Genomic DNA, 54,670 nt, shown 5'->3' with positions numbered 1-54,670 from the left:
TCCGCGACGCTGGCCGACAGCGACCGGGACCTGCGCTCGCTCATCGCGGCGGCGCCCGGTGCGGCCGAGCAGACCGACCAGCTCGTCCGCCAGGTCGGCGGGCCGCTCGGCACGCTGTTCGACCGGCTCGTCGCGCCGGTGAAGGCGTTCGGCGAGAACGGCGCCGGCATGCGCGACGCGCTGATCCGGCTGCCCGAGGCGGTCAGCGTCACGTGGGCGGTCACCGGGTCCCAGGGGCTCGACCTCGGCCTGGCGCAGACGTACACGAACCCGGTGCCGTGCACGAGCGGCTACGACGGCACGCCGGTGCGCGGCGGTCTCGACACCACGACCGGCAAGCCGTTCAACACCCAGGCCGGCTGCACCGCGTCGCCGAGCACCGGCACCGGCGTCCGCGGCCCGCAGGCCATCCCGGACAGCTGGGGCCGCGTGCGCGAGGGCCGCCGGTGACGCGCCGCTGGCCCGTGCTGCTGCTCGTCCTCGGCGTCCTGGTGCTCGTCACCGGGCTGGTGGCCTGGCGCGCGACGGCCGGCGACGAGCGGCTCGACCGCGCCGACGCACGCGACGAGGTGGTGGCGGCCGCGACGAAGCACGTCGCCACGCTGAACTCGCTCGACTACCGCGACGTCGACGCCGGCCTGAAGGCCTGGGCCGACGCCAGCACCGGCACGCTGCACGACCAGCTCGTGCAGGCCGGGGAGCAGGACCGCCAGCTGCTGGTCGACCAGCAGAAGATCAGCACCGCGAAGGTGCTGGAGGCGGCCGTGCTGGAGCTCGACGACGACAGCGCCACGGTCATCGCCGCGGTGGAGGTCTCGATCGCCGACGGCGCCTCGCCCGACGCCGAGCCCGAGCTCAAGCGCAATCGGTTCAGTGCCCAGCTCGTCCGCACGGACGGCCGCTGGCTGCTCGAGGACCTCGGCCAGGTCGGGGTGGGAGCGGCATGACCCGCCGGACGATCGTGGTCGTGCTCGCCGTCGTGGCGCTGGTCGGCGGGCTCGTGGCCTGGGGCGCGGCGTGGCAGGAGCGCTCGACCGACGCCGCCCGCAACGGTGCCGTCGTCGACGTCACCGACAGCGGCACGGTGCAGCGCGAGGTCTCGTCCGCGATCGCGCGGGTGCTGGCCTATGACGCGTCCTCGCCCGACGAGACGCAGGCCGCGGCCGAGGAGCTGCTGGTCGGCAAGGCGCGCGAGGAGCACGCGACCCTGTTCGCGTCCCTGGTGGAGCGGGCGAAGGACCAGCAGCTCGTCATGGACGTCGAGGTGCAGGCCGCCGCCGTGCAGCAGCTGCACGGCGACGAGGCCACGCTGCTGGTCTTCCTGGACCAGACCAGCCGGCGGGCCACGGACCAGGAGTCGTCCGTCGCCGCGGCCCAGCTCGTCGTCGACGCCCGCCGGGTCGACGGCACCTGGAAGGTCTCCTCCCTCCGCGTCCTCTGACCCTCCTCGGGTGTGGGGTCCGGTTCGCGCTGAGTGTGACGTTCCGGGGGTGGATGTTCCCGTTTCCGCCCCGGAACGTCACACTCAGCGCGAACGGGACGGACGGCTCGGGTGGGGGTTCTCGGAAGGCCGAGGGGAGCGGGTCGCGCTAGCGTCCAGGCATGCAGACGACCGAGCCGCGCACCACGTCCTTCGGCCCCCTGGACATCGACTTCGACGACCGGGTGCTGGAGCCGCGGGAGTGGACGCAGGCCCAGTCGCAGTGGGCCGCGGACCTGCTCGACGAGGTCCCCGAGGGGCCCGTGCTCGAGCTGTGCGCCGGCGCCGGGCACATCGGGCTGCTGGCCGTCGCGGCGTCCGACCGTCGTCTGGTCATGGTCGACGTGAACCCGGTGGCCGTCGCGTACGCCACCGCCAACGCCGAGCGCAACGGGCTGGCCGACCGGGTCGAGGTGCGCGAGGGCGACATGCGCGAGGTCGTCGCCGCGGACGAGCGGTTCGCGCTCGTCGTGGCCGACCCGCCGTGGGTGCGATCGTCGGACCTGCGCCGCTTCCCGGCCGACCCGCAGCTGGCCATCGACGGCGGCGACGACGGGCTCGACCTGGCCCGGCTCTGCCTGGACGTGATCGGCGGGCACCTGCTGCCCGGTGGCGTCGCGATCCTGCAGCTCGGCCCCGAGCAGCACGTCCCGATCGCCGCGGAGCTGGCCGAGGGACGCTGGCCCGGGCTCGTGCCCGGCGGCGTCCGCGAGCACGGCGAGCGCGGCTGCCTGCTCGAGGTCCGCCGCCCGGCCTGAGGGCGGGTTCCGTCGACGGGCTCCCTTCGACAGGCTCAGGGAGCGGGTAGTCCGCTCAGGGAGCGGGTAGACCACTCAGGGAGCGGGCCCGCTGGCTGAGCCTGTCGAAGCCCCGTTCGCCTCCTTTCGACAAGCTCACGGAGCGGTCGACCTACGGGTGCGTGCGGTCGTCGTGGCGGGCGCGTCGGGACGCCCGATAGGCGCCCTCGCGAAGCTTCGCTACCCACGGGTACTGCTCCAGCTCGGGCAGCCGGTTGGTCATCGGGTCGAAGGCGATCTCCTCGTCGCCGGTCGTGCTGGCCTCGCCCTTGACGTGCAGCGTGGCGAACGGCGTCCACGCTCCGCGCGGGCGGGCGTGGGCGAGCCGGAACGTCTCCTCGTCGCGCGGGAAGAACGCGAGCAGCAGCGGGCCGGTCGGCGTCCGGTAGGGGACGAGGGTCGTGTGCGCGGCGCCCGTGGTCTCGCGGGTCGCGACGAGCAGGAAGCGGGTCAGGCGTCCGGTGCCGGTGGTCGAGACCAGCACGTCGCCGTGACCGCCGTCGGCCCGCGGCACCCGCAGCGCGAGGCCGTGGACGTCCGGCAGGGGAGCGGGCACCCCGGTGGCCCGTGACAGGCGGACGAGGCAGTCGTCGGTGCCGGGCTCGTCGATCCACGGGACGCCGGTGCGGACGAGGCTGCCCTCGCGCTCGAGCGTGGCCTCGCGGACGCCGCCGTCGGGGTGCAGCGGCTTGCCGCGGAAGCGGGCCCAGGCGCCGAAGACGCCGGCCAGCACGGCTCCGGCGCCGCCCGCAGCGACGGTGACGGCACGCTCGGTGGGGGTGTACTCCTCGTTCATGGCGAGCGTGTACCCCGTGGTGCGGGGTCTACGCGTGCGCCGGCGCGACGACCTCGTAGTCGTCACCGACGCGGCGCACGAGGCCGCGCTCCTCGAAGGCGTCCAGCCAGCCGGTCATGGGCCAGCGGCCCCAGCGGTCGCGGAACAGGCGCCCGTTGCGGACGACGTCGTCCAGGTGCTGCACCGGCGGGGACGTCGTGGGGTGGTGCTGGTGGTAGGCCCGCGCGGCGCCCACCCAGCCGAGGTCGAGCCCGGCACCGACCACCCGGTGGCCGAAGTCGGTGTCCTCGCCGCCGTAGCCGACGTACGCCTCGTCGAACCCGCCGGCCGCGCGCCAGGCGTCGGCGTGCAGCGCGAACGAGAGCGACCAGAACAGGTCGGGCTCGCCGCCGAGCTGCGTCTGACCCGGGGCCGGCGCGGGCCGGGCGGCGTGGGGCGCGTCGAGGGGCTCGAGGTCGTCGAGCGGGTAGCCGCCGGCGGGCGGAGGCGGCAGGTAGGTGACCGGGCCGGACCACACGACGTCCGGTCGCGCGGCCACGGCGTCGGCGTACCCGCGGACGAGCCCCGGGACGGGCAGGCAGTCGACGTCGAGCAGCACCAGGGCGTCCGCGCCGAGCCGCTGAAGCGTGCGGGCGGCGAGGTTACGCGCCGCGGCGAGCGGGAGCCCGAGCGGCTCGCGGGCGACCTCGACGACGTGCGGCGGCTCGGGCAGCGCGCGGGCCCAGGCGGCGGTCTCGGGGTCGTCCATCGCGACGACGACGTACGGCCCGGCGTGCTGGCGACGCACGAGCGCGTGCTGGTTGGCCAGGTGGGCGCGGCGGCCGTGGACGAGCGTCGCGACGCCCGGCGTCATGCGCTCACCGCCCGCGGGCGCGCGGGCAGCAGCGAGCGGACGACGGCGGCGAACCGCTCGGCCGCGTGCCCGTCGCACCAGCCGGACCAGGCCGACCCTTCGAGCCCGGCGGCCCGCTCGAGCCGCTCGGCCCAGCCGTCCGCCGGCGCGGTCGGCTCGACCACGACCGGCCAGCCGCCGGACGCGAGCACGGCCGCGGTCGTGGCCTGCTCGTCGTGCGGCCGCTGCTGGGGCAGGACGACCGCGGGACGCCGGGCGGCGGCGACCTCGGCCAGCGCGTTCTGCCCGGCATGGGTGACCACGACGTCGGCGTCCAGCACCGCCCGCCACGGGTCGTCCACCCAGGTGTCGCCACCGAGGAGCGTCCACGTCCAGCCGGGCGTCTGCTGCTGCGCGGCGACGAGGACGGCGGGGTCGAACGCACCGCCGCGCCCGGCCAGCACGGTGACGCGCCGCGACCCCGCACGCCGGGGCCGGGGTGCGGCGACGGGGAAGCGCGACAGCGCCCCCACCCGGTGCAGGCGTGCCTGCTGGGCGTCGGTGAGTCCGGACGCGAGGTCGGGCGTGCCCTCGGGCCACAGCCCGACCAGCGCGTCGCACACGTCGAGCCCGAGCCGGTGAGCGTCGTCGCCGCGGTCGCCGGGCAGGACGACACCCAGCACGGGGACGCCGTGGAGCCGGGCGAGCAGCGTGACCTCCACCGACACGTCGCTCACCAGCAGCGCGGGGGCGGTCTCGCCGATCCAGGCCGAGAGTCGTGCCATGCGGCCGCGCAGCCCGGCGTCGTGCTCGGGCACCCAGTGCAGGCGCCCCTGCGCGTCGACGCCGGTCGGCGAGGGGTCGTGGTCGTCGCGCGGCAGCTGGACCCAGGGCCCGCGCCAGCCGGCCGGACGCGGCAGCGACGAGAGCCCGGTGACGGGCACGTCGAGCACGTCGGCCAGCGCCGTGGCCCGGTGCAGGTGCCCGGCGCCGACGTGGTGGACGTAGTAGCCGATCACGCCGCCACCGGACGTCCGATCGCGTGGGCGTAGACCCGCTCGTAGTCGGCGACCATGCGGTCGAGGGCGAACTGTTCGACCGCCCGGCGGCGCACCGCGGACCGGTCGAGCCCGGCCGCGTCGGCGATCGCCTCGGCCAGCGCCGCGGTCGAGCCCGGCTCGGCCAGACGGCCGGTGCGCTCGTCGACGACCTCGGGCAGCGCGCCGCGGCGCAGCGCCGCGACCGGCGTGCCGCAGCTCATCGCCTCGGCGGCCACGAGCCCGTACGGCTCGTCCCACTCGGGCGTCACGACGGCGACCCGCGCCCGTCCGACGGCCACGGCGAGGTCGGCCTGGTGCAGGTGCCCCAGGTAGCGGACGTCCGGGCCGAGCCGCGGCCAGACGTGCTCGCGGGCGTAGTCGGGGTCGAGCACCGGACCGGCGAGGTCGATCGGGACGCCGGCCTGCAGCGCCGCGTCGATCGCGACGTGCGGCGCCTTCTCGGGCACCAGGCGCCCGGACCAGATGGCCCGCTCGCCGCCGGGACCGGCCGGCCAGGCGGCGGCGTCGATGCCGTTGAGCACCACCGAGCTCGGCACCGCGTGCGCCCACGACCGCGACGTGAACTCGCTGACCGCGACGAACGCGGCGCTCGGGTCGGCGTACCGGACGGCCGACTCCAGCCACGGCACCGGCGGCGTGTGCAGCGTCGTCACCACGGGGATCTCCAGCGACGACGACATCGCGACGGGCAGGTGGTGGAGGCTGTTGTTGTGGACGACGTCGAACCGGCGGCGTCCCTCGCGGGCCAGGTCGAGCATCAGCCCCAGGTAGGCGTGGTGCTCGCGCATCCAGGTCTCCGGCGGGGCGGCGACGTCGGCGCGCGCGGCGGAGCTGGACGTGAACGGTTCGAGCGGCAGCTCGTGGACGTCCAGGTCGGGGTCGGAGCCGGGCGCCGCGAACAGCGACACGTCGTGCCCGCGGCGGCGCAGCGCCCTCGCGAGCGACGCGGTGTGCGCCTCCAGGCCGCCGGCGAACGGCTCGGCGACCGGGAAGCGGCTCGACGCCACCAGGCAGATCCTGAGAACCATGCTCATGACGTGAGCCCTCGGTAGAGGGCCAGGTGGGCGTCGGCGACCTGCTGGCGCTGGAGCACCCGCTCGTCCCAGGAGGCGCCCAGGCGCGGACGCTCGGCGTACGCCTGCTCCACGGCGGCGCTGAGCGAGGCGGCGTCGAAGTGGTCCTCCTCGTGCTCGTACGTCAGCACCGGGCCCTGTTCCTTGAGGTAGCCACAGGTCGGCGCCAGCACGGTGGTGCCCAGGTCGCGGCACGCCTCGAGCCAGCCCGAGTGCGTCCCGAAGCGGTACGGCAGCACGGACAGGTCGAGCGAGGCCAAGTAGCGCCACAGCTCGTCGTCGGGCAGGAAGTCGTGGACGCGCAGGTCGACGCGTGCGGCAGCCGCCTGCTCGTGCAGGTAGCCGGACAGGTCGGCGTCGAAGCGCGCCCCGCCGGGGGTCAGGACGTCGTGGTGGCCGTTGACCTGCAGCACGGCGCCGGGCAGGCGGCCGACGGTCTCGACCAGCACGGGCAGCACGCGGTGCGGGGCCATGCCGGCCCGCAGGCTCTTCACGTGCACGCCGACGCGGAACGGCTCGGGGTCGCGCTGCTCGCGCTCGGCACGCAGCCGCGCGACGGTGTCGCCCTCGACGACGTGCGGGTGCGGCAGCACCAGCGCCTCGCGGTCCCAGCGACCGCGGATCTCGTCGGCCGCGCCGGGCGTCAACGTGACGAGCGCGTCCGCGGCCGGCACCAGGACGTCGAGCTGCGCGTCGTGCAGCGTGCGGTCCTCGTGGTGCGGGTTGCGCAGGTCGTGGACGGTGTAGACGAAGGGGATGCCGCGCCGGCGCAGCACCCGCGTCCAGACGGCGAGGTCCTCGGGGGAGCGGGCGTCGAAGCCGAACTGCAGGTGCACGAGGTCGGCGTCGGTCGTCTCGGCCCACGCAGGGTCGAGCATGACCGGCGGCCACCACTGCGCACCTGCCGGACGGCGCGGGTCGCCGGGGTCGGGGTCGTCGAGCCGGACGACCTCGCCGCTGGGGGTCACCGGGTCGAGGTGACGGACGTAGACGTGGGAGCGCGGCACGGAGGCCACGACGACGGGGCGTGCCGTCGTGGCCGCCGTGAGCGCGGAGTCGGCGGTCGCCGTCATTCGGCGGGAGCCGCGGTCGGCTGGTTCTCCGGTGCGTCGGCGGGGTCGTCCGCCTTGGGGTTCTCCTCGGCCGGGTCGAGCTGGTGCTCGGGGGTGGCGTCGGGGTCGGGGCTGATCGGATCGGCGGTCATGGTTCTCCTTCGTGTCGTGGTGAGCATCGCTCAGGCGTCGGCAGGGTGCACGACGGAACGGCCCGAGAGGTGCGGGGGCATGCGGTCCATGGGGATGCGGGTCGAGCCGGTGAGCCGGAACGGCAGCTTCGCGAGCTCGGGCAGCAGGGCGACGAGCAGCGCGAGGGTGACGTCCTCACCCGGGCAGCGGTGACCGCGCTCGCGGTCGCCACCGCCCTGCGGCACGAGGTCGTACGGCGTGGGCTCGCGGCCGGTGAAGCGCGCCGGGTCGAACGCGTCCGGGTGCTCGTACAGGCCGGGATCGTGGTCGGTGCCCCACAGGTCGAGGACGACGAGGGCACCGGTCGGGATCGGGGTGCCGCGGTACTCCAGCTCGCGGGTCGCGCGGGCGGCCAGGTAGGGCGCGAACGGCAGCCGGCGACGCAGCTCGTGGGCCAGGTCGAGCGCGCTGAAGTCGCCGTCCAGCAGTCCCTGCCGCACGTGCGGGAACCGCTCGAAGGCGTACGCACCACCGAGCACGAACCACGAGACGGCCGTCGTCGGACGCAGGACGTTGAGCACCTCCACCGCGGCGACCCGCTCGTCGAGCAGGTTCCCGTCGCGGTCGCGGTGCCGGGCGAGCTCCGAGAGCGGCGTGGGCAGGGGAGCGCCCTCGCGGGCGTGGCGCACCTGCTCGCCGATCCAGCGCTCGCTGCGCCCGCGGGCTCGGCGGGCCTTCACGTGGCCGCGGGCGCCGGCGTTGCCGAAGCCGTCGACCATCAGCATCATGTCGCGGGCCCGCGCACCGAGGTCGTCCACCTCGACGCCGGCCCAGGCGGTCACCGCCTCGAGCAGCACCGACCGAGCGGCCACCCCGAGGTCGACCTCATCGTCCCAGCCCGCGGCGCGGCGGCGCCAGCCCTCGACCGCGTTGCCGCTGATGGTCCAAGCCGCCTTGGCGTCGAGCAGGGACGTGAACAGCTGCTTGCGGTGACGGTGGTCGTCGCCGTCGAGGGTGTGCACGGCGCCCTTGCCGAACAGGGTGCCGACGACCGGCTCGGGCAGCGCCGTGGAGCGCTCCAAGCCGAGGGTCTCGTAGAAGAACCGCACCGCGTCCGCGCCGCTGATCGACACGGCGCGCGAGCCGAGCAGCCGGGTGCGGACGGTCGTGCGCGGCTCGGGGCGCAGCCGCTGCCAGAACGTGTAGCCGTCGGTCAGCGCCTGCAGGGAACGGTCGAGCGGGGCGGACGTCGTCATGCCTGCGTGGTGCCCAGCCCGGGGCCCGGCTAATCGTCGCCGGCCGCCCGGCGGCGCACCATCGGCACCGCGACCCAGCCGACCAGCAGGCCCACCACCAGGAAGGCGCTGAACCCCCACGCGATGGCGGGCGCGAAGACGAAGTCCAGGATCAGCCAGACCGCGCCGATGTTGGCCAGCGCCATGGCGACGAGACCCGCCCGGGCGACCGCGTCGGCGGTCTCGACGAGCCAGGGCCGCTCCCCGCGCCGGAACAGCGCACGGTGCAGCGCGACCGGCGTGAGCAGCAGCAGGGTGGCGACGACGGCGCAGCCCAGCACGCAGCCGTACACGACGCGCGAGTGCGGCGGGACGTCCTCGAAGGCGTCGCTGAAGGGCAGCGTGAGCAGGAAGCCGGTGAGGATCTGCACGCCCGTCTGGGCCACGCGCAGCTCCTGCAGCAGCTCCTCCCAGTTGTCGTCCAGCCGCCGCGAGGACGACGGGTGCGGACTGCCGCCGCCGTCGTCACCCACGGGTCAGCCCTGCGGCGACGTGTTGTCGGTGCCTCCCAGCTCCTTGAGGAAGCCGTGCACGGTGTGGGCGCGCTCGGCGTCCTGCTGCTGGACGGTCTCGAAGAACTCGGCGATGTCGTCGCGTCCGGCGTTGCGCGCGTCGCGGACGTACTGCCCGTAGTCGTGACCGGCCTTCAGCGAGTGGTACTGGACCGAGATCAGGTCGAAGGTGACGTCGTCGAATCCGGTCTCACCGGTGGCCATGGTGGTGCTCCTTCCGTGGGACGAACAGGTCACCGGACGGGTGCCCACTTCGCGGCGTCCGGAACGGGCGCGGCCCCAGGCGGTGCGGCGGACGGCGCGAGGGGCAGAATCGGGCGCATGACCGAGACTGCTGACATCGTCTGGAACGCCCGTGGCGAGTTCGAGGACATCCTCTACGACGTCACCGACGACGGGATCGCCAAGATCACGATCAACCGGCCCGAGGTGCACAACGCCTTCCGGCCGCAGACGCTCATCGAGATCATGGAGGCGCTCACCGACGCCCGCGAGGACGAGTCGGTCGGCGTCATCATCCTGACCGGCGCCGGCGGCAAGGCGTTCTGCTCCGGCGGCGACCAGCGCGTGCGCGGCGACAGCGGCTACAAGACCGACGAGAAGGCCACCGGCCGCTTCCACGTCACCGACCTGCAGGTCATGATGCGCCGCTGCCCGAAGCCGATCATCGCGATGGTGGCCGGCTGGGCGATCGGCGGCGGTCACGTGCTCCACGTCGTGTGCGACCTGACGATCGCCGCCGACAACGCCCGCTTCGGCCAGACCGGCCCGAAGGTCGGCTCGTTCGACGGCGGCTTCGGCGCCAGCGTCCTGCGCGACCTGGTCGGCCCGAAGAAGGCCAAGGAGATCTGGATGCTGTGCCGTCAGTACGACGCGCAGGAGGCCCTCGACATGGGCCTGGTCAACAAGGTCGTCCCGCTCGAGGACCTGGAGCGCGAGACCGTCCAGTGGGCGCGCGAGATGCTCGCGAACAGCCCGTGGGCGCTGCGCCTGGTCAAGCTCAGCTTCAACGCGGCCGAGGACGGCTACGCCGGCATGCAGCAGCTGGCCCACGACGCGAACCTGCTGTTCTACGGAACCCCCGAGGCGGCCGAGGGACGCGAGGCGTTCAAGGCCAAGCGCAAGCCCGACTTCGACCAGTTCCCGCGCCGCGCCTGACTGGGGCACCTCCTCGCTGAGCGTGACGTTGTTGCGGCCGAGCACGGCGTGTCGCCGCAACAACGTCACGCTCAGCGCGTGGGGGAGGCTCAGTAGCCGACGGTGAAGCGGGCGCCGCGGTGGTTCGCCTGCTCGATCTCGTCGACGAACGCCAGGGCGAGGTCGTCCGCGCCGAGCGTGGACGAGCCGTCCTCGGCGACGACCAGCACGTCGCCGCCGGTGCGGTAGGTGCCCTTCTTCTCGACCGGGGCGTAGGCGCCGAAGCCGCCGGCGGGGGAGACGTAGAACCAGTCCAGCCCCTCGCCGTTCGCCTCGAGCCACTCCAGCACGCGGGCGTGGGCGGACGCCTCGGGCTTGAACGCGTCCGGGAAGTCCGGGGTCTCGATGACCCGCGGGCCCCCCTCGGCGACGAACGAGCTGCCGGCGCCGCCGACGAACGCGAGCGTGGCGCCGTGCTGCTTCGCCGCGGCGGCGATGCCCGGCGTCAGCTCGTCGAGGTTCGGGCCGTCGGGCAGGTCGGCGTGGGTGGCCACGACGAGGACGTCCGCCTGCGCGGCCTTCGCGACGGTGGCGTCGTCCTGGACCGAGCCGGTCTCGTAGGTCACGCCGTCGACGCGCTGCTCGGGCAGGTTCCGGCTGACGGAGGTGACCTGGTGGCCGCGGGCGGCGGCCTCGCGGACGATGGCCGACCCGGCGTAGCCGGTGCCGCCGATGACGGTGATGCTGCTCATGGTGATGCTCCTTCTGTGGGGTCTGCTGTCAATCTAGGCTCGTCCTGTCCCGCTTTCACGGTCGAGAAGGGTCCGTTCATGGTCGATGTGCGACAGATCGCCGACGTCGGCTACGCGCCACCGCCCTCGGTGTCGACCTCGGTGGAGGCGATCGGGCTGGCCGACCTGCGCCGGCGGGCCGGCGGGTCGATCCCGCCCGGCGCCCAGCGGCTCGACTTCCACGTCGTGCTGGCGGTGACGTCCGGCCGGTCGACGCACATGGTCGACTTCGAGACCGTCGACCTCGCACCGGGCACCGTGCTGTGGATCCGCCCGGGCCAGGTGCACGGCTGGGGCGACATGGACGCGTTCGACGGGCACGTCGTCATGGCCGCCCGCGACGCGTTCGACGGCGTGCGCGAGGTGTCGGCCTGGGTGAGCGACCCGTTCGCCCCGACGCGCTGGCCGCTCGACCCCGCCGCCCCCGCGTTCGCCGCCGTGCTGGACGTCGGACGGTTCGACGACGCGGGCCTGGACACGTCCGTCCAGGACGCGGTGCTGCGCTGGCAGGCGTCCACGGCGGCGCTGCTGCTCGCGGCCGCCGTCGGGGCCGAGGTCGGCGTGCAGCCGCCGCTGTTCACCGCCTTCCGGCGACTGGTGGAGCGCCGCTTCGACGCCGAGCGCGACGTCCGGGCCTACGCCCGCGAGCTGGCCGTCACCCCGCGGACGCTCGAGCGGGCGGTCGCCGCCGCCGTCGGCACCACGCCCAAGAAGGTCGTCGACCAGCGGGTCGCGCTCGAGGCCCGGCGGCTGCTCGTGCACTCCGACGCCAGCGTCGCGTCCATCGCCGCCCGGCTCGCGTTCGGCGACGCGGCCAACTTCTCGCGCTTCTTCGTCCGGCTCACCGGGGAGCTGCCCGGCGCGTTCCGCGAGCGCGTCCGTCCCGCCGCCGGGCCACGGGAAGAGACCGGCACGTCCGCGGGTTGACGCCGGTGTGCACGCAGAGCTGAAGGTTTCCCAGGGCAAGCTGGTCGTCGTCGACCTCGAGGTGGTCGAGGGGAGGATCGCGGACGTCCGGCTGTCCGGCGACTTCTTCCTGGAGCCGGACGAGGCGCTGGGCCACATGTCCGACGCCGTCGAGGGGCTGCCCGTCGACGCGTCCCTGGCGCAGATCGAGGCCGCCGTCGAGGCCGCCCGCGGCGACGCCGTCATGGTCGGCTTCGACCCGCGCTCGATCGCCATGGTCGTGCTGCGCGCCCTCGGCCGGGCCACCACCTGGGCCGACCACGACTTCACCCTCGTCGAGACCGGGCCGCTGCACCCGGCCATGCAGATGGCCGTCGACGAGGTCATCGCCCAGCAGGTCGGCGCCGGCGAGCGTGGACCGGCGCTGCGCATCTGGGAGTGGGCCAGCAACGCGGTCATCATCGGCTCGTTCCAGTCGCTCAGCAACGAGGTCGACCTGGAGGCGGCGGCCCGCCACGACACCACGGTCGTGCGGCGCATCTCCGGCGGCGGCGCCATGTTCGTCGAGCCGGGCAACACGATCACCTACTCGCTGTACGTCCCCGGCACGCTCGTGGAGGGCATGAGCTTCGTCGAGTCCTACGCCTTCCTGGACGCCTGGGTCGTCCGGGCGCTGCGCGAGCTCGGCGTCGCGGCCGACTACAAGCCGGTCAACGACCTCGTCTCGCCCGCGGGCAAGATCGGCGGCGCGGCGCAGAAGCGGCTCGCGTCCGGCGCGGTGCTGCACCACGTGACGATGTCGTACGACATGGACGCGGCCAAGATGCTCGACATCCTGCGCATCGGGCGCGAGAAGCTGTCCGACAAGGGGCACGTGAGCGCGGCCAAGCGGGTCGACCCGATCCGCTCGCAGACCGGCCTGCCGCGTGAGGACGTCGTGAAGGCGCTGGTCGACCACTTCGACCGCGAGAACGGCCCGCTGGCGCGCACGGAGCTCGACGCCGCCACCTGGGAGCGGGCCGAGCGGCTCGCCGAGACCAAGTTCTCCGACCCCGACTGGCTGGCCCGCGTCCCGTAGTTGGATGGGGGTCGTGAACGCGCCCCACGACGTCCGCCCCGCCCGGCCCGAGGACCTGCGCGAGGTGCTCGCCGTCTTCCACGCCGTCGACCTCGACACCGCAGGGGAGACCCTGCTCGACGCGGTCGACCTCGAGGGCTTCTGGTCCGACCCGACCTTCGACGCCGAGCACGACACCCGGCTGGTGTTCGACGGTGGACGTCCGGTCGCCGCGGGGTCGCTGTTCGCCAACGGGTTCGCCCGCGTCGACGTCGTCCCGGACGCGTGCGGACGCGGCCTCGGCACGCTGCTCGCCGACTGGGTCGAGCGGCGCCAGCGCGAGCGCGGCGGCGACCACTGCGAGCAGGAGGCGTTCGAGACCGACACCCGCACCCGCACCTTCCTCGAGGCGCGGGGGTACGTGCCGGCCCACGAGACGTGGTCGCTCGAGCTGCCCGCCGACGCGACGATCGCCGAGCGTCCGCTGCCCGACGGCGTCGTCGTCCGGCCGATGCGGGCCGGCGAGGAGCACGTCGTCCACCAGGTCGTCGAGGACGCGTTCAACGAGTGGGAGGGGCGCACGCCGCGCGCCTTCGAGAGCTGGAAGGCGCTCGTGCTCGACCGTCCCGGCATGACCCAGGACCACCTGCTCGTCGCCGCGGCCGGCGACGACGTGCTGGGCGCGTGCGTCGGCATGGACGGCGAGAGCGACGACGAGTACTGGGTCGCGCAGCTCGCGGTGCGGCGCGACCAGCGGGGCCGCGGCCTGGCCCAGCAGCTGCTCGCGGTCTCCTACGCCGCCGCCCGGGCCCGCGGGCGCACCCGCGGCCGGCTCGACACCGACTCGCGCACCGGCGCGCTGAGCCTCTACGAGCGGCTCGGCATGCACGTGACGCTGTCGTTCACCAGCTACCGCCTCACCCTCTGACCCTCACCCCGCTGCACCTCCGGCGAGATGTGGACGCAGAGGAACCAGGCGTCGGTCCGTGGTGGTGCTTCTCCGTCCACTTCTCGGGGGACGTCCCTTCGACAGGCTCAGGGAGCGGTGGGCGGCTCAGGGAGCGTCTGCCGCTGGCTGAGCCTGTCGAAGCCTCCCTTTGACAGGCTCAGGGAGCGGTGGGGAGGTGGGGGCGGAGCACCTCGGCGAAGCGCTCGCCGACGCGGCGGTGGCCGGCGGTGTCCAGGTGCAGCCGGTCGGGCAGCGGCAGCTCGTCGTGGTCGGCCGGCCCGTAGAGCCCGAGCCCGTCGACCAGGTGCAGGTGCGGGTCGCTCGCGCGCCGGCTCTCCACGACCTGGGTGAGCGCGTCGCGCACCGTGCGCAGCGTCAGGCGTCCGGCGGCGACCTCGGCCGGGTCGCCGGTCGCGACGAAGCGCAGCGTCCCGTCGCTCAGGTCGAATCCGCCCGGCCCCGGGGTGTCCTCGTGGATGGGGCAGAACAGCGGCGTCGCCACCAGCAGCGGCACGTCGGGGTGGCCCTCGCGGATCGTGTCGAGGAAGCCGTGGACGGCCGGCACGAACGCCCGCATCCGCATCGCGTCGGCGTTGACCACGTTGATGCCGAGCTTGACGCTCACGACGTCGGCCGGCAGGTCGCGCAGGGTGCGGGCGACGAACGGGTCGAGCAGCGCGCTGCCGCCGAGGCCGAGGTTGGTCAGGTCGGCGCCGGTCAGCGTGGCGGCGACGGACGTCCAGGTGGACGTCGGGCTGGTGGCGTTGGAGCCCTGGCTGATCGAGCTGCCGTGGTGCAGCCAGCGCGGACGCCCCGAGCGCTCGACCGGACGCACGGGCGCGTCGGCCCGCAGGGCGACCAGCTCGGTGCTCTCCAGGTGGGGCAGCCAGACCTCGACGCGCTTGTCGCCGGCCGGGAGACCGTCGACGCGGAGCGTCCCGGGCCCGCCGGAGCGGCGGTCGGCCGTGCCCGTGCGCGGGTCGAGCACGAGCCGGTCACCGCCGGTGACGGACTGCTGGGCGACGAGCCGGCCGTCGACCAGGACGTCGTAGAGCCCGTCCGGGCGCGGCGGCACGCCGGCGTACTCGCGCCGGGTCGGCAGGGTGCCCAGCTCCAGGACGGTCGCCGCGGTGCGCAGCACCAGCCGGACGCCGGCCGGCTCGATCTCGACCATCGCGACCTGGGGGTCGGTGTTCTGCTCCCGCGCCCACCGCGGCAGCCGGTGCGGACGCACCCCGCGGTCGGTGCGCTCGAGGTCGTGCGCGCCGTGGACGAGGTCGTCGGTCAGCGGGACGGGGACGAGGGTGCTCATGCGGTCTCCTGGTCGGTGGGGGCTGGCCAGGCGCGCAGCAGCGCGTCGAGCGCGTCGAGACTGCGTCGCCAGGACGACTCGGCGTCCGGCCGCGAGTGGCTGAAGCCGCCGGACAGCTCGAGGTCGACGAAGCCGTGGACGAGGCTGCCGAGCAGGCGGACGGCGTGGGTCTGGTCGTCGCCCTCGAGGGCGTAGTCGCGCAGCACCGCGCGGGTCATCTCGGCGTGGCGGGGGCCGGCGCTGCGGGCGGCGGTCTCGTGGTCCAGGTCGTACCGCGAGGCGGCGTAGCGGCCGGGGTGCTCACGGGCGTAGTCGCGGTAGACGTCGGCGAACGCCACGAGGGCGTCCTTGCCGCTGCGCCCGGCCAGCGCGTCGCCCAGCCGGACGGCCATCTCCTCGAGCGCGAGCAGGGCCAGGCGCGTGCGCAGGTCGGCCGAGCTCGTGACGTGCGAGTACAGGCTCGCGACCTTCACGTCGAAGCGTCGGGCGAGCGCGGACAGCGTGACCTGGTCGACGCCCTGCTCGTCGGCGAGCTCGGCGGCGGCCCGGGTCAGGCGGTCGGCGGTGAGTCCGGCACGGGCCACGCTTCCTCCTGGATCTAGGTATCTACCTAAACCCTATAGGAAGTCAGTCCCAGCGGCGCTGGCGCCCGCTCTTGACGTCCGAACGGAGCTTCTTGGCCGCGAGCCGGCGCTCCTGCGAGCCGCGGGTCGGCTTGGTCGCCCGTCGCTTGCGCCGAGGGACCAGCGCGGCGGCCACCAGCTCCTCGAGCCGGGCCTTCGCCGCCTCGCGGTTGCGGTGCTGCGAGGCGTACCGGGACGAGACCACGCGGACGACCCCGTCGGTCGCCCGCGTGCTCAGGGCGGCGAGGACGTGCGCCTTCTGGGCGTCGTCCAGCACCTCGCTGGCGCGGACGTCCCAGAGCAGCTCGGCCTTGGTGTCGGTGGTGTTGACATGCTGCCCGCCCGGCCCCGAGGAACGGCTGAACCGCCACGTGAGCTCGGAGTCGGGCACGCGGTGTCGTCGGTCAGGGGCGGGGTTCATCACCGGCCAGGATGCCGTACAGCCGACGGCGCGTCTCCTCCAGCAGGGCGGTCGCCCGCGCCTGCTGCTCCTCGGTGCCGGTCTTGGCGACCTGGCTCCAGGCGACGATCATCGCCTTGAGCGCCTGGCCGGACTCGGCCGAGACGTGGCTGCCGCGGGCGTGGGCCGTGGCCTCGCGCCACGCGGCGTCGAGCCGCTCGCGGTGCTCGGCCACGTACGTCTGGCCGTCGGCGGTGAGCGAGGCGGTCTTGCGTCCCTCGACCCGCTCGAACTCGATGAGTCCCTCGTCCTCGAGCTGCTGCAGCACGGGGTAGATGGAGCCGGGGCTGGGCGTCCAGGCGCCCTCGGTGCGGTCGCTGACGTCCTGGATCAGCTGGTAGCCGTGGCGCGGGCCGTCGGCGAGCAGCAGCAGGGCCGCGGCGCGCACGTCGCCGCCCCGTCCGCCGCGGCGCCGGCCGCGTCCGCGTCCGCCGCCGGGACCGAAGCCCGGACCGAACCCCGGGCCCAGGCCCAGGTCGTCGAAGTCGCCGCGGCGCGGGCTGCGCCGTCCGTCGTGGTGGTGGTGTCGGGTCCGCATGGGACACCTCCTGGTTCTGAGGAACGCCGACGGGTGTCGGCGATGCACTAACGATATATCGAAAGTGCATCGCCGACAAGGTCGACCGACTCAGGCCTCGCGCGCGAAGGCCGCCGGGTCGACGGGGCGGGACGCGCGGGGGAGCTTCTCGACCACCAGGAGGTAGGAGTCGGTGACCAGCTCGTCCACGAGGTCGCCGGTCAGGCCACCGCCGGGGTGCAGCGTGATCCAGTGCCGCTTGTCCATGTGGTAGCCGGCCGTCACGTCGTCGTGCTGCTCGCGCAGCACGCGGGCGTCGGCGGGATCGGCCTTGAGGACGACGATCGGCGATCCGGTGACGGCGGTCAGGAGCAGGAAGACCTTGCCGCGGACCTTGAAGACGTCCCAGTCCGGGCCGAACGGGTGCTCGAGCCCGGCGCCGGGCAGCTGCTCGGCGCGGTCCCTCGCGCGCTGCTGGAGGTGGGTGCCGTGCATCGGTCCTCCTCGTCGCGTGGGCTCAGTCGCGCTCGCGCGCCCAGTCGAAGCGGGTCACGTTGCTGTCGTCGTCGTGCGGCTCGGCGTCGGGGAAGTAGCCGAGGTACGCCATGGCGGCGTCGTGCAGGCGGGTGTTGGTGGCCAGGGCGTTGACGCCCCACGGGCCCGGCTCGCCGCTCAGCGAGGCGAACGTGCCGCCGGCCTCGCGGACGATGACGTCCAGCGCGGCCATGTCCCACACCTTCAGCTCGGGCTCGGCGGCCACGTCGACGACGCCCTCGGCGAGCATCATGTACGACCAGAAGTCGCCGTACGCCCGCGTGCGCCAGCAGCGGCGGGTCAGCGCGAGGAAGGGCTCGAGCCGGCCGATCTCCTCCCAGCCGTGCAGCGAGGAGTAGGAGAACGAGGCGTGGTCGAGGTCGCCCACCTGCGAGACCTGGATGCGGCGCGACGACATGAGCGACTTGCCGGTGTAGGCGCCCGAGCCCTTCGACGCCCACCAGCGGCGGCCGAGCGCGGGGGCCGAGACGCAGCCGGCGACGATCTCGCCGTCCTCCTCCAGCGCGATGAGCGTCGCCCACACCGGGACGCCGCGCACGAAGTTGGACGTGCCGTCGATCGGGTCGATGATCCAGCGCCGGCCCTCGGTGGCGCCGACCTGCTCGCCCTGCTCCTCGCCCAGCACGCCGTCACGGGTGCGGGCGCTGCGCAGGGTGCGGCGGATGGCCTCCTCGACGGCCTGGTCGGACTCGGTCACGTAGGTCATGTCCGGCTTCGTCGAGACCTCCAGGTCGACGGCGCCGAAGCGGTCCATCGAGAGGTTGTCGGCGGTGTCGGCCAGGACGTGCGCGAGTCGCAGGTCGTCGTGGTACGCGTGGGCCATGGGGCCAACCGTACCGGTCTAGTCGCGTCCCTCGCGGCTGGTGAGGACACGCCGGAACGAGGCCACGCGCGCGGGCGCGACCCGGCCCTCGGCGACGGCCAGGTCGAGGCCGCACTCGGGCTCGCTCGCCGCGTGGGTGCAGCCGCGCGGGCAGGCCTCGCTGGCGGCGTCCAGGTCGGGGAACGCGCGGATGATGCGGTCGACCTCGACGTGGGCCAGGCCGAACGAGCGGAACCCCGGGGTGTCGACGATCGTGCCGCCGAACGGCAGCGGCAGCCAGACCGCCGAGGTGGACGTGTGCCGGCCGCGTCCGGTGACCTCGTTGACGTGGCTGGTGGTGCGCTGGGCGTCCGGCACGAGCTGGTTGACCAGCGTCGACTTGCCCACGCCGCTGTGCCCGAGGAGCACGCTCACCTTGTCGCGCAGCACCTCGCGCAGCTCGTCCAGGTCCTGGGCGTTCTGCGTGACGAGCACCTGGACGTCCAGCGGCTCGAGCAGCCCGAGCACCTCGGCGGGGTCGGCCAGGTCGGCCTTGGTCAGGCACACGATCGGCGTCATGCCGGCGTCGTAGGCCGCGACCAGGCAGCGGTCGATGAGGCCGGGCCGCGGCGGCGGGTCGGCGAGCGCGGTGACGACGACCATCTGGTCGGCGTTGGCCACGACGATGCGCTCGATCGGGTCGTCGTCGTCCGCGGTGCGGCGCAGCTCGGTGCGGCGGGGGACGACCTCGACGATGCGGGCCAGGGTGTCGGGCAGGCCGGACAGGTCGCCCACGACGCGCACCTCGTCGCCGACCACGACGCCCTTGCGGCCGAGGTGGCGGGCCTTGACGGTGGTGACGCGACGGCGGTCGTCGTCGAGCTCGACGGTCACGCGGCCCCGGTCGATCGTCACGACGCGCGCGGTCACCGCGTCGTCGTACGTCGGACGCTCCTTGGTGCGCGGGCGGGTGTGCCGGCGCGGGCGCTCGAAGCGGGCGTGCTCGTCGTCGTCCCTCACACCAGCCGCCCCCATACGTCGGCGAAGCCGGGGAAGGTCTTGGCCGTCGTCGCGACGTCCTCGACCAGCACGCCCGGGACGCGCAGGCCGAGCACGACGGCGGCGTGGGCCATGCGGTGGTCGTGGTAGGTGCCGAAGCGGCCGCCGTGCAGCGGGCGCGGCGTGATGCGCAGCCCGTCGGCGGTCTCCTGGACGTCGCCGCCGAGCGCGTTCAGCTCGGTGGCGAGCGCGGCGAGGCGGTCGGTCTCGTGGCCGCGCAGGTGCGCGATGCCGCGCAGGGTCGACGGCTCCACGGCCAGCGCGGCGAGGGCGGCGACCACCGGGGTCAGCTCGCCGACGTCGGACAGGTCGAGGTCGACGCCGCGCAGGATGCCGGAGCCGGTGACGGTCAGGCCGTCGTCGTCGAGGGTCGCGGTGCCGCCGAACGCCTCGACCAGCGCGCGCCAGGCGTCGCCGGCCTGGTCGGTGTGCTCGGGCCAGCCCTCGACCGTCACGCGTCCGCCGGTGACCAGGGCGGCGGCCACGAACGGGCCGGCGTTCGACAGGTCGGGCTCGACGGCGACGTCGACGGCGGCGACGGGACCGGGCGAGACCACCCAGCGTCCGGGCGTGGCGTCGTCGACCCGCACGCCGCGGCGGCGCAGCTCGTTCACGGTCATCTCGACGTGCGGCGCGGAGGGCAGCCGCCCGCCGGTGTGCCGGACGTCCACGCCCTGCTCGAAGCGGGGACCGGCCAGCAGCAGCGCCGACACGAACTGGCTGGACGCCGACGCGTCGACCTCGACCGGGCCGCCGCGCACGGTGCCGGTGCCGCGGACCGTGAACGGGAGGGTCCCGCGCCCGTCGTCGTCGATGCCGACGCCGAGGGCGCGCAGGGCGTCGAGCACGCCGGCCATCGGACGCACGCGGGCGCGCTCGTCGCCGTCGAAGGTGACCGGCCCGTCGTGCAGGGCGGCGACCGGGGGCACGAAGCGCATGACGGTGCCGGCCAGGCCGCAGTCGACGTGCAGCGCGGTGCCGGACGCGGGGGAGACGGGGGTGACGGTCCAGGCGTCCGCCCCACGCTCGACCCGGGCGCCGAGCGCCTGCAGCGCGGCGACCATGAGGTCGGAGTCGCGCGAGACGAGCGGACGCCGCAGCGTGCCGGGGCCGTCGGCGATCGCGGCCAGCAGCAGCGCGCGGTTGGTCAGCGACTTGGAGCCCGGCACCTGGACGCGGCCCTGGACGGGACGCTCCGGCGTCGGAGCGGGCCAGAGGTCGGGGGCGGCGGGCGTCTGGGTCATCGGCGTCACTCTATCGGCGCGCGGACCCGTCCCGGTGCGACGCCACGACGCACGGACGGCGCCACGGCCGAGGCCGTGACGCCGTCCGGGGACGCGCCGGGTCAGTGCAGGATGCTGTCGACCTTGTCGCCGGCGGCGTGGACGGCGTGCACCGTCCTGTCCTTCGCACGGCGGGCGAGGATCTTCTTCTTCGGGTCGGGGTCGAGCGTGGCCATGAGCAGGCCGCCCATGAGCGAGACGTTCTTGAGGAAGTGGATCGTCTGGTTGGTCCGCTGCTGCGGGTCCGACTCCGTCCAGAACGGGTGTCCCTGGACGGTCGTGGCGGGCAGGGTCGAGGCGAGCGCGAACGAGGCCAGGCGCGGGAACCGGCCGGTGGCCAGGGCGAGGCCGGCCACGACGTGGACGGCGGCGTTGGCGCGCACCACGTTCTCGGGGGTGGCGCTCACCGGCATCGACGGCGCGGCCTTGCCGAGCGCGTCGGCCACCGGCTGGGCGGCGGGAGCGGCGTGCTGCGGCGCGCGCAGCGACTGCACGCCCCCGTAGACGAACATCGAGGCGAGCATCGGGCGGGCGACGGCGCGGAGAACGGTCATGGGTCCGTTCTACCGTCTCTGGCGTCCGGGGCAACTCCGCTCGTCGGTGGGCTGTGCCAGGCTGGACGCATGTGCGGCCGCTACGCCACGAACCTCACGCCCGCTGCGCTCGAGACCGAGTTCGCGGTCGGCGTCGCCAACTCCTTCGTCGACCTCGAGCCGTCCTACAACGTCGCGCCGACCGACACCCAGGCGATCGTCGTGGCCCGGCCCGACGACGAGGGCACCGTGCAGCGCCAGCTGCGCGCCGCCCGCTGGGGCCTGGTGCCGTCGTGGGCGAAGGACCCCAAGATCGGCAACCGCATGATCAACGCGCGGGTCGAGACGGTCGCCGAGAAGCCGGCCTACAAGAAGGCGTTCGCGTCGCGGCGGGCCATCGTCCCGGCCACCGGCTACTACGAGTGGTACGTCAAGGACGACGGCGGCAAGCAGCCGTTCTTCATCCGCCCGAAGGACGGCTCGCCGCTGGCCATGGCCGGTCTCTACGAGTTCTGGAAGGCCACCGACGACGAGTGGCTGGTCAGCTTCACCGTCATCACCACCACCGCCGAGGACTCGCTCGGCCGCATCCACGACCGCATGCCGTTCGTCGTTGAGCGCGAGGCGTACGAGGCCTGGCTCGACCCCACCGCGTCAGGCCCCGAGCTGCTCGACCTGCTCGTGCCGGCCGCGCCCGGACGCCTCGACGCCTACCCGGTGAGCACCGCCGTGGGCAACGTCCGCAACGACTCGCCCGAGCTGATCGAGCCGCTGCCGGCCGCGTGAGCCGCGTCCCGGCGGGGCCGGGAACAAGCCGGGCCCCGGCACGGTTGTGACAGGCATGATCGGATGCCTCGAACGCCCCACCGACGTCGTGGGCTCGCCGGACGGCGCCCGTCGGACGTCGGCAGTAGGCTTGACAGTGATGACCGACGACCAGGACGTCCGCGAGACCGAGACCCCGGAGCAGCGCCAGGCGCGCTTCGAGGCCGATGCGCTGCCCTTCCTCGACCAGCTCTACTCCGCCGGCCTGCGCATGACGCGCTCGCCGCAGGACGCCGAGGACCTGGTGCAGGAGACCTACGCGAAGGCGTTCACCGCCTTCCACCAGTTCAAGCCCGGCACGAACCTCAAGGCCTGGCTGTACCGCATCCTCACCAACACGTACATCAACTCGTACCGCAAGAAGCAGCGCCAGCCCCAGCAGATGACCGACGAGGTCGAGGACTGGCAGATCGCCGCGGCGGCCGCGCACACGTCCACCGGGCTCAAGTCCGCCGAGATGGAGGCGCTCGAGCACCTGCCCGACAGCGACGTCAAGGACGCGCTGCAGGCCCTGCCCGAGGACTTCCGCATGGCGGTCTACCTGGCCGACGTCGAGGGCTTCCCGTACAAGGAGATCGCCGAGATCATGGACACGCCGATCGGCACCGTGATGTCGCGGCTGCACCGTGGTCGGCGTCAGCTGCGCGAGAGCCTGGCCGACTACGCCCGCGAGCGGGGCATGCGCGTGGGAGCGGGTGAGAAGGCATGAGCTGCGACGGACCCGACTGCTCCGAGGCGCTGGAGAAGCTCTACCTGTTCATCGACCACGAGATGGACGACGCCTCCTGCGAGGAGGTGCAGGCCCACATCGACAGCTGCTCGGAGTGCCTGACCGAGTACGACCTGGAGCGCCTGGTCAAGCAGGTCGTCTCCCGCTCGTGCCGCGAGCCGGCCCCCGCCCCGCTGCGCGACCGGGTGCTGCTGAGCATCCGCACCGTGCAGGTGACGATCGAGACGCGCGAGGGCTGACCGGCCCCGGAACGACAAAGACCCCCGTCGGAGACGACGGGGGTCTTTCTCTGCTCAGGGAGCGATGCTCACGCGTTGGGGCGCTTGCCGTGGTTCGCGCCCTTCTTGCGGCGAGCGCGGCGCTTGCGTCCGGTCTTGCCCATGGTGTCCTCCTCTGACGTACGACGCCTCAGTCTCCCACAGGCGTCACACGGGCGAGAAATCGCTCCCGGTCGACCACGACCCGGCGCACCTCGCCGGACGCCACCAGGCGCGCGCCCTCGTGCGCGGCGACGGTGAAGATGACCAGCCGGCCGTCGCGGCGCAGCACGTCGGCGGTGGTGGTGACCGTCGCCCCGACCGCGGACGCCGAGGAGTGCTCGACCTCCACGCGGGTGCCGACGCTGGTGGTGCCGGGGGTCAGCTCGGTCTCGAGGGCCGCGACGGTGGTGGCCTCCAGCCAGGCCAGCAGGACGGGGGTGCCGAGGACGGGGACGTCGCCGCTGCCCACCGCCTGCGCGGTGTGGGCCTCGGTGACGGTGTGGGTCAGGGTCGCCATGGGGCCACCCTAGGAGGCCGCGCCGACGGGAGGGTCAGGACGACGTCCAGGCCCGCCACAGCTCGGCGTAGCGTCCCTCGGCCGCGACGAGCTCGTCGTGCGGGCCCTGCTCGACGACGCGTCCGGCCTCCATCACCACGACCCGGTCGGCGGTGCGCGCCTGGGTGAGCCGGTGCGCGACGACGACGGCCGAGCGGCCGCGGACGACCTCGAGCGCGGCGTCCTCCAGGTCGCGGGCGCCGGCCGAGCCCGCCTCGGCGGTCGCCTCGTCCAGCACCACCACGGCGGGGTCGCGCAGCAGCACGCGGGCCAGCGCCACCTGCTGGGCCTGGGCGGCGGTCAGCTCGACGCCGAACGTCCCGACGGGCGCGTCGAGCCCGCCGGGCAGCGTCGCCAGCCAGCCGGACGCGCCGACGCGGTCCAGCGCCTCGTGCAGGTCGGCGTCGTCGGCGTCCTCGCGGGCCAGGGTGAGGTTGTCGCGCAGGGTGCCGGTGAGCACGTGCACCTCCTGCGAGACGACGGCCACGTGACGGCGGACGGTCGCGGGCCCGAGCTCGTCCAGCGGACGCCCGGCCAGGCGGACCGATCCGGACGTCGGCGTCACCAGACCGGCGGCGACGGCGGCCAGCGTCGTCTTGCCCGCGCCGGTGGAGCCGACCAGGGCGACCCGCTCACCCGGGGCGACGGCCAGGTCGACGTCGTGCAGCACCGGCACGCCGGGCTCCCAGGCGTGGCCGACACCCGACAGCACGAGCGCCGGCGCGCCGGGCAGGTCGTGGGCCGCGGTCTCGTCGCGGGGCAGCAGGGCGACGCCGGCGAGCCGGGCCAGCGAGGCGCCGGAGCGCTGCACGACGTCGAAGACCATGAGCACCGCGCCGATGGGGTTGAACAGGCGGTGGAAGTACAGCGCGGCCGCGGTCGCCGCGCCGACGGTGACGGCACCGTCGCGCACCAGCCAGAACCCGGCACCGAGCACGAGCAGCATGCCGACGAGCTCGGCGCGGTTCATGCGGGCCCAGAAGCGGGTGAGCATGACGAAGACGTCCTGGGCCAGCCCGCGGGCGGTGTCGGACGTGCGCTCGACCTGCTCCATCGCCAGGCGCTCGTGGCCGAACGCGCGCCACGTGCCCGCACCCTGGACGCCGGCCATGAGCGCCTCGGCGCGCTCGCCCTGCGCGACCCGCTCGCGGCGGTAGAACGGGCCGGAGCGCGGCAGGTACCAGCCCAGCGACGCGGCGTAGGCCGGCAGCGCGAGCAGCCCGGCGAGGCCGAGCCGCCAGTCGAGCGCGAACAGGCCACCGGCGGTGAAGACGATCGCGGTGAGCGAGCCGACCAGCAGCGGCACGGCCTCGTCGAGCGCGTCGGTGACCGTGCGGACGTCGTCGCCGACGCGGGCCATCACGTCGCCGGTGCCCGCGGCCTCGAGGCGTCCGGAGTCGAGCCGCAGCGAGCGGTCCAGCACGTCCTCGCGCAGCTGGGCGAGCGCGGGCACGGCGGTCTGGGCGAGGGCGCCGACGGCCACCACCTCGGCCAGGGCACCGACGAGCGCGGCGGCGACGATCGACAGCACCGGCGTGGCCAGGTCGTCCCGGCTGCCACCGTCGCGGACGACGTCCACGACGACGCCGAGGGCCCACGGCGACACGACGCCGGCCAGCCCGGCCAGGACGAAGCCGAGCACGGTGGCGGTCGCGGCCACCGGCCGGCGGGCCAGCAGCCGCAAGGTCAGCCGGGTCGTCGCTCCCCGTCCGGCGACGGGCAGGAGCGTCCGCTCGGCGGCGGGGGCGCTCATCGCAGCACCGCCTCGCGGTAGTCGGGCTCGGCCAGGAGGGTCGCGTGCGAGGCCTCCGCGGCCACGCGTCCGTCGCGGACCCACACGACGCGGTCGGCGGCGGCGAGCAGCGCGGGGCTGCTGGTCACCACGACGGTCGCGCCGTGGCCGCGACGCAGGGCGCTCAGGCCGGCGGCGACGCGCTGCTCGGTGACTGCGTCGACCGCGCTGGTCGGGTCGTGCAGCACGAGCACCGCGGGCGTGGCCGCGAGCGCCCGGGCGAGCGCGAGCCGCTGGCGCTGGCCGCCGGACAGGCTCGCGCCCCGGGCCCGGACGGCGTGGTCGAGCCCGGTGTCGTGCAGGGCGACGACGTCCTCGGCGGCCGACGCGGCCAGCACCGCGTCGAGCTCGTCGGCGCCCAGGCGGCCCAGCGGGTCGACCACCGAGCGCAGCGTCCCCTCGGGCAGGTAGGCGGCGTGCGGCACGACGAGCACCGAGCGGCGGCGGGCGTCGATGGTCAGCGCGTGGGCCGGCGTCCCGCCGACACGCACCTCGCCGGAGTCCGGCACGACGTCGCCGCCGAGCAGCGCCACGAGCGCGGCCGCCGCGGCCGGGTCGTCGACCGCGAGGGCGAGCAGCTCGCCGTCGGACGTGCTGAGGCTGACGTCCCGCAGACGGCCGTGGGTCACGCCGGCGAGCTCGACGCGCGGACGCTCCGGCACGTCCGCCACGGTGCCGTCGACGAGGTCGCGCTCGGTGGACAGGAACGCCGCGATGCGCCGGGCGGACGCCCACGACGAGGCGGCCTGGGCGCTGAGGTCGCCCAGGTGCTTGATCGGCTCCGCCAGGAACTGGGTCAGGCCCACGACCGCCACGAGCTGGCCGAGCGACAGGTCGCCGTCCAGCGCCTTGCTGCCGGCCAGCCAGGCGACCAGGGCCAGGAAGGCGCCGGCGATGAACGTGGTGAGTCCGCTCAGGTAGCCCCACGAGCGCGCGGTGACCACGGCCGAGCGCTGCGCGGCGCGGCTGCTCGTGCGGTAGCGGTGGCTGGCCACGTCCTCGGCGCCGATGCCCTTGATCGGCCGGACGCCGGCGACCAGGTCGCCCGCGAGCCCCGCGACGCGCGCCACGGCGGCCTGCTCGCGCTCGGTGCGGCGGGCGACGACGGGGGAGACGGCCTGGGTGAGCGCGATCGTCACCGGCAGGCCGAGCAGCACGACGAGCGCGAGCGTGACGTCGACGCCGACGAGGTAGACGGCGGTGACGACGACGGTCACGAGCGAGGCGATCGTGTAGCCGAGCTGGCGCACCAGCATCGTCACCTTGTCGGCGTCGGAGGTGGCCAGCGACAGCGTCTCGCCCGACAGCTGCTCGTCGCGGACGCCGCGCGGGTCGAGCACGTGCCCGGCGGCCTCGAGCCGGAGCCGGTGCGACTCGGCCTGCTGGACGCGGAGCGCCATGCGCCCGCCGAAGCGGTAGCTGAGGCTGAAGACGAGGAAGACCAGGCCCAGGCCCAGGCACGAGAGGAGGAACGGCCCGAGGTCGCCGGTCGCGATGCCCTGGTCGACGACGACGCCGATCATGACCGGGACGGCGGCCTCGCCGAGCTGCCACAGGACGGTCAGCACGTAGGCCGACGTCAGCAGGCCGCGGTTGCGGCGGAACGGCTCCAGCACCACCCGGCGGGCCGTGTGCGGCACGCCCGGTCCGCCGGCCGCAGGAGCGGCGGGGCGGGAGGGGCGAGGCACCGGGCCATCCTTCCTCACCGGACCCGTGACGCCGAAACCGGCTCCGCGGTCAGCCGGCGGTCAGGCGCAGCCCGAACCCCCACAGCAGCACGTCCGGGAACGGGCTCCAGTCCAGCTCGGGGCGCCGCTCGAACCCGCGCGCGGCGTAGAGCCGGTGCGCGGTCGTCATCTCCGGCAGCGAGCACAGCCGCACCTCGGTCAGCCCCGCGGACCGGGCCTCGTCCAGGCAGGCGTCGAGCAGGGCCGACCCGACCCGGCGGCCGCGCGCGTCCGGCGCGACGGCGAGCATGCGGATCTCGCCGTGGTCGGGTCCGGCGCCCAGCTCGCGCCACGACGAGCCCGGCGGGCACCAGGTGGCGGTGCCCAGCAGCCGCTCGCCGTCGACGGCCGCGAGCACGAGGCTGTCGTGGGACCGGCCGGCGGCGTCGGCGAGGCGGGCCGCGTACACGTCGTCGTACGTGCCGTCGGGACGCGTGAGGTACCCGTCGGCCTCGTAGCCGGCCACGGTGACCGCGCCGACGCGCTCGAGCTCCTCGGGGCGCGCCGGGCGGACCCGGACGTCAGACACCGAACGTCTGGCGGGGGTACGCGGCGGCCACGTCGGTGACGACGTTGACCAGGTACGGCACGTTCGCGGCGAAGGCGCGGTCGAGCGCCGGCCCGATCTCGCGCGGGTCGGTGACCATCTCGCCGGCACCGCCGAGGGCCTGGACGACCTGGTCGTAGCGGGTCTGGGGCGCGAGGTCGGCAGCCACGTCGTAGCCGTAGAGCATCTGCATGGGGCCCTTCTCCAGCCCCCAGGCGCCGTTGTTGCCCATGACCATGACGACCGGCAGGTCGTGCCGCACGAGGGTGTCGACGTCCATGAGGCTCATGCCGGCGGCGCCGTCGCCGTACAGCAGCACGACCTGGCCGGACGGGCGCACGAGCCGGGCGGCCATCGCCGCGCCCATGCCGGCGCCGAGGCAGCCGAACGGGCCGGGGTCGAGCCACCCGCCCGGACGCTGGGGCTCGACGTACTTGCCGGCGAACGACACGAAGTCGCCGCCGTCACCGACGACGACCGCGTCGTCGGCCAGGCGAGGCAGCAGCTCGCCGTAGATGCGCGCGGGGTGGATCGGGTCGGCCTCCGCCGAGAGCAGCGCGGCGTCGCGCTCGGTGGCCTGCGCGACCGTCGCCTGCAGGTTGGACAGCCAGTCGCCCCAGCGCGGCTTGGGGCCGGAGAGCAGGGCGTCCAGCAGCACGTCGAAGCAGGTGGTGAGGTCGCCCGCGGCCGCGCCGGCCAGTTCGGCGTGCCCGGCGAGCTGCTCGGGGGAGTCGGCGACGTGGACGGTGCGCGCGACCGGCGCCTCCTCCTTGCCGCCGAAGACGCCGTAGCCGAGCCGGAAGTCCAGCGGCGTGCCGACCACGACGACCAGGTCGGCCTGGCCGAGCGCACGTCCGCGGGCCTTGGTGACGAGCTGGGGGTGGCCGCCGGGGACGATGCCGCGGCCCATGCCGTTGCTGATGACCGGGACACCGCTCTGCTCGACGAACCGGAGCGCGGCGTCCTCGGCGTGGTCGAGCCACACGTCGCTGCCGATCACGAGGACCGGGTGCACGGCCTCGGCCAGGAGCCGCGCGATGGCCCGCAGAGCGTCGCCGTCGGGCTCGATGACGCGGCGCTCGGCCGGACGCGGGGCGGGCGTGGCCGTGCTGTTGAACAGCTCGTCCATGGGGACGTCGACGAAGGCCGGGCCGCGGTGGGACGAGCCAGCGAGCGAGAACGCCTCGTCGAGCGCCGGGCCGACGTCCTCGACGGTGTGCGCGGTGCGCGCGGACTTGGTGACCGTGGACAGGATCGGCGGGTGGTCGAGCTCCTGCAGGCTGCCCGAGCCCCAGCGTCCGGCCGGGGCGCGGCCGCCGACGCAGACGAGCGGGGAGCCGCTGAAGTAGGCCTGGGTGAGCGGGCTGACGCCGTTCGTGACGCCGGGGCCGGCGGTCAGCACGGCGAGGCCGGGCTTGCGGGTCAGCTTGCCGACCGCCTCGGCCGCGAACACGGCGGACGGCTCGTGGCGCACGTCGACGATGCTCATCGGCGGGTCGGCCTTCACGGCGCCGTCGTACAGCGGGAACACGTGGGCGCCCGACAGGGTGAACATGTGCTCGACCCCGTGCGCGCGAGCCACCTCGACGGCGATCTGCCCGGCGTGCTGCGTGGTCTGGTCGGTCTGGTCGGCCGTCTCCGTCATGTGACGCAGGTTACCCCGGCGTAGGTCAGTGGCGGGGGCGGTTCGCGGGCTCGCGGTACAGCCCCGGGCTCTCGGCGCGGACCTGGTCGAGCACGGCCAGCAGGAGGTCGGCGCGGTGCCGGGGCGGGCGGGCGAACAGGTCGGCGTCCGAGCGCAGGTCGCTGCGGCCCTGGACGCCCAGCGCGAGCTGCAGGTGCAGCGCGCGCAGGAACGCGGACGTGTTGCGGACGGCGGGCGTGGGCCACTCGTCGTCGCGGTGCCCGCGGGTGGGCGGGTGCACGACGCCCGAGCCCAGCCGGTTCAGCCAGGCCTCGACCAGGCCCGGCTCGAGGACGTCGCGGTGCAGCATCGTCATGACCGCGAAGGCGAGCCGGTCCTCCTCGCCGTGGCGCCAGACGTACGGGGTGGGGGTGAGCAGCCGGTCGCCGACCACGTCGAGCAGCACGGTGAGCTCGAGCGCGCCGAGGTGGCGGGAGCGGGCGAGCGCGGCCATGAGCTCGGCGCCGTGGGCGACCGCCTGGGCCCAGCCCTGCGCGCCGAGCCAGCCGCGGTGGTCGTTCTCGCGGACGTACCACCCGGCGGCCTCGTCGCCCCAGGCCAGCACGGTGGTGCGGGGGAGCAGGTGCTCGGACTCGTCGCGGCCGAGCACCTCGGCCAGCACCAGGGCGCTGTAGGAGCGGCGCAGCACGGACGGGTCGCCGTCGTGGCCGAGGCCGTGGCGCAGGCCGGGGAGCAGGCCGTCGCCGAGGCCGCCGAGCAGCTCGTCGTACACGCCTTGGCCGATCCAGGTGGTCAGCAGCGGGTACGCGACGTCCTCGCGGACGCGGGGGTTGGGCGAGCCCAGCAGCTGGACCAGCTCGACCGTGGCCTCGCTGAGGGAGCGGTCGCGAGGGAGCGTCATGCCGCCGGACATCACGGCCTGCCAGTACACCTCGGACACGTCGCCATCGTGCCATGCGCCTCCGACAGCCCTCTAGGCTGACCGACGTGCCCTCGCTCGACTCGATCGTCCGTCACCAGACCGCCCTGGGCCGCGAGGAGGTCGGGCTGCTGCACCGCCTGGTCGCGGACTGGCAGCTGCTGGCCGACCTGGCGTTCGGCGACCTCGTGCTGTGGGTGCTGGACGCCGAGGCGAAGGGCTACTGGGCCGCGGCGCAGATCCGCCCGACCACCGGCGCGACGACCCTGGCCGACGACGTCGTCGGCACGTTCGTGCCGGCCGTCCACGCCCCCGACCTCGTCCGCGCCGCCGCGAACCCGCACCTGAGCACCGAGGTCGACGAGGTCGAGGTGGACGGCGAGCGGGTGTCGGTGCGGTACGTGCCCGTGCGCCGCCGCCAGCGGCTCGTGGGGCTCGTCGAGCACCGCTCCAGCGTCGGAGCCCTGCGCCGTCCGAGCCGGCTGGAGGACGCCTACCTGGAGGCGGCCGGGACGCTCGAGGCGATGCTGACCGCGGGCACGTTCCCGGCCGAGTCCGACTCCGAGCTGGCCGGCAGCCTGCGCGTCGGCGACGGCATGGTGCGCCTGGACGAGCGCGGCACCGTGACCTACGCCAGCCCCAACGCCGTCTCGGCCTACCGCCGCCTCGGCGTGACCGGCAGCCTCGTGGGCACCGAGCTGGCCGCGCTGACCCAGGGGCTCGTCGGGCCTCGCCGCACGGACTCCGCACCGCTCACGATGCTCGGCGGACGCACCCCCGACGAGGGGGAGGTCGAGGGGCCCGGCGCCACCCTGCTGGTGCGCGTGGTGCCGCTGTCCCGCGGGGGCGACCACGACGGCGCCCTGGTGCTGCTGCGCGACGTGACCGAGCTGCGCGTCCGCGAGCGCGAGCTGCTGAGCAAGGACGCCACCATCCGCGAGATCCACCACCGGGTGAAGAACAACCTGCAGACGGTGGCCGCCCTGCTGCGGCTGCAGGCCCGTCGCATGGACTCCCCGCAGGCGCGCACGGCGCTGGTCGAGGCCGAGCAGCGTGTCGGCTCGATCGCGCTCGTCCACGAGACGCTGAGCCAGTCCTTCGACGAGACGGTCGCGTTCGACGACGTCGCCGACCAGCTGCTGCGCTCGGTGCTCGAGGTGGCGACCGCCGACGGCCTGCACGTCGAGGGCCACCGCATCGGCTCGTTCGGCCAGGTCTCGGCCGAGGTCGCCACGCCGCTGGCGCTGGTGCTGACCGAGATCGTCCAGAACGCCGGCGAGCACGCCTTCTCCGGGCGGACGTCCGGCCGCGTGACCGTGGCGGTGAACCGCATCCGCAACCGGCTGCGGCTGCGCGTGAGCGACGACGGGGCGGGACTGCCCGACGACTTCGACCCGCGGTCCAGCCTCGGCCTGTCGATCGTGGCGACGCTGGTCGAGAGCGAGCTGGGCGGACGCCTCACCTTCGACTCGCGTCCGGGCGCCGGCACCACGGTGTCGATCGAGCTCAGCCTCTAGCCGTCCCCGCCCGGGAGCGGTGACCTGGCAACCGAATGGCCGTCTCGTGGGGTTGCCAGCGCACCGCCCACCGGGGGAGGCGAGGACGAAGGGTTGCCGGCTCACCGCTCACGCCGGCGCAGAAGGCCCCAGGAACGCAGAAGACCCCGCATCCGATCGGATGCGGGGCCTGTCGACGTTCGCCTCAGGCGGTGCGGATGCGCGCACGCGCGTTGCGACGCTTCAGCGCGCGACGCTCGTCCTCGCTCATGCCTCCCCAGACGCCGTGGTCCTGACCGGACTCCAGCGCCCAGGTCAGGCACTGCTCGCGGACGTCACAACGGCGGCACACCGTCTTGGCCTCCTCCGACTGGAGGATCGCCGGACCGGTGTTGCCGATGGGGAAGAAGAGCTCAGGATCCTCGTCGAGGCAGGCAGACTTGTGCCTCCAGTCCATGAGAAACTCACCCTTCGTGGTTCGTGGATTGCGCCGCCCCAGACCCGGGCGATGAGCACCGGGGAGCAGCACGAGTAATGTTCCCAACTTCGCGAGGGTGAAACAAGGGTTAACAAAAGAAGCACCTGTCGGTTTCGTCACATGCTTGTAACATCAACCGTCTGGCTAGGCTGGACCCCGTGATCCCGCTCGCCGCCGTCGTCGTCCTCGTCGAGGCCCTGGCCCTGCTCGGCTTCGCCGGCACCGAGGTCGTGGCCGAGCCGAGCAGGCCGATGACGTACGCGACGGCCGGGCTCCTCGCGGCGTACGCGCTCGGCCAGGCCTGGGCCGCGTTCCTGCTGCTGAAGCACCGGATCGGTGCTCGCGGCCCGCTCGTCGCGACCCAGCTCATCCAGCTGGGGCTCGCCTGGAACTCGCGCGACTCGCAGGTCGAGTGGCTCAGCCCGGCGCTCGCCGTGGCCGCCCTCGTGGCGCTGGTCGCGCTGCTGGCACCCTCCACCACCCGTGCCCTCGTGGCCGCGGAGCGCGTGCCAGAATGACGTGACGGGGCCCACCTGACGCCCCTCGCACGGCAGAACGCCCCGCCGACGTCGAGACCAGACCGGTCTCCGCGGCGCGCGGCCTCCCCGTCCCCACTTGCGAAAGAACGTCATGGTCGCCCACGACATCGATGCCCCCACGTCCTCCTACGACCCCACCGACCCCGTCCACGCCCTGCATCGCGGCGGCAAGATGGAGATCGCCTGCACCGTCCCGCTCGAGGGCCGCGACGACCTGTCGATGGCCTACACGCCCGGCGTCGCCCGGGTCTGCGAGACGATCCACGCCGACCCCGAGGCGGCCCACGAGCTGACCTGGGTCTCGAACACCGTCGCCGTCGTCACCGACGGCACCGCGGTGCTCGGCCTGGGCGACATCGGCCCGGCCGCCTCCATGCCGGTCATGGAGGGCAAGGCCGTGCTGTTCAAGCAGTTCGGCGGCGTCGACGGCGTCCCGGTCGCGCTCGACACCACGGACGTCGACGAGATCGTCGAGACGGTCGTGCGCCTCGCCCCGAGCTTCGGCGGCATCAACCTCGAGGACATCTCGGCCCCGCGCTGCTTCGAGATCGAGGCGCGGCTCAAGGAGCGGCTCGACATCCCCGTGTTCCACGACGACCAGCACGGCACCGCCGTGGTCACGCTCGCCGCGCTCATCAACGCGCTGCGGCTGACCGACCGCGACCCCGAGCACACCCGGGTCGTCATCTCCGGCGCCGGTGCCGCGGGCGTCGCGATCACCAAGATCCTGCACCGGGTCGGCATGCGCCGGATCAGCGTGGTGGACCGCCGCGGCGTCATCCACCCCGGCCGTGAGGACCTGACCGAGGTGAAGCGCTGGCTGGCCGACGAGACCGCGGACTTCGCGCGCCCGGGCAGCGTCGAGGACGCCCTGGTCGGCGCGGACGTGTTCATCGGCGTCTCGGGCGGCACCGTGCCCGAGGAGGCCGTGGCGCGCATGGCCGACGACGCGATCGTCTTCGCCATGGCGAACCCCGACCCGGAGGTCCACCCCGACGTGGCGCACAAGTACGCCCGCGTCGTGGCGACCGGACGGTCGGACTTCCCGAACCAGATCAACAACGTGCTCGTGTTCCCCGGCATCTTCCGCGGCGCGCTGGACGTGCGGGCGACCGGCATCTCCGAGGAGATGAAGGTCGCGGCCGCGCAAGCGCTCGCGGACCTGGTGGGGGAGGATCTGAGCGAGACGTACGTGATCCCGTCGCCGTTCGACCCGCGGGTCGCCCCGGCCGTCGCGAAGGCGGTCACCGACACCGCCCGTCGCCAGGGTCTCGCACGCCGCCCGTACTGACCGACCCGAGAGGACGCCCATGCTCGCCGTCTACGCCCAGTCCTTCAGCCCCGAGGATCCTCTTTCCGGGCTGGTCGTCGGTGAAAGACCTGAACCCAAGACTCCGGACGGATGGGTCCAGGTGACGGTGAAAGCTGCCTCGATCAATCACCACGACGTGTGGAGCCTGCGCGGCGTCGGCCTGCGCGAGGAGTCGCTGCCGATGATCCTGGGCTGCGACGCGGCCGGCTACGACGAGGACGGCAACGAGGTCGTCGTCCACGCGGTCATCAGCGACCCGTCGTGGCGCGGCGACGAGACGCTCGACCCGCGTCGCACGCTGCTGTCGGAGAAGCACCAGGGCACGTTCGCGGAGAAGGTCGTCGTGCCGCGCCGCAACCTGCTGCCCAAGCCGGCCGGGCTGTCGTTCGCCGAGGCGGCCTGCCTGCCCACGGCCTGGCTGACCGCCTACCGGATGCTGTTCACCCAGTCCGGCCTGCAGCCGGGCGGCTCGGTGCTGGTGCAGGGCGCCGGCGGCGGCGTCGCGACGGCGCTGATCGTGCTGGCCCGGGCGGCCGGCTTCCGGGTCTACGCCACGAGCCGCGACGAGTCCAAGCGCCGGCGGGCGCTCGAGCTCGGCGCCCACGAGGTGCTCGAGTCCGGCGCCCGGCTGCCCGAGAAGGTGGACGCGGTCATGGAGACCGTCGGCGCCGCGACCTGGTCGCACTCGATCCGGTCGATGCGGCCCGGCGGCACGCTGGTCATCAGCGGGGCGACCTCGGGCGACGCGCCCTCGAAGGCCGAGCTGACGCGCATCTTCTTCCAGCAGATGCGCGTGCACGGCTCGACCATGGGCACCCGCGACGAGCTGGGCCGGCTCGTCGAGCTGTGCGACGTGAGCGGCGTGCGTCCGCTCATCGACCGCGAGATCCCCATGGAGGACGCGGCCGAGGGCCTCGCCGCCGTCGCCGCGGGCGACGTGTTCGGCAAGATCGTGCTCACCCGCTGAAGGATCAGTCGTCGGCCAGCGTGTGCCGCAGGTAGCGCTGCGGCGCGTCGAGGAACGCGCGCCAGTGGTGGACGAGCTCGAGCTCGTCCCACGTCGTCTCGCGCAGGCCCCAGTCGCCGACCTCGAGGACGTGCGCACCGGGCAGCGACGCGAGCACGGGGGAGTGGGTCGCGCACAGCACCTGGCCGCCGGCGGCGACGACGTCGTGCAGCACGCGCATGAGCGTGAGCGTCGACGAGAACGACAGCGCGGCCTCCGGCTCGTCCAGGCAGTAGAAGCCCGGTGAGTCGAACCGGCGCTCGAGCACGGCCAGGAACGACTCGCCGTGGCTCATGGCGTGGAAGTCGGGGTCGCCGCCCCCGCCGACGCCGTCGAGGTAGGTGTACCAGCCGTGCATCGTCTCGGCGCGCAGGAAGAACCCCCAGCGTCCGGAGCCCACGCCGCGCTGCAGCACCAGGCTGCGGTGCAGGGACGACTCGGTGCGCCGGGTCTCGTGCCGGCCGAACGCCGTGCCGCCCTCGGGGGACAGGCCGTACGCCTGGGCGACCGCCTCGACGACGGTGGACTTGCCGGACCCGTTCTCGCCGACCAGGAACGTGACGCCGGGCGGCAGCTCGAGCCCCTCGGCGAGCAGCTGGCGGACGGCGGGCACGCGCTGCGCCCACGGCTCGGGCGGGTCGGCTTCCGGGTCGGGCGTCACCCGGACGACGGGCGGCTGGTCGAGGTCCACGCGGGCAGTCTGCCAGCACCCGGCGACACCGCCCGGACGCACGAGGGGCCCCGGACCGTGTGGTCCGGGGCCCCTCGTGGCGGGCTCAGTCCTCGTCGTCGTCGAGCCGGGCCAGCCAGGTGGCCAGCCGCTCGACCGGCACCTCGAAGTCCGGGTTCAGGTCGACGAACTCGCGCAGGTGCTCCGCGAGCCACGCGAAGGAGACCTCCTCGTCGCCCCGGCGCTGCTCGAGCTCCTCGATGCCCCGATCGGTGAAGTACACGTCCGTCCTCGGCTCAGGCGAAGGCCTGCTGCATGAGGCTCTTGTGCTCCTCGAGGTGGCGCGAGTGCTGGCCGACCGACGGCGCGGTCAACGCGACCCGGGTGACCGGGGTGATGGACTGCTCGAACGCCTCGCCGTAGTGCAGCGCGACGTGCGGCCACGGGCCCTGGTTCGCCGGCTCGTCCTGCACCCAGCGCACGTCGGACGCGTTCGGGAACGCGCCCACCGCGGCCTTGAGCTCCTCGACCGGGTTCGGGTAGAGCTGCTCGACCCGGACGATCGCGGTGCGCGGGTTGTCGCCCTCGCGCTTGCTCCGCTCGGCGAACAGCTCCCAGGCGATCTTGCCCGAGCACAGCAGCACCCGCTCGACCTTCTGCGCGTCCACCGTCGTGTCGGCGATGACCGGCTGGAAGGTGCCCGAGGTGAAGTCCTCCGGCTGCGAGGCGGCCGCCTTGCTGCGCAGCATCGACTTGGGCGTGAACACGACCAGCGGCCGGTGCTCGGCGCCCAGGTTGTGCCGGCGCAGCAGGTGGAAGTACGACGCGGGCGTCGAGGGCTGGGCGAGCGTCATGTGGTCGTCCGCGCACAGCGCCAGGAAGCGCTCGATGCGGGCCGACGAGTGGTCCGGGCCCTGGCCCTCGTAGCCGTGCGGCAGCAGCAGCACGACGCCGGACTTCTGGCCCCACTTGGCCTCGCCGGCCGAGATGTACTCGTCGATGACCGACTGCGCGCCGTTGACGAAGTCGCCGAACTGCGCCTCCCAGACGGTCAGCGCCTCCGGACGCGCCACCGAGTAGCCGTACTCGAAGCCGAGCGCGGCGTACTCGCTGAGCAGCGAGTCGTAGATGTAGAACGGCGCCTGGTCGTCGGACAGGTTCGACAGCGGCGTCCACTCGTCGCCGTTCGTGCGGTCGATCATCGTCGCGAAGCGCGAGGAGAACGTGCCGCGGCGGCTGTCCTGGCCGGCCAGGCGGACCGGGCGGCCCTCCATGAGCAGCGAGCCGAGGGCGAGGATCTCGCCGGTGCCCCAGTCGATGCCGCCGGACGTGATGGACTGCGCGCGACGCTGCATCTGCGGCATCACCTTCGGGTGGACGGTGAAGCCGTCCGGCACGTTGGTGTGCGCGTCCGCGATCGCCTTGAGCGCCTCGGGCGAGATGGCCGTGACCAGCTCGCTCGCGACCGGCTTGACCGGGTAGTCCGGGGTGCGCGAGTAGTCGGGGTCCTCGTGCGAGGACGCCTCCTTCACCTCGGCGAAGTTGCGCTCGAGCTTGGCCTGGTAGTCCGCGAGCGCGGCCTCGGCCTCCTCCAGCGTGATGTCGCCACGACCGACCAGCGCCTCGGTGTAGAGCTTGCGCACCGACTTCTTGGCGTTGATCGTGTCGTACATCAGCGGCTGGGTGAAGCTCGGGTCGTCGCCCTCGTTGTGGCCGCGACGGCGGTAGCAGACCATGTCGATGACGACGTCCTTGTGGAACGTCGTGCGGTACTCGTAGGCCAGCTGGGCCACGCGGATGCAGGCCTCGGGGTCGTCGCCGTTCACGTGGAAGACCGGCGCCTGGATCATGCGGGCCACGTCGGTGCTGTAGCGCGAGGAGCGCGACGACGAGGGGCTCGTCGTGAAGCCGACCTGGTTGTTGATGATCAGGTGGATCGTGCCGCCCGTGCGGTAGCCGCGCAGCTGGGAGAGGTTGAGCGTCTCGGCCACGACGCCCTGGCCGGCGAAGGCCGCGTCGCCGTGCACGAGCAGCGGCAGGACGGGGAACTCCTGGCCGCGGTTGAGCCGGTCCTGCTTGGCGCGGGTGATGCCCTCCAGGACCGGGTCGACGACCTCCAGGTGCGACGGGTTCGCGGCCACGGAGACCTTGATCCGGTCGCCCGTGGCGGCGGTGAACTCGCCCTCGACGCCCAGGTGGTACTTGACGTCGCCCGAGCCCTGCACGGTGCGCGGGTCGATGTTGCCCTCGAACTCGCGGAACACCTGCGCGGGGCTCTTGCCGGCGATGTTCACCAGGACGTTGAGGCGTCCGCGGTGGGCCATGCCGATGCAGACCTCCTCGAGGTGGTCGGCGGCGGCGGCCTCGCAGATCTCGTCCAGCAGCGGGATGGCGGTCTCGCCACCCTCGAGGCTGAAGCGCTTCTGGCCGACGAACTTCGTCTGCAGGAAGGTCTCGAACGCCTCGGCCTGGTTGAGCTTGTCGAGGATGCGCAGCTGCTCCTCGCGCGGCGGCTTGGTGTAGCCGGACTCCAGGCGCTCCTGGAACCAGCGGCGCTCGCCCGGGTCCTCGATGTACATGTACTCGACGCCGATGGTGCGCGCGTAGGCGTCGCGCAGGACGCCGAGGATGTCGCGCAGCTTCATGTAGCGGCGCTCGCCGCCGAAGCTCGGGCCGGTCGGGAACTCGCGGTCCAGGTCCCACAGCGTGAGGCCGTGCGAGGCGGTGTCGAGGTCCGGGTGCGTCCGCTGGCGGTACTCCAGCGGGTTGATGTCGGCCATGAGGTGGCCGCGCACGCGGAAGGCGTGGATGAGCTCGAGCACGCGGGCCTGGCGGTCGATGTCGTCGTCGTGACGCACCGCGATGTCCTGGGCCCAGCGGATCGGCTCGTAGGGGATGCGCAGCGACTCGAAGATCTCGTCGTAGAAGCCGTCGGCGCCCAGCAGCAGCTGGTGGATGACCTTGAGGAACTCGCCGGACTGCGCACCCTGGATGACGCGGTGGTCGTAGGTCGAGGTGAGGGTCATCATCTTCGACACGGCCAGCTGCGTGATCGTGTGCTCGGACGCGCCCTCGAACTCGGCCGGGTAGTTCATCGAGCCGACGCCGATGATGGCGCCCTGGCCCGACATCAGCCGCGGCACCGAGTGGTTGGTGCCGATGCCGCCGGGGTTGGTCAGGCTGATCGTCGTGCCCTGGAAGTCGCTAACCTCGAGCTTGCCGTCGCGCGCCTTCTTGACGAGCGTCTCGTACGCCGCCCAGAACTGGGCGAAGGACATCGTCTCGGCGGCCTTGATCGAGGGCACCAGCAGCTGGCGGGTGCCGTCGGGCTTGGGGACGTCGATGGCCAGGCCGAAGTTGACGTGCTCGGGCTGCAGCTGGGTCGGCTTGCCCTTCTCGTCGGTCGCGTAGCCGGTGTTCATCTCGCGCATGCGGCCGGCGGCGCGCACGACGGCGTAGCCGATCAGGTGCGTGAAGGAGACCTTGCCGCCGCGGGCGCGGGCCAGGTGGTTGTTGATCACCGTGCGCTGGTCGAAGAGCAGCTTGACCGGCACCGAGCGGACGCTGGTGGCGGTCGGGACGGTGAGGCTCTCGTCCATGTTCTTGGCGGTGCGGGCGGCGGCGCCGCGCATGGTCACGCGCTCCACCTCGCCCGGGCCGGTGGGCGCGGCGGCGGGCTGCGCTGGCGGCTTCGACGCGCTCTTCGCGGTCGTGCCGCCGGTGGTGCCGTTGGTGGTGGCGGTCGCCTTCGCCTTCGGCTGCTCGGGGGTGGGAGCCGAGGCGGGGGTCGCGGCCTTGGCCGGCTCGGCCGGCTTGGGCGCGGCCTTGGTCGCCGGAGCGGCGGGCGTGGCGGCCTTCGGCGGCGCCGGGGCGGCGCTGGGGGCGGTGCCGTTCGTCGGCGCGGGGTCCGGGGCACCTCCCTGGCCGTTCTTGAAGAACGTCACCCAGGTCTCGTCCACCGAGCTGGGGTCAGCCTGGTAGCGCTCGTACATCTCCTCCACGAGCCACTGGTTCGTTCCGAAGTCTGGGGTGCCTTGCGAGGACTCGGCCACGGCCTCGATCGCCTCTTCCGAAATGTGTCTGGTGTGGTACAGGACGTCGTGTCAACCCTAGCGCGCTGCGGACGGCCCGCGCCCCCGGGTCGCGGGGCGGGGCGCGCCCGCGGCGGGCGCCGTGCGGGTGTGTCTCCGATCGCCCGCGGGGGCCGCTCGACTGAGCGGTCCGCAGGTGATCCGCGTCACGCGGGCGCGTCGCTCAGGCGTCGAACGCGACGTCGACGGTGATCTCGCCGACGCCCGCCAGGGCCTTGGAGACGGGGCAGGTGCGCTTGGCCTCCTCGGCCACGCGGCGGAAGCCCTCGGCATCGATGCCCTGGGCGGTGCCGGCGACGGTGAGGTGGACGGCGGTGATCTTGAACCCCTCGGTGTCGGGGCCGAGGTCGACGTCCGCCGAGACGGCGAGCGTGCCAGGCGTGGCGCCGTGCTTGGCGAGCAGCGCCGACATCTGCATGGCGTAGCAAGACGTGTGCGCGGCGGCGATGAGCTCCTCGGGGCTGGTCACCCCGCCGGCGTCGTCGGCGGAGCGGCGCGGGAACGACACCTCGAAGGTGCCGGCGCCGGAGCTGGCCAGCTGCACCTCGCCGCTGCCGTCCTCGAGCGTGCCCTCCCAGGCGGTGTGGGCGGTACGTGTGGGCATGGGTCCTCCTCGGGTGGTGGGGATGCCCTCGACGCTAGACCGGTGCGTGACGGACACAACTCGACGGCGCGCGTAACCTCCGGCGCCGACGTACGTTGAACAGGTGCACGACGCCGACGAGGCGTTCTCGGGAGGGGGATTCCCATGATCCAGCTTCACCACAGCGACGGCCGGGGCTTCTGGCTGAACCCGGACCTGGTCGAGACCCTCTCCGACGCCGATCCCTGGACCCGCATCGACCTGGTCAGCGACCGCGCCATGCTCGTCACCGAGACGCCGGACGAGGTCGCCGCGATCATCGACGCCTACCGCGTCGACCTGTCGCGCCGGGCGACCGCGCCGGCCGAGGCGCCCGCCGCCCCGCAGCGCGACGCCCAGGTCATCCAGCTGCGCCGCTGACCCACCCGCTCCCACCACGAAGGCGCCCGGCCGAGCCGGGCGCCTTCGTCGTGCTCGGGACGCGTCCGGCGGCCCGCCTATCGTGGGGACGGTGAACGACACCCCCGACGAGCTCGTCCGCAGGCCCCCGACGCTGGAGGACTACCTCCACCTGAGGGCCGCGTCCGGGCTGACGCCGAAGTCGCCCGCCCAGGGCGAGGACGCCCTGGCCGGCAGCTGGCGCTGGAGCGTCGTGCAGCGGGACGGCCGGGCGGTGGCGATGGGCCGGGTCATCGGCGACGGCGGCTGGTACTTCCACGTCGCCGACATGGCGACGCTGCCCGAGCACCAGGGCCGCGGGCTGGGACGGCGGGTGCTCGCCGACCTGCTGGCGCAGATCGACGAGGTCGCGCCGGCCGGCGCGTACGTGACGCTCATGGCCGACGCGCCAGGACGCCGGCTGTACGCGTCGATGGGGTTCGTCGAGACCGCGCCCGAGTCGCTGGGCATGCGCCTGGCGCACTGACCCGGCCGCGGGGGCGAGCGGAGCGCCCGGGTCAGACCAGCACGTCCAGCGGGAGGCCCGCGCACGTGCGCACCGTGGCGTAGGCGTCCGGGTCGACCGGCTCGCCGGCGAACACCTGCGCCTGGGCCGACAAGACGGCGCGGTGGTGGTGGTTGGCCAGCGTGGCCCCGGCGCCGGCGAACGTCGTCAGCAGCTCCTTCTCGACCGTGGCGGCCAGCACGTCCGCGCCCATGACCCCGAGCATCTCCCCGTTGCGCAGCACCGGGACGGTGACGGTGAGCGTGAGCTCGTCGGTGCACACGTAGTCGACGTAGGGGCCGGTGACGTGCGAGCGGCCGGTGCGCTGCGGCGTGCGGAACCACTCCTGGCGGCGGTAGTCGGCCGACTGGACGAGCGCGGGGGACTGGGTGAGCTGCTCGCGGCCGTCGCCCTGCCACCAGGCCAGCGCGTACGACTCGTCGGCGAGCAGCCCGGGCGTGACGACGAAGCCCGCGCCCATGGTGTGCGGGTCGGCCAGCACCTCCAGGGCGAGCGGCCGCGCCGCGCGCACCAGGGTGTCGTTGCGCAGCGGCCCGTCGAACAGCGGCACGAGGCGCTCGCCGAGCGTCCCGAGCGTGCTGACGAGCGGGGAGAAGAAGGCTTCGACGGCGCGAACGCAGTCGTCGACGGTGGTCTGGGCGGGCGTGACGGGCATGGTCCTCACCGGATCCTCGAGTGCAGCTCGGCGAGCTCGCCGAGGGCCTGGCGGACGCGGGTCCGCATCTGACGGCGGGCCGCCGCGGCGTCGTGCGTCGCGACGGCGTCCAGGAGCGCGACCTGGTGGGCGCGCACGTCCCCGCGGTGCACGGGCTCGGAGAGCGGCAGGCGCAGCAGCACGCCGAACTCGGTCTCCGCGCGCATGACGTCACGGGTCAGCCGCGCCGAGTGGGTCAGCGCGGCCAGGGCCAGGTGGAGCTCGGTGTCGGCGTGCCGGACGGTGCCGACCTCGTCGACGTCCTCGGGCAGGACGATCTCGCGCAGGTCCTCGGTCTCCTCGGGGTTGGCGCGCTCGGCCGCGAGCTCCGCGCAGCCGGCCAGGATCGTCGCGTAGTGGACGCCGCGGTCGGCGAGGTCGACGCGGGTCATGCGGGCCAGCCGCTCGTGGAGCCGGGCGTCGTCGCCGCCGTCGGGCCGGGTGACGAACGAGCCGCCGCCGCGTCCACGGACCGTGGTGACCAGGCCCTGGGCGCGCAGCGAGACCAGCGCCTCGCGCGCGGTCACCGTCGCCACGCCGAGCATCGACGCCAGCTCGGGCTCGCTCGGCAGCCGCTCCCCGTCGACCAGCAGGCCGGCGTGGATCGCCTCCGCGAGGCGCTGCTCGACGCGCGTCGCGCGACCGAGGTCGCCGAGCGGCGCGAACACGGCGGTGCGCGCTCGTGAGGACGGGCGGCGGACGGTCGCCATCGGGCTCCTGGGCTCGGGGGATGTTTACGAGATCGTGACAGAAATGTATGGACATTTAATCTCTGGGTCCATATGTTTTCTCCGCAGACCGTGACGCAGACCACTCCGAGGAGCACGATGAGCCAGCCCGGACCCACCCCCGCGATCCGACTCGTGGGGCTGGAGAAGCACTTCGGCGACGTCCGCGCCGTCGACGGCGTCGACCTGGAGATCGCCGACGGCGAGTTCTTCTCCATGCTCGGCCCGTCCGGCTCGGGCAAGACGACGGTGCTGCGCCTGGTGGCCGGCTTCGAGCAGCCCACGAGCGGCAGCGTCGTGCTCGGCGGCACCGACGTCACCGGCACGGCGCCGTTCGAGCGCGACGTCAACACCGTCTTCCAGGACTACGCGCTGTTCCCGCACATGAGCGTCCTGGAGAACGTCGCCTACGGGCTGCGCGTGCGCGGTGTCGGCAAGCGCGACCGCACGGCGCGGGCCCGCGAGGCGCTGGCGACCGTCCGGCTCGAGCACGTCGCCGACCGGCGTCCGGCCCAGCTGTCCGGTGGCCAGCGCCAGCGCATCGCGCTCGCCCGCGCCATCGTCGTCCGTCCCAAGGTGCTGCTGCTCGACGAGCCGCTCGGCGCGCTCGACCTCAAGCTGCGCGAGCAGATGCAGGTCGAGCTCAAGGGCCTGCAGCGCGAGCTCGGCATCACCTTCGTCTTCGTGACGCACGACCAGGAGGAGGCGCTCACCCTCAGCGACCGCATCGCGGTCTTCCACGAGGGGCGCATCGTCCAGCTGGGCACCCCGCAGGAGATCTACGAGTCCCCGCAGGACGAGTACGTGGCCAGCTTCGTCGGCACGTCCAACCTGTTCGCGCCCGAGGAGTCCCGCGCCGTGCTCGGCCGCGACGGACGCTTCGCGCTGCGCCCGGAGAAGATCAGCCTCTCCGACGGCGACGTCCCGCCCGGAGCGCTCAGCGCCCGCGGCGTCGTCGCGGAGACCATCTACCTCGGCACCGGGCGGCGCGTCGTCGTCGACCTGGAGACGGGGCCGCGGCTGGTGGTGCTCGAGCCGAGCACCGTGCCGACCGCGGTCGAGCGTGGCGACAAGGTCGTCGTCGCGTGGCGCCCGGACGACCTCGTGGCGCTGTCCTGAACACCCCATCCCACCCAAGAGAGAGGGGTCCAGCGATGACCCTCACCCGCAGAAACGGACGCCTGGGCGGCCTCGCCCTCGCACTGACCTGCAGCCTCGCGCTCAGCGCGTGCGGCGGCGACTCGTCCGACGACGAGGCGACCGGTCCGCTGAAGGAGCTGGGCAAGACCGAGGGCCAGGTCTCGATCCTGGCCTGGCCCGGCTACGTCGAGGACGGCAGCAACGACCCGAACGCCGACTGGGTCTCCAGCTTCGAGGAGAAGACCGGCTGCAAGGTCACGAGCAAGGTGTACGGCACGTCCGACGAGGCGTTCAACCTGGCCAAGAGCGGCGACTACGACGTCGTCGCGGCCTCCGGCGACCTGACGCTGCGCATGGTCGCGGCGAAGGCGGCCGCCGAGGTGAACACCGACCTGGTGCCCAACTACGAGAAGGTCTTCGACTTCCTCAAGGACCAGGAGTGGAACACCGTCGACGGCAAGAACTACGGCGTCCCGCACGGCTACGGCGCCAACCTGCTCATGTACAACAGCGACGTCGTCAAGCCGGCCCCCACGTCGTGGGACGTCGTGTTCGACAAGGCGTCCGAGCACAAGGGCAAGGTGACGGCGTACGACTCGCCGATCTACATCGCCGACGCCGCCATGTACCTCATGGCCACGCAGCCCGACCTGGGCATCGAGAACCCGTACGCCCTCGACGAGGACCAGCTGGCCGCCGCGGTCGACCTGCTCAAGGCCCAGCGCGGCCACGTCGGCGAGTACTGGTCGGACTACCTGAAGGAGGCGCAGGCGTTCAAGACCGGCGACTCGGTGGTCGGCACGACCTGGCAGGTCATCGCCAACACGATCGACCAGGACAACGTGAAGGTCACGGTGCCCGAGGAGGGCGTCACCGGCTGGAACGACACCTGGATGATCTCGTCCAAGTCCAAGAACCCCAACTGCGCGTACGCGTGGCTGAACCACATCGAGGACCCCGAGATCAACGCGCAGGCGACGCAGTACTTCGGCGAGTCGCCGAACAGCCAGGAGGCGTGCGACTTCGCCGAGCCCGGCTTCTGCGAGTCCTATCACGCCGGCGACGAGGCCTACTCGGACAAGATCTGGTACTGGCGCACGCCGATCGAGGACTGCCTGGACGGTCGCACGGACGTCACGTGCACCGACTACTCGGACTGGACCAAGGCCTGGACCGAGATCAAGGGCTGACGTGACCGCACCCAGCACGCCCGTGGTGGCCGCCCCCTCGGGGGCGGCCACCCGCCGGGCCTCCTCGTTCCTGGCCACGCGCCCGCGCGTCCGCCTCGGCCTGCTCCTGGCCGCCCCGCTGACCTGGCTGGTCCTGGTCTACGTCGTCGCGCTCGCCGCGCTGCTCGTCACCGCCCTGTGGTCGGTCGACAGCTTCACCGGCGAGATCGACCGCAGCCTCACGCTCGACAACCTGCGCGAGATCACGACCGAGTCGCTCTACCGCACCGTCACGCTGCGCACGCTCGGCGTCGCGCTGCTGGTGACCGTCATCGACGTCGTCGTCGCGCTCCCCATCGCCTTCTACATGGCCAAGGTCGCCTCGCCGCGGGCCCGGCGCCTGCTCGTCGTGGCCGTGCTGACCCCGCTGTGGGCCAGCTACCTGGTGAAGGCGTTCGCCTGGCGCTCGATGCTCAGCGAGGGCGGGCTCGTCGACTGGGTGCTCAACCCGTTCGGCGCCAGCACGCCGGGCTACGGGCTCACCGCCGTGGTGCTGACCCAGGCCTACATCTGGCTGCCGTACGTCATCCTGCCGATCTACGCCGGCATGGAGCGCGTCCCGGACTCGCTGCTGGAGGCGGCCGGCGACCTCGGTGCGTCCTCGGGCCGGACGGTCCGCACGGTCGTCATGCCGCTCGTGCTGCCCGCCGTGCTCGCCGGCTCGATCTTCAGCTTCTCGCTGACGCTGGGCGACTACATCAGCGTCAACATCGTCGGCGGCGCGAACCAGATGCTCGGCAACCTCGTCTACACGAACGTCGGCGCGGCCAACAACCTGCCGCTCGCCGCCGCGATCGCGCTCGTCCCCATCGTCATCATGCTCGGCTACCTGGCCGCGGTGCGCCGCACCGGCGCGCTGGACAACCTGTAGGAACGGGAGACCTCGTGACCCTCAGCCCGCTCACCCGGCGGATCCTCGCCGGCCTCACCGGCCTGGTGCTGCTGGTGATGTACGCGCCGCTGCTCGTCGTGGTGGCGAACTCGTTCAACGCCGACCCGTCGATGACCTGGCCGCCGGACGACTTCACCACCGAGTGGTGGACGCGTGCGTTCCACAGCCAGGGCGCGCGCGACGCCGTGCTGACCAGCGTGCAGGTGGCGATCGCGTCCACGGCGGTGGCCCTGGTGCTGGGCGTGCTCATCGCCTTCGCCCTGCAGCGGTTCGACTTCTTCGGCAAGAACACCGTGAACCTGCTGGTGATCCTGCCGATCGCCCTGCCCGGCATCGTCACCGGCATCGCGCTGAACAACGCGTTCCGCGGCATCCTGAACGTCCAGCTGGGCATCGCCACGGTGATCGTGGCCCACGCGACGTTCTGCATCGTCACGGTGTTCAACAACGTCATCGCCCGGCTGCGACGCATGGGCGGCAACCTCGAGGAGGCCTCGGCCGACCTCGGGGCGGGCGTGTGGACGACGTTCCGGCTCGTCACGTTCCCGCAGCTGCGCTCGGCGCTGCTGGCCGGCGGCCTGCTCGCCTTCGCGCTGAGCTTCGACGAGATCATCGTGACGACGTTCACCGCGGGCCCGGGCACGACGACCCTGCCGATCTGGATCCTCAACAACCTGTTCCGGCCCAACCAGGCGCCGGTCGTGGCCGTGGTCGCCGTGGTGCTCATCGTGATCTCGATCGTCCCGATCTGGATCGCGCAACGGATCGCGGGGGACGCCGAGACCGTCCGCTGACGCTCCGCCCGACGACGGGGCATCCGGCTGCGGCCGGGTGCCCCGTCGCCGTCCCTGGGTGGGGGCTACGCGTAGCGGCGGGCGACCCAGGCGCGCAGGCGCGCGGCGAGGTCGGCCAGCAGGGCGGCGCCGGGGTGCTCCGGCGACCAGGCGCCGTGCAGCTCGATGCTCACCGTCTGCCCGCCGGACGTCAGCCGCAGCGGCACCAGGTCGAAGCGCGGGTCGTCGGTGACGAGGGCGACGCCGCGGCCACCGGCCGCGAGCGCCTGGGCGACGGTGCCGTTGCTGGCCTCGGTGAGCCGCAGCGGCGGAAGGCCGGCCGCGCTGACCGCCTCGTCCAGGGCGCGGCGGGCACCGAACGGGTGCGGCAGGCCGATGAGGTCCTCGACCTCGTGCAGCTCGGCGAGCCCGACCTCGCCGCGTCCGGCCCACGGGTGGTCGGCGCGGACGTACGCCAGCACCGGCAGCACCGCCAGCGACGTCGCGGCGAGGGGCTCGTCCGGGGGATAGGGCGTGATGACGAGGTCGGCGCCGCGGGCGAGCGCCTCGGCCGCGGGCAGGTCGTCGGACGTCAGCACCGCCGGCACCGGGTCGGTGCGCTCGAGCGTCGCGATGAACGGCGAGACCAGGTCCGTGAGCGTGGTGGCCGGCGCGGCGATGGTGACGGTCTCCAGCCGGCCTTGGGTGCGCAGCTTCGCCGCACGGCGCAGGTCGTCCGCCCGGCCCAGCACGTCGCGGGCGAGGGGGAGGAGGGCGCGGCCGCTGCTGGACAGCGTGAGGCGTCCGGCGGCGCGGTCGAACAGGTCCAGCCCGAGCTCGCGCTCGAGCTGGCGCAGCTGGCGCGAGAGGGCCGGCTGGGTGACGCGGACGGCGTCGGCGGCGGCCGAGACCGTCCCGGCGTCCGCGACGGCGACGAAGTACCGCAGGGTGCGCAGCTCCATGGCGGCATCGTATGCCCACCGAGCATGTCGTCCATCGAGAAGAGGTATTGGACGGCATGGGCCGTCGCGTCCGATCATGGCGGCATGAGCCACGAGATCCCGCAGTCGCGCCACGTCGTCCAGATCCCCGGACCGCGCTCGGTCGAGCTGATGCAGCGCAAGCAGGCCGCCGTCGCCGCGGGCGTCGGCACGACCATGCCCGTGTTCGCCACGCGCGCCGGTGGCGGCATCGTCGAGGACGTCGACGGCAACCGCCTGGTCGACCTCGGGTCGGGCATCGCCGTCACGACCGTCGGGGCCAGCAACCCGCGCGTCGCCGCCGCCGTGAGCGAGCAGGTGCAGGCCTTCACGCACACCTGCTTCATGATCACGCCGTACGAGGGCTACGTCGCCGTCGCCGAGGCGCTCGGCCGGCTCACGCCCGGCGACCACGACAAGCGCACCGCGCTGTTCAACTCCGGCGCCGAGGCGGTCGAGAACGCGGTGAAGATCGCCCGCTCGTTCACCGGCAAGCAGGCCGTCGTCGTCTTCGACCACGCCTACCACGGCCGCACGAACCTCACGATGGCCATGACGGCCAAGAACATGCCGTACAAGCACGGCTTCGGGCCGTTCGCGTCCGAGGTGTACCGCGCCCCGCTGTCGTACCCCTTCCGCGACTCCGGTGTCGACGGCGCGGCCGCGGCGCAGCGCGCGATCACCGTCATCGAGAAGCAGGTCGGCGCCGCGAACCTGGCCGCCGTCGTCATCGAGCCCATCCAGGGCGAGGGCGGCTTCATCGAGCCCGCCGAGGGCTTCCTGCCCGCGCTGGCCGCGTGGTGCCGCGCCAACGACGTCGTCTTCGTCGCCGACGAGGTGCAGACCGGCTTCGCCCGCACCGGCGACCTGTTCGCCTGCGACCGCGAGGGCGTCGTGCCCGACCTCATCGTCACGGCCAAGGGCATCGCCGGCGGCCTGCCGCTGTCGGCGGTCACCGGCCGTGCCGAGATCATGGACGCCCCGCACGGCGGCGGCCTGGGCGGCACGTACGGGGGCAACCCGATCGCCTGCGCCGCCGCGCTGGCCGCGATCGAGACCATCGAGGCCGACGGCCTGGTCGAGCGCGCCCGCGAGATCGAGACGCTGCTCAAGCGCCGCCTCGACGCGCTGCAGGCCGACGACGCGCGCGTCGGCGACGTGCGCGGTCGTGGCGCGATGATCGCCGTCGAGCTCGTCAAGGCCGGCACGACCGAGCCGGACGCCGCGCTGGCCTCGGCCGTCGCGTCGTACGCCCACCAGCAGGGCGTCATCGTCCTGACCTGCGGCACGTTCGGCAACGTCCTGCGCTTCCTGCCGCCGCTGACGATCAGCGACGAGCTGCTCGAGGACGCCTTCGACGTCGTCGCCGAGGCCTTCGCCTCGACCCGCGAGGAGGTGTCCGCATGAGCGCGGCGTACCTGGACGCGCTCGACGCCGGGCGCGGCGTGCTGGTCGGCGGCGAGTGGCGCCGTGGCGGCGCCGGGCTGTTCGACGTCGAGGACCCCGCGACCCGTGAGGTCGTGGCCCAGGTCGCGGACGGCGACCGGGCCGACGCGACCGCCGCGGTCGAGGCCGCGGACGCCGCGTTCGCGTCGTGGCGCCACGTCGCCCCGCGGGAGCGCTCGGAGATCCTGCGCCGCGCGTTCGACCTCATGCACCGCGACGTCGACGAGCTCGCCGCGCTGATCTGTGCCGAGAACGGCAAGTCGCTCACCGACGCCAAGGGCGAGGTCGTCTACGCGGCCGAGTTCTTCCGCTGGTTCGCCGAGGAGGCCGTGCGCCCGGGCGGCGACTACGGCTCGTCCCCGGCCGGCGGCACGCGCACCGTCGTGACCCACCGTCCGGTGGGCGTGGCCGCGCTGATCACGCCGTGGAACTTCCCCGCCGCCATGGCGACCCGCAAGATCGCCCCGGCGCTCGCCGCGGGCTGCACGGTCGTCCTGAAGCCGGCCGCGGAGACGCCGCTGACCGCGCTCGCCGTGGCGCGCCTGCTCGTCGAGGCCGGCGTGCCCGAGGGCGTCGTCAACGTCGTCCCGTCCACGGACGCCGCGGGCGTGGCCGAGACGTGGCTGGCCGACAGGCGCGTGCGCAAGGTCAGCTTCACCGGCTCGACCCGGGTCGGCTCGATCCTGCTCAAGCAGGCGGCCGACCGGATCGTCAACGCCTCGATGGAGCTGGGCGGCAACGCGCCGTTCGTCGTCACCGAGGACGCCGACCTGGACGCCGCCGTCGCCGGCGCGATGATCGCGAAGTTCCGCGGCGGGGGACAGGCCTGCACGGCGGCCAACCGCTTCTTCGTGCACGCCGACGTCGCCGAGGAGTTCGTCGCCCGCTTCGGCGCGGCCGTCGAGGCGCTCACGGTCGGCCCGTCGAGCACCGGCGCGGAGATCGGCCCGCTCATCTCGGGCAAGGCCGTCGCCGAGCTGGACCGCGTCGTCGCCGAGGCCGTCGAGGCCGGCGCCCGCGTGGCCCACCGCGCCGAGGTGCCCGAGACCAAGGGCTACTTCTACGCGCCGACGGTGCTCGCGGACGTCCAGCCCGGTTCGGCGATCCTCGAGCACGAGCTGTTCGGCCCCGTGGCGCCGGTCGTCACGTGGCGCGACGACGCCGAGCTGCTGGCCATGGTCAACGACACCGAGATGGGCCTGGCGGCGTACGTCTTCGCCGGCGAGCTGCAGCGCGCCATGAAGCTGGGCGAGGCGATCGACGCCGGCATGGTCGGCGTCAACCGCGGCCTGGTGTCGGACCCGTCGGCCCCGTTCGGCGGCCTCAAGCAGAGCGGCCTGGGCCGCGAGGGCGCCCGCGAGGGCCTGGCCGAGTTCCAGGAGACGCAGTACCTCTCCATCGCCTGGTAGGTCCCGTTCGCGCGGCTCCGCCGCACGAGGTCACTTGCTTCGCGGCTCCGCCGCACGGGGTCCTTGCTTCGCGGCTCCGCCGCGAAGTGGACGCAGAAGCACCACGTTCCTGGAGGACGTGGTGCTCCTGCGTCCACATCGCGTGGGAGGGGCGTTGGCTACTGTCCGGTCGTTGGACGAGACCTGTCGGCCCCGTCGTCCCGGGGCTAGTCTCATGATGTGAGTCCAGCATCTCAAAAGACGAGACAGACCGACTACATCCACGGGCATCACGCGTCGGTCCTCGCGTCGCACGGCGCGCGGACGGCGGAGAGCTCGTGCGGCTACCTGCTGCCCCACCTGCGGCCGGGTCAGAGCCTGCTCGACGTGGGCTGCGGGCCGGGCTCCATCACCCTGGACCTCGCCGCCCTCGTCGCACCCGGACGCGTCGTGGCCATCGAGAACGTCGACGCCCCGCTCCAGACCGCGCGCGAGGCGGCCTTCCGTCGCGACGACCGCCGCACCAGCTTCGAGCGCGCCGACGTCCTGGCGCTGCCGTACCCCGACGACAGCTTCGACGTCGTCCACGCCCACCAGGTGCTGCAGCACCTCACCGACCCGGTGGGGGCCCTGCGCGAGATGCGTCGCGTGTGCCGACCGGACGGCATCGTGGCCTTCCGCGAGGTCGACTTCGAGTCCATGACCTGGTGGCCGGCCGCCGAGCCGCTGCAGCACTGGCGCGACACGTACCGCCGGCTCTCGCGCGAGAACGGCGCCGAGCCGGACGCCGGACGCCGCCTGCGTCAGTGGGCGCGGGAGGCGGGCCTACAGGACGTCCAACTGTCCACGTCCACCTGGACGTACGCCACCGAGGAGCAGGCGCGCTGGTGGGGCGACAGCCAGGCCGACCGCGTGCAGTCGTCGACCTTCGCCACCCAGGCCCTCGCCGACGGCATGAGCCGGGCCGAGCTGGACGGGATCGCCGAGGCCTGGCGCGCCTGGGGCCGCTCGGAGGACGCGTACTTCCACATGGTCCACGCGGAGGTCCTCGCCTCCGGCGCCTGAGCCGCACCCCAGCCCGGCTGCCGCCGCGAAGTGTGTCGAACCGGACGGGGGTGGGCGCCGCCGGACGTCCGGTCCGTTACGAATCGCGGCGGCAGCCGGGCTCGGGTGAGGGGCGCTGCCGGGTGGGGACGACGAAGCCCGCCGCGAGTGACTCGCGGCGGGCTTTCGCATCGGGTGCCCCCGGCAGGATTCGAACCTGCGCTCCCGCCTCCGGAGGGCGGTGCTCTATCCCCTGAGCTACGGGGGCGGGCGACCCGGGTGGGATCGACGGAGCGAGCGTACCGCACCGATAGGTTGGTCCCGTGCCCACCGTCCTCGTCGTCGACGACACGCCCTCCATCCGGTTCCTGATCCGGACGAACCTGGAGCTGGCGGGCTTCGACGTGCGCGAGGCCGTCGACGGCCAGGCCGCCCTGGACGCCCTCGCCGACGACGACCTGCCCGACGTCGTGACGCTCGACGTGATGATGCCGCGGCGCGACGGCGTCTCCACCGTGAGCGCCATGCGGGCCGACCCGCGGCTGCGCCACCTGGGCGTCGTCATGGTCACCACGCAGGGCCACCCGGCCGACATCGCCAAGGCGCAGCGCGCCGGCGTCGACGCGTACGTCATCAAGCCGTTCGACCCCGACGAGCTCGTGGCGACCATCCAGCGCGTCCTGGACGAGGGCGGCCATCGGTAGACTCCTCGGGTGACCCCCGAGCAGCTCTCCCAGTCGATCGTCGCCGCCCTGACGTCCCTCGTGGACGACGGACGCCTGAGCCTCCCCGACGGGGTGCCCGCCACCGTCGTCGTCGAGCGACCCAAGCAGCGCGAGCACGGCGACTACGCCACGAACATCGCGCTCCAGCTCGGCAAGAAGGCCGGCATGAACCCGCGCGAGCTGGCCCAGCTGCTGGCCGACGAGCTGGTCAAGGACGACGGGGTCAGCGCCGCCGAGATCGCCGGCCCGGGCTTCCTCAACCTCCGCGTGGCCGCGGGCGCCCAGGGCGCCCTCGCCGGCCAGGTGCTGGCCGCGGGCGACCGGTACGGACGCAGCGACGCGCTCGCCGGGCAGAACGCCAACCTCGAGTTCATCTCGGCCAACCCCACCGGCCCGCTGCACCTGGGCCACACCCGCTGGGCCGCCGTCGGCGACGCGATCGGTCGCGTCCTCGAGGCCGCCGGCGCCGGCGTCACCCGCGAGTTCTACATCAACGACCGCGGCAACCAGATGGACAAGTTCGGCGCGTCCCTCATGGCCCGCGCGCACGGCGAGCAGCCGCCCGAGGACGGCTACCAGGGCGCGTACGTCGCCGACCTCGCCGCCCAGGTGGTCGAGTCCCACCCGGGCATCCTCGACCTGCCCGAGGCCGAGCAGCTCGTCGCGTTCCGCGAGGGCGGCTACGCGCTGCAGCTCGCCGAGCACCAGTCCGAGCTCGCTGAGATGAACACGCACTTCGACGTGTGGTTCTCCGAGCGGTCGCTGCACGAGTCCGACGCCGTCGAGCGCGGGTTCGAGAAGCTCACCGAGCAGGGCCGGCTGTTCGAGGCCGACGGCGCGCTCTGGATGCGCACCACCGACTTCGGCGACGACAAGGACCGCGTCCTGCGCCGCTCCAACGGCGAGCTCACCTACTTCGCGTCCGACACCGCCTACTACGTCGACAAGCGCGAGCGCGGCTTCGACCCGTGCATCTACCTGCTGGGCGCCGACCACCACGGCTACGTCGGACGCCTCTCGGCCATGGCGGCCTGCGTCGGCGACACGCCCGGCGAGCAGCTGCAGGTGCTCATCGGCCAGCTGGTCAAGATCCTCCAGGACGGCGAGGAGCTCAAGCTCTCCAAGCGCGCCGGCACGATCGTGTCGCTGCGCGAGCTGATCGACCTCATCGGCGTCGACCCGCTGCGCTACACGCTCATCCGCTACCCCTCGGACTCGCCGCTCACGCTGGACGTGGCCGAGATGACGCGGCAGAGCAACGACAACCCGGTCTACTACGTGCAGTACGCGCACGCCCGGCTGTCGTCGATCCTGCGCAACGCCGCCGACCTGGGCGTCACGGTGGACGCCGAGGGCTACGACCCGTCGCTGCTGGCCGAGGAGCGCGAGGGCCAGCTGCTGCGCGCACTGGCCGAGCTGCCGCGCGTCGTCGCCCGCGCCGCCGAGCTGCGCGAGCCGCACCGCGTCGCGCGCTACCTCGAGGACACCGCCTCGACGTTCCACAAGTTCTACGACGTCTGCCGCGTCCTGCCCCAGGGCGACGAGGAGGTCAGCGACCTGCACCGCGCCCGTCTGGTGCTCGTCGCCGCCACCCGCCAGGTCATCGCCAACGGCCTGGGCATCCTCGGCGTCTCGGCCCCGGAGCGCATGTGATGCGGGCGCACGAGGCGGGCGCCATCCACGGCCAGGCCGGCGACCGCGGCCCGGCGTGGCTGCAGCGCCTGGACGACCCCAACGAGCTGGTCGCCCCCCTGTGGGCGTCGAACGTCTCCAAGAGCGACGGCGTGCTCGAGGTCGCGGGCGTCACCGCCCCCGAGCTGGCCGCCGAGTTCGGCACGCCGACGTACGTCGTCGACGAGGACGACTTCCGCTCCCGCGCCCGGGCCTTCCGCGACGCGTTCAGCGGCGCCGACGTCTACTACGCCGGCAAGGCGTTCCTGTGCGTCGCCACGGCCCGCTGGATCGCCGAGGAGGGGCTCAACCTGGACGTGTGCACGGGCGGCGAGCTCGCCGTCGCGCTGCGCGCCGGGTTCCCGACCGAGCGCATCGGCCTGCACGGCAACAACAAGAGCGTCGCCGAGCTGCGTCGCGCGCTCGAGGTGGGCGTCGGCCGCATCATCGTCGACTCCTTCGAGGAGATCGAGCGGCTCGCGGAGCTCACCGCCGAGCTCGGCGTCACCGCTCCGCTCATGGTGCGGGTGACCGCCGGCGTCGAGGCGCACACCCACGAGTACATCTCGACCTCGCACGAGGACCAGAAGTTCGGCTTCTCGATCACCGGTGGCGACGCGCTCGAGGCGGTGCGCCGCATCCTCGACCGTCCCGGCCTGGAGCTGCGCGGCCTGCACTCGCACATCGGCTCGCAGATCTTCGTCACCGACGGCTTCGAGGTCGCCGCCCGCCGCGTGCTGCGGCTGCAGGGCCAGATCGAGCGCGAGCTCGGCGCCGTCCTGCCCGAGCTCGACCTCGGCGGCGGC

At 73.6% G+C, this 54,670-nt stretch carries 60 protein-coding genes and 1 tRNA gene (2 of these 61 running past the window's edge); 27 read left to right on the top strand and 34 right to left on the bottom strand.

Translation table 11 applies throughout. The features are described from left to right. The 4 genes from E0W78_RS12300 to E0W78_RS12285 form a co-directional block, all read left to right on the top strand. A protein-coding gene (locus E0W78_RS12300) for an MlaD family protein (RefSeq protein WP_131404248.1) crosses the window boundary here: on the top strand, positions 1-450 show its final stretch. 675 nt of this gene lie to the left of the window's left edge; only the last 450 of its 1,125 coding nucleotides appear in the window; the start codon falls outside the window, past its left edge; its stop codon occupies positions 448-450. Beyond that, positions 447-947 (top strand): hypothetical protein, encoded by a 501-nt coding sequence (locus tag E0W78_RS12295; RefSeq protein WP_131404247.1) that lies wholly within the window; start codon positions 447-449, stop codon positions 945-947. Before E0W78_RS12300 ends, E0W78_RS12295 begins: the two co-directional genes overlap by 4 nt. Continuing rightward, positions 944-1,441, top strand: coding sequence for a hypothetical protein (locus E0W78_RS12290; RefSeq protein ID WP_131404246.1), 498 nt, complete (start codon positions 944-946; stop codon positions 1,439-1,441). Before E0W78_RS12295 ends, E0W78_RS12290 begins: the two co-directional genes overlap by 4 nt. Positions 1,442-1,602: 161 nt before the next feature. Continuing rightward, a complete protein-coding gene (locus E0W78_RS12285) occupies positions 1,603-2,238 on the top strand; it encodes a class I SAM-dependent methyltransferase (RefSeq protein WP_131404245.1) in 636 nt (211 codons plus the stop codon). A 151-nt stretch (positions 2,239-2,389) separates the two neighbouring features. Here E0W78_RS12285 and E0W78_RS12280 read toward each other — a convergent pair whose 3' ends face one another. The 9 genes from E0W78_RS12280 to E0W78_RS12245 are packed head-to-tail and all read right to left on the bottom strand — an operon-like array spanning position 2,390 to position 9,234. Then, complete coding sequence (locus E0W78_RS12280; RefSeq protein ID WP_131404244.1) at positions 2,390-3,073, bottom strand: hypothetical protein; 684 nt, start codon at positions 3,071-3,073, stop codon at positions 2,390-2,392. Positions 3,074-3,101: 28 nt separating this feature from the next. Continuing rightward, positions 3,102-3,926: a galactosyltransferase-related protein gene (locus E0W78_RS12275; protein WP_131404243.1), complete on the bottom strand. Its 825-nt coding sequence runs from the start codon at positions 3,924-3,926 to the stop codon at positions 3,102-3,104. Further along, positions 3,923-4,924 carry a glycosyltransferase gene (locus tag E0W78_RS12270; protein ID WP_131404242.1) on the bottom strand — a complete coding sequence of 334 codons (1,002 nt, stop codon included), beginning with the start codon at positions 4,922-4,924 and terminating at the stop codon, positions 3,923-3,925. The genes E0W78_RS12275 and E0W78_RS12270 overlap by 4 nt, the downstream gene beginning before the upstream one ends. After that, positions 4,921-6,000, bottom strand: coding sequence for a glycosyltransferase (locus E0W78_RS12265; protein WP_242686336.1), 1,080 nt, complete (start codon positions 5,998-6,000; stop codon positions 4,921-4,923). The genes E0W78_RS12270 and E0W78_RS12265 overlap by 4 nt, the downstream gene beginning before the upstream one ends. Then, complete coding sequence (locus tag E0W78_RS12260; RefSeq protein ID WP_131404241.1) at positions 5,997-7,112, bottom strand: glycosyltransferase; 1,116 nt, start codon at positions 7,110-7,112, stop codon at positions 5,997-5,999. Before E0W78_RS12260 ends, E0W78_RS12265 begins: the two co-directional genes overlap by 4 nt. Then, positions 7,109-7,243 carry a hypothetical protein gene (locus tag E0W78_RS16975; protein WP_278249436.1) on the bottom strand — a complete coding sequence of 45 codons (135 nt, stop codon included), beginning with the start codon at positions 7,241-7,243 and terminating at the stop codon, positions 7,109-7,111. The genes E0W78_RS12260 and E0W78_RS16975 overlap by 4 nt, the downstream gene beginning before the upstream one ends. A gap of 30 nt (positions 7,244-7,273) precedes the next feature. Continuing rightward, complete coding sequence (locus tag E0W78_RS12255) at positions 7,274-8,479, bottom strand: cytochrome P450 (RefSeq protein ID WP_131404240.1); 1,206 nt, start codon at positions 8,477-8,479, stop codon at positions 7,274-7,276. 29 nt (positions 8,480-8,508) lie between these two features. After that, a complete protein-coding gene (locus E0W78_RS12250; RefSeq protein ID WP_131404239.1) occupies positions 8,509-8,991 on the bottom strand; it encodes a DUF6328 family protein in 483 nt (160 codons plus the stop codon). A gap of 3 nt (positions 8,992-8,994) precedes the next feature. Further along, a complete protein-coding gene (locus E0W78_RS12245; protein WP_131404238.1) occupies positions 8,995-9,234 on the bottom strand; it encodes an acyl carrier protein in 240 nt (79 codons plus the stop codon). A gap of 117 nt (positions 9,235-9,351) precedes the next feature. Between E0W78_RS12245 and menB the strand changes: the two genes are divergently transcribed. After that, positions 9,352-10,188, top strand: a complete 837-nt coding sequence (gene menB, locus E0W78_RS12240; protein ID WP_131404237.1) for a 1,4-dihydroxy-2-naphthoyl-CoA synthase — start codon at positions 9,352-9,354, stop codon at positions 10,186-10,188. An 89-nt stretch (positions 10,189-10,277) separates the two neighbouring features. Here the strand turns inward: menB and E0W78_RS12235 are convergent, their stop codons facing one another. Further along, positions 10,278-10,919 (bottom strand): NAD(P)H-binding protein, encoded by a 642-nt coding sequence (locus E0W78_RS12235; protein ID WP_131404236.1) that lies wholly within the window; start codon positions 10,917-10,919, stop codon positions 10,278-10,280. A gap of 78 nt (positions 10,920-10,997) precedes the next feature. On the opposite strand from E0W78_RS12235, the gene E0W78_RS12230 reads away from it, so the two are divergent. From E0W78_RS12230 to E0W78_RS12220, 3 genes are read left to right on the top strand one after another with little or no spacing between them, the layout of a single operon-like run. After that, positions 10,998-11,885, top strand: coding sequence for a helix-turn-helix transcriptional regulator (locus E0W78_RS12230; RefSeq protein ID WP_131404235.1), 888 nt, complete (start codon positions 10,998-11,000; stop codon positions 11,883-11,885). 7 nt (positions 11,886-11,892) lie between these two features. Then, positions 11,893-12,942: a biotin/lipoate A/B protein ligase family protein gene (locus tag E0W78_RS12225; RefSeq protein ID WP_131404234.1), complete on the top strand. Its 1,050-nt coding sequence runs from the start codon at positions 11,893-11,895 to the stop codon at positions 12,940-12,942. Between the two features lie 13 nt (positions 12,943-12,955). Next, entirely contained in the window at positions 12,956-13,849 is an 894-nt protein-coding gene (locus E0W78_RS12220; RefSeq protein WP_131404233.1) for a GNAT family N-acetyltransferase, read from the top strand. Positions 13,850-14,027: 178 nt separating this feature from the next. Here the strand turns inward: E0W78_RS12220 and E0W78_RS12215 are convergent, their stop codons facing one another. The 9 genes from E0W78_RS12215 to E0W78_RS12175 all read right to left on the bottom strand — a co-directional run bounded on the left by E0W78_RS12215 (position 14,028) and on the right by E0W78_RS12175 (position 21,035). Continuing rightward, positions 14,028-15,182 carry a GDSL-type esterase/lipase family protein gene (locus E0W78_RS12215; protein WP_131404232.1) on the bottom strand — a complete coding sequence of 385 codons (1,155 nt, stop codon included), beginning with the start codon at positions 15,180-15,182 and terminating at the stop codon, positions 14,028-14,030. Beyond that, the gene (locus E0W78_RS12210) at positions 15,179-15,766 is read right to left on the bottom strand and encodes a TetR-like C-terminal domain-containing protein (protein ID WP_131404231.1); all 588 of its coding nucleotides are present in this window, start codon (positions 15,764-15,766) and stop codon (positions 15,179-15,181) included. The genes E0W78_RS12215 and E0W78_RS12210 overlap by 4 nt, the downstream gene beginning before the upstream one ends. Positions 15,767-15,809: 43 nt before the next feature. After that, positions 15,810-16,196: an alternative ribosome rescue aminoacyl-tRNA hydrolase ArfB gene (arfB, locus tag E0W78_RS12205; RefSeq protein ID WP_242686335.1), complete on the bottom strand. Its 387-nt coding sequence runs from the start codon at positions 16,194-16,196 to the stop codon at positions 15,810-15,812. Between the two features lie 13 nt (positions 16,197-16,209). Beyond that, a complete protein-coding gene (locus tag E0W78_RS12200) occupies positions 16,210-16,803 on the bottom strand; it encodes a PadR family transcriptional regulator (protein ID WP_131404229.1) in 594 nt (197 codons plus the stop codon). Between the two features lie 90 nt (positions 16,804-16,893). Next, entirely contained in the window at positions 16,894-17,277 is a 384-nt protein-coding gene (locus E0W78_RS12195; RefSeq protein ID WP_131404228.1) for an MmcQ/YjbR family DNA-binding protein, read from the bottom strand. 22 nt (positions 17,278-17,299) lie between these two features. Beyond that, on the bottom strand, positions 17,300-18,160 hold the full coding sequence (locus tag E0W78_RS12190; protein ID WP_131404227.1) for an inositol monophosphatase family protein: 861 nt from the start codon (positions 18,158-18,160) through the stop codon (positions 17,300-17,302). Positions 18,161-18,178: 18 nt separating this feature from the next. Then, positions 18,179-19,159, bottom strand: a complete 981-nt coding sequence (gene rsgA, locus E0W78_RS12185) for a ribosome small subunit-dependent GTPase A (RefSeq protein ID WP_242686334.1) — start codon at positions 19,157-19,159, stop codon at positions 18,179-18,181. After that, on the bottom strand, positions 19,156-20,442 hold the full coding sequence (gene aroA / locus E0W78_RS12180; RefSeq protein WP_131404225.1) for a 3-phosphoshikimate 1-carboxyvinyltransferase: 1,287 nt from the start codon (positions 20,440-20,442) through the stop codon (positions 19,156-19,158). The genes rsgA and aroA overlap by 4 nt, the downstream gene beginning before the upstream one ends. A 101-nt stretch (positions 20,443-20,543) precedes the next feature. After that, the gene (locus E0W78_RS12175) at positions 20,544-21,035 is read right to left on the bottom strand and encodes a DoxX family protein (protein WP_131404224.1); all 492 of its coding nucleotides are present in this window, start codon (positions 21,033-21,035) and stop codon (positions 20,544-20,546) included. 69 nt (positions 21,036-21,104) lie between these two features. On the opposite strand from E0W78_RS12175, the gene E0W78_RS12170 reads away from it, so the two are divergent. The 3 genes from E0W78_RS12170 to rsrA all read left to right on the top strand — a co-directional run bounded on the left by E0W78_RS12170 (position 21,105) and on the right by rsrA (position 22,808). Beyond that, a complete protein-coding gene (locus E0W78_RS12170) occupies positions 21,105-21,800 on the top strand; it encodes an SOS response-associated peptidase (protein ID WP_131404223.1) in 696 nt (231 codons plus the stop codon). A gap of 139 nt (positions 21,801-21,939) precedes the next feature. Then, positions 21,940-22,548: a sigma-70 family RNA polymerase sigma factor gene (locus E0W78_RS12165; protein ID WP_207392745.1), complete on the top strand. Its 609-nt coding sequence runs from the start codon at positions 21,940-21,942 to the stop codon at positions 22,546-22,548. Further along, complete coding sequence (rsrA, locus tag E0W78_RS12160) at positions 22,545-22,808, top strand: mycothiol system anti-sigma-R factor (RefSeq protein WP_131404221.1); 264 nt, start codon at positions 22,545-22,547, stop codon at positions 22,806-22,808. Before E0W78_RS12165 ends, rsrA begins: the two co-directional genes overlap by 4 nt. Positions 22,809-22,977: 169 nt before the next feature. Here rsrA and E0W78_RS12155 read toward each other — a convergent pair whose 3' ends face one another. Genes E0W78_RS12155 through E0W78_RS12130 form a run of 6 tightly spaced genes read right to left on the bottom strand, consistent with a single transcriptional unit; the run spans position 22,978 to position 30,036 of the window. Further along, positions 22,978-23,346 (bottom strand): thioesterase, encoded by a 369-nt coding sequence (locus E0W78_RS12155; protein WP_131404220.1) that lies wholly within the window; start codon positions 23,344-23,346, stop codon positions 22,978-22,980. A 34-nt stretch (positions 23,347-23,380) separates the two neighbouring features. Beyond that, complete coding sequence (locus E0W78_RS12150) at positions 23,381-25,138, bottom strand: ABC transporter ATP-binding protein (protein ID WP_131404219.1); 1,758 nt, start codon at positions 25,136-25,138, stop codon at positions 23,381-23,383. After that, positions 25,135-26,865: an ABC transporter ATP-binding protein gene (locus tag E0W78_RS12145; protein WP_131404218.1), complete on the bottom strand. Its 1,731-nt coding sequence runs from the start codon at positions 26,863-26,865 to the stop codon at positions 25,135-25,137. Before E0W78_RS12145 ends, E0W78_RS12150 begins: the two co-directional genes overlap by 4 nt. A 49-nt stretch (positions 26,866-26,914) precedes the next feature. Continuing rightward, positions 26,915-27,433, bottom strand: coding sequence for a GNAT family N-acetyltransferase (locus tag E0W78_RS12140; RefSeq protein WP_131404217.1), 519 nt, complete (start codon positions 27,431-27,433; stop codon positions 26,915-26,917). Then, complete coding sequence (locus E0W78_RS12135; RefSeq protein WP_131404216.1) at positions 27,426-29,096, bottom strand: acetolactate synthase; 1,671 nt, start codon at positions 29,094-29,096, stop codon at positions 27,426-27,428. Before E0W78_RS12135 ends, E0W78_RS12140 begins: the two co-directional genes overlap by 8 nt. 25 nt (positions 29,097-29,121) lie before the next feature. Beyond that, positions 29,122-30,036: a DUF2785 domain-containing protein gene (locus E0W78_RS12130; RefSeq protein ID WP_242686333.1), complete on the bottom strand. Its 915-nt coding sequence runs from the start codon at positions 30,034-30,036 to the stop codon at positions 29,122-29,124. Positions 30,037-30,083: 47 nt separating this feature from the next. Here E0W78_RS12130 and E0W78_RS12125 point away from each other — a divergent pair, with 47 nt between their 5' ends. Next, the gene (locus E0W78_RS12125; protein WP_131404215.1) at positions 30,084-31,532 is read left to right on the top strand and encodes a sensor histidine kinase; all 1,449 of its coding nucleotides are present in this window, start codon (positions 30,084-30,086) and stop codon (positions 31,530-31,532) included. 184 nt (positions 31,533-31,716) lie between these two features. Here the strand turns inward: E0W78_RS12125 and E0W78_RS12120 are convergent, their stop codons facing one another. Beyond that, on the bottom strand, positions 31,717-31,968 hold the full coding sequence (locus tag E0W78_RS12120; protein ID WP_131404214.1) for a WhiB family transcriptional regulator: 252 nt from the start codon (positions 31,966-31,968) through the stop codon (positions 31,717-31,719). Positions 31,969-32,147: 179 nt separating this feature from the next. On the opposite strand from E0W78_RS12120, the gene E0W78_RS12115 reads away from it, so the two are divergent. The 3 genes from E0W78_RS12115 (at position 32,148) to E0W78_RS12105 (ending at position 34,807) form a co-directional block, all read left to right on the top strand. Beyond that, positions 32,148-32,507 (top strand): hypothetical protein, encoded by a 360-nt coding sequence (locus E0W78_RS12115; protein WP_131404213.1) that lies wholly within the window; start codon positions 32,148-32,150, stop codon positions 32,505-32,507. Positions 32,508-32,619: 112 nt separating this feature from the next. Then, positions 32,620-33,819 carry an NADP-dependent malic enzyme gene (locus E0W78_RS12110; RefSeq protein WP_131404261.1) on the top strand — a complete coding sequence of 400 codons (1,200 nt, stop codon included), beginning with the start codon at positions 32,620-32,622 and terminating at the stop codon, positions 33,817-33,819. A 19-nt stretch (positions 33,820-33,838) separates the two neighbouring features. Then, positions 33,839-34,807, top strand: a complete 969-nt coding sequence (locus E0W78_RS12105; RefSeq protein ID WP_131404212.1) for a zinc-binding dehydrogenase — start codon at positions 33,839-33,841, stop codon at positions 34,805-34,807. A gap of 4 nt (positions 34,808-34,811) precedes the next feature. On the opposite strand, the gene E0W78_RS12100 is transcribed toward E0W78_RS12105, so the two are convergent. The 4 genes from E0W78_RS12100 to E0W78_RS12085 form a co-directional block, all read right to left on the bottom strand. Then, positions 34,812-35,537: an AAA family ATPase gene (locus tag E0W78_RS12100; protein WP_131404211.1), complete on the bottom strand. Its 726-nt coding sequence runs from the start codon at positions 35,535-35,537 to the stop codon at positions 34,812-34,814. Between the two features lie 85 nt (positions 35,538-35,622). Beyond that, the gene (locus E0W78_RS12095; RefSeq protein WP_131404210.1) at positions 35,623-35,799 is read right to left on the bottom strand and encodes a DUF6104 family protein; all 177 of its coding nucleotides are present in this window, start codon (positions 35,797-35,799) and stop codon (positions 35,623-35,625) included. A gap of 13 nt (positions 35,800-35,812) precedes the next feature. Beyond that, positions 35,813-39,568: a multifunctional oxoglutarate decarboxylase/oxoglutarate dehydrogenase thiamine pyrophosphate-binding subunit/dihydrolipoyllysine-residue succinyltransferase subunit gene (locus E0W78_RS12090; protein WP_278249435.1), complete on the bottom strand. Its 3,756-nt coding sequence runs from the start codon at positions 39,566-39,568 to the stop codon at positions 35,813-35,815. A 202-nt stretch (positions 39,569-39,770) separates the two neighbouring features. Beyond that, entirely contained in the window at positions 39,771-40,211 is a 441-nt protein-coding gene (locus E0W78_RS12085; protein ID WP_131404208.1) for an OsmC family peroxiredoxin, read from the bottom strand. A gap of 144 nt (positions 40,212-40,355) precedes the next feature. Between E0W78_RS12085 and E0W78_RS12080 the strand changes: the two genes are divergently transcribed. Then, complete coding sequence (locus E0W78_RS12080) at positions 40,356-40,610, top strand: flagellar FlbD family protein (protein ID WP_131404207.1); 255 nt, start codon at positions 40,356-40,358, stop codon at positions 40,608-40,610. Between the two features lie 91 nt (positions 40,611-40,701). Next, positions 40,702-41,115, top strand: coding sequence for a GNAT family N-acetyltransferase (locus E0W78_RS12075; RefSeq protein WP_131404206.1), 414 nt, complete (start codon positions 40,702-40,704; stop codon positions 41,113-41,115). 31 nt (positions 41,116-41,146) lie between these two features. Here the strand turns inward: E0W78_RS12075 and E0W78_RS12070 are convergent, their stop codons facing one another. Further along, entirely contained in the window at positions 41,147-41,809 is a 663-nt protein-coding gene (locus tag E0W78_RS12070) for a cache domain-containing protein (RefSeq protein ID WP_131404205.1), read from the bottom strand. A gap of 5 nt (positions 41,810-41,814) precedes the next feature. After that, the gene (locus tag E0W78_RS12065; protein WP_131404204.1) at positions 41,815-42,558 is read right to left on the bottom strand and encodes a GntR family transcriptional regulator; all 744 of its coding nucleotides are present in this window, start codon (positions 42,556-42,558) and stop codon (positions 41,815-41,817) included. Positions 42,559-42,675: 117 nt separating this feature from the next. On the opposite strand from E0W78_RS12065, the gene E0W78_RS12060 reads away from it, so the two are divergent. From E0W78_RS12060 to E0W78_RS12045, 4 genes are read left to right on the top strand one after another with little or no spacing between them, the layout of a single operon-like run. After that, entirely contained in the window at positions 42,676-43,695 is a 1,020-nt protein-coding gene (locus tag E0W78_RS12060) for an ABC transporter ATP-binding protein (RefSeq protein WP_131404203.1), read from the top strand. Positions 43,696-43,730: 35 nt separating this feature from the next. Beyond that, a complete protein-coding gene (locus tag E0W78_RS12055) occupies positions 43,731-44,906 on the top strand; it encodes an extracellular solute-binding protein (protein WP_131404202.1) in 1,176 nt (391 codons plus the stop codon). A gap of 1 nt (position 44,907) precedes the next feature. Next, a complete protein-coding gene (locus E0W78_RS12050; protein ID WP_242686332.1) occupies positions 44,908-45,816 on the top strand; it encodes an ABC transporter permease in 909 nt (302 codons plus the stop codon). A 14-nt stretch (positions 45,817-45,830) separates the two neighbouring features. Next, complete coding sequence (locus E0W78_RS12045) at positions 45,831-46,631, top strand: ABC transporter permease (protein WP_242686331.1); 801 nt, start codon at positions 45,831-45,833, stop codon at positions 46,629-46,631. A gap of 65 nt (positions 46,632-46,696) precedes the next feature. On the opposite strand, the gene E0W78_RS12040 is transcribed toward E0W78_RS12045, so the two are convergent. Then, complete coding sequence (locus tag E0W78_RS12040; RefSeq protein WP_131404201.1) at positions 46,697-47,572, bottom strand: LysR family transcriptional regulator; 876 nt, start codon at positions 47,570-47,572, stop codon at positions 46,697-46,699. A gap of 84 nt (positions 47,573-47,656) precedes the next feature. On the opposite strand from E0W78_RS12040, the gene gabT reads away from it, so the two are divergent. From gabT to E0W78_RS12025, 3 genes are all read left to right on the top strand, one after another. Further along, on the top strand, positions 47,657-48,997 hold the full coding sequence (gene gabT, locus E0W78_RS12035) for a 4-aminobutyrate--2-oxoglutarate transaminase (RefSeq protein ID WP_131404200.1): 1,341 nt from the start codon (positions 47,657-47,659) through the stop codon (positions 48,995-48,997). Continuing rightward, positions 48,994-50,445, top strand: a complete 1,452-nt coding sequence (locus E0W78_RS12030; protein ID WP_131404199.1) for an NAD-dependent succinate-semialdehyde dehydrogenase — start codon at positions 48,994-48,996, stop codon at positions 50,443-50,445. Before gabT ends, E0W78_RS12030 begins: the two co-directional genes overlap by 4 nt. 219 nt (positions 50,446-50,664) lie before the next feature. After that, positions 50,665-51,489, top strand: a complete 825-nt coding sequence (locus E0W78_RS12025) for a methyltransferase domain-containing protein (RefSeq protein WP_131404198.1) — start codon at positions 50,665-50,667, stop codon at positions 51,487-51,489. 175 nt (positions 51,490-51,664) lie between these two features. Here E0W78_RS12025 and E0W78_RS12020 read toward each other — a convergent pair. After that, positions 51,665-51,736, bottom strand: a tRNA-Arg gene (locus E0W78_RS12020). Positions 51,737-51,791: 55 nt separating this feature from the next. Here E0W78_RS12020 and E0W78_RS12015 point away from each other — a divergent pair. The 3 genes in view from E0W78_RS12015 to lysA are tightly spaced (at most 9 nt apart) and all read left to right on the top strand, a layout consistent with a single transcriptional unit that may run on beyond the window. Then, on the top strand, positions 51,792-52,172 hold the full coding sequence (locus tag E0W78_RS12015; protein ID WP_131404197.1) for a response regulator: 381 nt from the start codon (positions 51,792-51,794) through the stop codon (positions 52,170-52,172). A 9-nt stretch (positions 52,173-52,181) separates the two neighbouring features. Next, on the top strand, positions 52,182-53,846 hold the full coding sequence (gene argS, locus E0W78_RS12010; protein ID WP_131404196.1) for an arginine--tRNA ligase: 1,665 nt from the start codon (positions 52,182-52,184) through the stop codon (positions 53,844-53,846). Continuing rightward, on the top strand, positions 53,846-54,670 hold the 5' portion of the coding sequence (lysA, locus tag E0W78_RS12005; RefSeq protein WP_131404195.1) for a diaminopimelate decarboxylase. It continues 570 nt past the right edge of the window; 825 of the gene's 1,395 nt are visible here — the first part of the coding sequence; its start codon is at positions 53,846-53,848; the stop codon falls past the right edge of the window. Before argS ends, lysA begins: the two co-directional genes overlap by 1 nt.

The organism is Aeromicrobium sp. IC_218 (genome assembly GCF_004336805.1).
In the GTDB taxonomy this organism is placed as follows: Bacteria; Actinomycetota; Actinomycetes; order Propionibacteriales; family Nocardioidaceae; genus Aeromicrobium.
Note: the sequence above shows the minus strand (reverse complement) of the source record. Positions and strands in the feature narration are given on the sequence as shown.

Bases quoted from the DNA above. Each gene is read 5' to 3' on its own strand.
- E0W78_RS12175 (WP_131404224.1), bottom strand. From the start codon at position 21,035: ATGACCGTTCTCCGCGCCGTCGCCCGCCCGATGCTCGCCTCGATGTTC.
- E0W78_RS16975 (WP_278249436.1), bottom strand. From the start codon at position 7,243: ATGACCGCCGATCCGATCAGCCCCGACCCCGACGCCACCCCCGAGCAC.
- E0W78_RS12080 (WP_131404207.1), top strand. From the start codon at position 40,356: ATGATCCAGCTTCACCACAGCGACGGCCGGGGCTTCTGGCTGAACCCG.
- E0W78_RS12290 (WP_131404246.1), top strand. From the start codon at position 944: ATGACCCGCCGGACGATCGTGGTCGTGCTCGCCGTCGTGGCGCTGGTC.
- menB (WP_131404237.1), top strand. From the start codon at position 9,352: ATGACCGAGACTGCTGACATCGTCTGGAACGCCCGTGGCGAGTTCGAG.
- E0W78_RS12060 (WP_131404203.1), top strand. From the start codon at position 42,676: ATGAGCCAGCCCGGACCCACCCCCGCGATCCGACTCGTGGGGCTGGAG.
- E0W78_RS12105 (WP_131404212.1), top strand. From the start codon at position 33,839: ATGCTCGCCGTCTACGCCCAGTCCTTCAGCCCCGAGGATCCTCTTTCC.
- E0W78_RS12055 (WP_131404202.1), top strand. From the start codon at position 43,731: ATGACCCTCACCCGCAGAAACGGACGCCTGGGCGGCCTCGCCCTCGCA.
- E0W78_RS12165 (WP_207392745.1), top strand. From the start codon at position 21,940: ATGACCGACGACCAGGACGTCCGCGAGACCGAGACCCCGGAGCAGCGC.
- E0W78_RS12085 (WP_131404208.1), bottom strand. From the start codon at position 40,211: ATGCCCACACGTACCGCCCACACCGCCTGGGAGGGCACGCTCGAGGAC.
- E0W78_RS12235 (WP_131404236.1), bottom strand. From the start codon at position 10,919: ATGAGCAGCATCACCGTCATCGGCGGCACCGGCTACGCCGGGTCGGCC.
- E0W78_RS12195 (WP_131404228.1), bottom strand. From the start codon at position 17,277: ATGCACGGCACCCACCTCCAGCAGCGCGCGAGGGACCGCGCCGAGCAG.
- E0W78_RS12070 (WP_131404205.1), bottom strand. From the start codon at position 41,809: ATGCCCGTCACGCCCGCCCAGACCACCGTCGACGACTGCGTTCGCGCC.
- E0W78_RS12230 (WP_131404235.1), top strand. From the start codon at position 10,998: ATGGTCGATGTGCGACAGATCGCCGACGTCGGCTACGCGCCACCGCCC.
- E0W78_RS12215 (WP_131404232.1), bottom strand. From the start codon at position 15,182: ATGAGCACCCTCGTCCCCGTCCCGCTGACCGACGACCTCGTCCACGGC.
- rsrA (WP_131404221.1), top strand. From the start codon at position 22,545: ATGAGCTGCGACGGACCCGACTGCTCCGAGGCGCTGGAGAAGCTCTAC.
- E0W78_RS12275 (WP_131404243.1), bottom strand. From the start codon at position 3,926: ATGACGCCGGGCGTCGCGACGCTCGTCCACGGCCGCCGCGCCCACCTG.
- gabT (WP_131404200.1), top strand. From the start codon at position 47,657: ATGAGCCACGAGATCCCGCAGTCGCGCCACGTCGTCCAGATCCCCGGA.
- E0W78_RS12065 (WP_131404204.1), bottom strand. From the start codon at position 42,558: ATGGCGACCGTCCGCCGCCCGTCCTCACGAGCGCGCACCGCCGTGTTC.
- E0W78_RS12190 (WP_131404227.1), bottom strand. From the start codon at position 18,160: ATGGCCCACGCGTACCACGACGACCTGCGACTCGCGCACGTCCTGGCC.
- E0W78_RS12200 (WP_131404229.1), bottom strand. From the start codon at position 16,803: ATGCGGACCCGACACCACCACCACGACGGACGGCGCAGCCCGCGCCGC.
- E0W78_RS12030 (WP_131404199.1), top strand. From the start codon at position 48,994: ATGAGCGCGGCGTACCTGGACGCGCTCGACGCCGGGCGCGGCGTGCTG.
- E0W78_RS12280 (WP_131404244.1), bottom strand. From the start codon at position 3,073: ATGAACGAGGAGTACACCCCCACCGAGCGTGCCGTCACCGTCGCTGCG.
- E0W78_RS12135 (WP_131404216.1), bottom strand. From the start codon at position 29,096: ATGACGGAGACGGCCGACCAGACCGACCAGACCACGCAGCACGCCGGG.
- E0W78_RS12155 (WP_131404220.1), bottom strand. From the start codon at position 23,346: ATGGCGACCCTGACCCACACCGTCACCGAGGCCCACACCGCGCAGGCG.
- E0W78_RS12120 (WP_131404214.1), bottom strand. From the start codon at position 31,968: ATGGACTGGAGGCACAAGTCTGCCTGCCTCGACGAGGATCCTGAGCTC.
- E0W78_RS12260 (WP_131404241.1), bottom strand. From the start codon at position 7,112: ATGACGGCGACCGCCGACTCCGCGCTCACGGCGGCCACGACGGCACGC.
- E0W78_RS12170 (WP_131404223.1), top strand. From the start codon at position 21,105: ATGTGCGGCCGCTACGCCACGAACCTCACGCCCGCTGCGCTCGAGACC.
- E0W78_RS12110 (WP_131404261.1), top strand. From the start codon at position 32,620: ATGGTCGCCCACGACATCGATGCCCCCACGTCCTCCTACGACCCCACC.
- aroA (WP_131404225.1), bottom strand. From the start codon at position 20,442: ATGACCCAGACGCCCGCCGCCCCCGACCTCTGGCCCGCTCCGACGCCG.
- E0W78_RS12265 (WP_242686336.1), bottom strand. From the start codon at position 6,000: ATGAGCATGGTTCTCAGGATCTGCCTGGTGGCGTCGAGCCGCTTCCCG.
- E0W78_RS12150 (WP_131404219.1), bottom strand. From the start codon at position 25,138: ATGAGCGCCCCCGCCGCCGAGCGGACGCTCCTGCCCGTCGCCGGACGG.
- E0W78_RS12285 (WP_131404245.1), top strand. From the start codon at position 1,603: ATGCAGACGACCGAGCCGCGCACCACGTCCTTCGGCCCCCTGGACATC.
- E0W78_RS12245 (WP_131404238.1), bottom strand. From the start codon at position 9,234: ATGGCCACCGGTGAGACCGGATTCGACGACGTCACCTTCGACCTGATC.
- E0W78_RS12255 (WP_131404240.1), bottom strand. From the start codon at position 8,479: ATGACGACGTCCGCCCCGCTCGACCGTTCCCTGCAGGCGCTGACCGAC.
- E0W78_RS12040 (WP_131404201.1), bottom strand. From the start codon at position 47,572: ATGGAGCTGCGCACCCTGCGGTACTTCGTCGCCGTCGCGGACGCCGGG.